General features: G+C 43.9%; 49 protein-coding genes (2 of these 49 cut by a window edge). 25 read left to right on the top strand and 24 right to left on the bottom strand.

The window, feature by feature from the left end:
- The 7 genes from CTT31_RS04170 to CTT31_RS04140 form a co-directional block, all read left to right on the top strand.
- Positions 1-1,303, top strand: partial view of a fimbria/pilus outer membrane usher protein gene (locus tag CTT31_RS04170; protein WP_260492028.1) — the 3' portion only. It extends 1,157 nt beyond the left edge of the window; 1,303 of the gene's 2,460 nt are visible here — the last part of the coding sequence; its start codon lies beyond the left edge, outside the window; it ends in the stop codon at positions 1,301-1,303.
- Complete coding sequence (locus CTT31_RS04165) at positions 1,300-2,163, top strand: hypothetical protein (protein ID WP_211859358.1); 864 nt, start codon at positions 1,300-1,302, stop codon at positions 2,161-2,163. The genes CTT31_RS04170 and CTT31_RS04165 overlap by 4 nt, the downstream gene beginning before the upstream one ends.
- Positions 2,164-2,312: 149 nt before the next feature.
- Positions 2,313-2,813, top strand: coding sequence for a hypothetical protein (locus CTT31_RS04160; RefSeq protein ID WP_260492027.1), 501 nt, complete (start codon positions 2,313-2,315; stop codon positions 2,811-2,813).
- Between the two features lie 221 nt (positions 2,814-3,034).
- Complete coding sequence (locus tag CTT31_RS04155; protein WP_260492026.1) at positions 3,035-3,538, top strand: hypothetical protein; 504 nt, start codon at positions 3,035-3,037, stop codon at positions 3,536-3,538.
- 398 nt (positions 3,539-3,936) lie between these two features.
- Positions 3,937-4,710 carry a hypothetical protein gene (locus tag CTT31_RS04150; RefSeq protein WP_260492025.1) on the top strand — a complete coding sequence of 258 codons (774 nt, stop codon included), beginning with the start codon at positions 3,937-3,939 and terminating at the stop codon, positions 4,708-4,710.
- A gap of 238 nt (positions 4,711-4,948) precedes the next feature.
- On the top strand, positions 4,949-5,263 hold the full coding sequence (locus CTT31_RS04145; protein WP_260492024.1) for a DUF6172 family protein: 315 nt from the start codon (positions 4,949-4,951) through the stop codon (positions 5,261-5,263).
- A 214-nt stretch (positions 5,264-5,477) separates the two neighbouring features.
- Positions 5,478-5,981, top strand: coding sequence for an RNA methyltransferase (locus tag CTT31_RS04140; protein WP_260492023.1), 504 nt, complete (start codon positions 5,478-5,480; stop codon positions 5,979-5,981).
- A 21-nt stretch (positions 5,982-6,002) separates the two neighbouring features.
- Here the strand turns inward: CTT31_RS04140 and CTT31_RS04135 are convergent, their stop codons facing one another.
- Positions 6,003-7,010, bottom strand: coding sequence for a fatty acid desaturase (locus CTT31_RS04135; protein ID WP_260492022.1), 1,008 nt, complete (start codon positions 7,008-7,010; stop codon positions 6,003-6,005).
- Between the two features lie 416 nt (positions 7,011-7,426).
- A complete protein-coding gene (locus tag CTT31_RS04130) occupies positions 7,427-7,864 on the bottom strand; it encodes an acyl-CoA thioesterase (RefSeq protein ID WP_206471316.1) in 438 nt (145 codons plus the stop codon).
- A gap of 533 nt (positions 7,865-8,397) precedes the next feature.
- On the opposite strand from CTT31_RS04130, the gene CTT31_RS04125 reads away from it, so the two are divergent.
- The gene (locus CTT31_RS04125) at positions 8,398-8,712 is read left to right on the top strand and encodes a hypothetical protein (RefSeq protein ID WP_211859351.1); all 315 of its coding nucleotides are present in this window, start codon (positions 8,398-8,400) and stop codon (positions 8,710-8,712) included.
- 354 nt (positions 8,713-9,066) lie between these two features.
- On the opposite strand, the gene CTT31_RS04120 is transcribed toward CTT31_RS04125, so the two are convergent.
- Positions 9,067-9,261: an NUDIX domain-containing protein gene (locus tag CTT31_RS04120; protein WP_260492398.1), complete on the bottom strand. Its 195-nt coding sequence runs from the start codon at positions 9,259-9,261 to the stop codon at positions 9,067-9,069.
- 1,435 nt (positions 9,262-10,696) lie between these two features.
- On the opposite strand from CTT31_RS04120, the gene CTT31_RS04115 reads away from it, so the two are divergent.
- The 9 genes from CTT31_RS04115 (at position 10,697) to CTT31_RS04075 (ending at position 23,528) form a co-directional block, all read left to right on the top strand.
- Positions 10,697-11,917, top strand: coding sequence for a fatty acid desaturase (locus CTT31_RS04115; protein ID WP_260492021.1), 1,221 nt, complete (start codon positions 10,697-10,699; stop codon positions 11,915-11,917).
- 276 nt (positions 11,918-12,193) lie between these two features.
- Positions 12,194-12,904: a glycine zipper domain-containing protein gene (locus CTT31_RS04110; protein WP_039492002.1), complete on the top strand. Its 711-nt coding sequence runs from the start codon at positions 12,194-12,196 to the stop codon at positions 12,902-12,904.
- A gap of 2 nt (positions 12,905-12,906) precedes the next feature.
- Positions 12,907-13,494 carry a coiled-coil domain-containing protein gene (locus CTT31_RS04105; protein WP_260492020.1) on the top strand — a complete coding sequence of 196 codons (588 nt, stop codon included), beginning with the start codon at positions 12,907-12,909 and terminating at the stop codon, positions 13,492-13,494.
- A gap of 63 nt (positions 13,495-13,557) precedes the next feature.
- The gene (locus tag CTT31_RS04100) at positions 13,558-14,610 is read left to right on the top strand and encodes a hypothetical protein (protein WP_039491998.1); all 1,053 of its coding nucleotides are present in this window, start codon (positions 13,558-13,560) and stop codon (positions 14,608-14,610) included.
- 15 nt (positions 14,611-14,625) lie between these two features.
- On the top strand, positions 14,626-15,945 hold the full coding sequence (locus tag CTT31_RS04095) for a S1 family peptidase (RefSeq protein ID WP_039491996.1): 1,320 nt from the start codon (positions 14,626-14,628) through the stop codon (positions 15,943-15,945).
- Between the two features lie 11 nt (positions 15,946-15,956).
- Positions 15,957-18,791, top strand: coding sequence for a hypothetical protein (locus CTT31_RS04090; protein ID WP_260492019.1), 2,835 nt, complete (start codon positions 15,957-15,959; stop codon positions 18,789-18,791).
- On the top strand, positions 18,788-20,998 hold the full coding sequence (locus CTT31_RS04085; RefSeq protein ID WP_260492018.1) for a hypothetical protein: 2,211 nt from the start codon (positions 18,788-18,790) through the stop codon (positions 20,996-20,998). The genes CTT31_RS04090 and CTT31_RS04085 overlap by 4 nt, the downstream gene beginning before the upstream one ends.
- A 32-nt stretch (positions 20,999-21,030) precedes the next feature.
- Positions 21,031-22,656, top strand: a complete 1,626-nt coding sequence (locus CTT31_RS04080) for a hypothetical protein (RefSeq protein WP_260492017.1) — start codon at positions 21,031-21,033, stop codon at positions 22,654-22,656.
- 2 nt (positions 22,657-22,658) lie between these two features.
- A complete protein-coding gene (locus CTT31_RS04075) occupies positions 22,659-23,528 on the top strand; it encodes an OmpA family protein (RefSeq protein ID WP_039491981.1) in 870 nt (289 codons plus the stop codon).
- 597 nt (positions 23,529-24,125) lie between these two features.
- On the opposite strand, the gene gcvP is transcribed toward CTT31_RS04075, so the two are convergent.
- The 4 genes from gcvP to CTT31_RS04055 form a co-directional block, all read right to left on the bottom strand.
- Positions 24,126-27,026, bottom strand: coding sequence for an aminomethyl-transferring glycine dehydrogenase (gcvP, locus tag CTT31_RS04070; protein ID WP_235368617.1), 2,901 nt, complete (start codon positions 27,024-27,026; stop codon positions 24,126-24,128).
- A gap of 181 nt (positions 27,027-27,207) precedes the next feature.
- Complete coding sequence (gcvH, locus tag CTT31_RS04065) at positions 27,208-27,597, bottom strand: glycine cleavage system protein GcvH (protein ID WP_039491974.1); 390 nt, start codon at positions 27,595-27,597, stop codon at positions 27,208-27,210.
- 76 nt (positions 27,598-27,673) lie between these two features.
- On the bottom strand, positions 27,674-28,756 hold the full coding sequence (gcvT, locus tag CTT31_RS04060) for a glycine cleavage system aminomethyltransferase GcvT (protein ID WP_010370538.1): 1,083 nt from the start codon (positions 28,754-28,756) through the stop codon (positions 27,674-27,676).
- Positions 28,757-28,841: 85 nt separating this feature from the next.
- Complete coding sequence (locus tag CTT31_RS04055) at positions 28,842-29,417, bottom strand: hypothetical protein (protein WP_010607328.1); 576 nt, start codon at positions 29,415-29,417, stop codon at positions 28,842-28,844.
- Positions 29,418-29,546: 129 nt separating this feature from the next.
- On the opposite strand from CTT31_RS04055, the gene CTT31_RS04050 reads away from it, so the two are divergent.
- A complete protein-coding gene (locus CTT31_RS04050; RefSeq protein WP_010370532.1) occupies positions 29,547-30,392 on the top strand; it encodes a LysR family transcriptional regulator in 846 nt (281 codons plus the stop codon).
- 393 nt (positions 30,393-30,785) lie between these two features.
- On the opposite strand, the gene CTT31_RS04045 is transcribed toward CTT31_RS04050, so the two are convergent.
- From CTT31_RS04045 to radA, 6 genes are all read right to left on the bottom strand, one after another.
- The gene (locus tag CTT31_RS04045; RefSeq protein WP_260492016.1) at positions 30,786-31,955 is read right to left on the bottom strand and encodes an FAD-dependent monooxygenase; all 1,170 of its coding nucleotides are present in this window, start codon (positions 31,953-31,955) and stop codon (positions 30,786-30,788) included.
- 10 nt (positions 31,956-31,965) lie between these two features.
- Positions 31,966-33,138, bottom strand: coding sequence for a 2-octaprenyl-6-methoxyphenyl hydroxylase (gene ubiH / locus CTT31_RS04040; protein WP_260492015.1), 1,173 nt, complete (start codon positions 33,136-33,138; stop codon positions 31,966-31,968).
- Between the two features lie 12 nt (positions 33,139-33,150).
- Positions 33,151-34,461, bottom strand: a complete 1,311-nt coding sequence (pepP, locus tag CTT31_RS04035) for a Xaa-Pro aminopeptidase (RefSeq protein WP_260492014.1) — start codon at positions 34,459-34,461, stop codon at positions 33,151-33,153.
- A gap of 2 nt (positions 34,462-34,463) precedes the next feature.
- Complete coding sequence (locus tag CTT31_RS04030) at positions 34,464-35,027, bottom strand: UPF0149 family protein (protein WP_026000986.1); 564 nt, start codon at positions 35,025-35,027, stop codon at positions 34,464-34,466.
- A 196-nt stretch (positions 35,028-35,223) separates the two neighbouring features.
- Positions 35,224-36,147 carry a DUF945 family protein gene (locus CTT31_RS04025; RefSeq protein WP_260492013.1) on the bottom strand — a complete coding sequence of 308 codons (924 nt, stop codon included), beginning with the start codon at positions 36,145-36,147 and terminating at the stop codon, positions 35,224-35,226.
- Between the two features lie 15 nt (positions 36,148-36,162).
- Positions 36,163-37,533 carry a DNA repair protein RadA gene (gene radA, locus CTT31_RS04020; protein ID WP_010370516.1) on the bottom strand — a complete coding sequence of 457 codons (1,371 nt, stop codon included), beginning with the start codon at positions 37,531-37,533 and terminating at the stop codon, positions 36,163-36,165.
- A gap of 128 nt (positions 37,534-37,661) precedes the next feature.
- Here radA and CTT31_RS04015 point away from each other — a divergent pair, with 128 nt between their 5' ends.
- A complete protein-coding gene (locus tag CTT31_RS04015) occupies positions 37,662-40,163 on the top strand; it encodes a PilZ domain-containing protein (protein WP_206471308.1) in 2,502 nt (833 codons plus the stop codon).
- A 71-nt stretch (positions 40,164-40,234) separates the two neighbouring features.
- On the opposite strand, the gene ampE is transcribed toward CTT31_RS04015, so the two are convergent.
- Positions 40,235-41,086: a beta-lactamase regulator AmpE gene (gene ampE / locus CTT31_RS04010; protein WP_010370512.1), complete on the bottom strand. Its 852-nt coding sequence runs from the start codon at positions 41,084-41,086 to the stop codon at positions 40,235-40,237.
- Positions 41,087-41,092: 6 nt separating this feature from the next.
- Entirely contained in the window at positions 41,093-41,635 is a 543-nt protein-coding gene (gene ampD / locus CTT31_RS04005) for a 1,6-anhydro-N-acetylmuramyl-L-alanine amidase AmpD (protein ID WP_211859336.1), read from the bottom strand.
- 931 nt (positions 41,636-42,566) lie between these two features.
- Between ampD and nadC the strand changes: the two genes are divergently transcribed.
- From nadC to pilB, 6 genes are all read left to right on the top strand, one after another.
- On the top strand, positions 42,567-43,409 hold the full coding sequence (gene nadC / locus CTT31_RS04000; RefSeq protein ID WP_260492397.1) for a carboxylating nicotinate-nucleotide diphosphorylase: 843 nt from the start codon (positions 42,567-42,569) through the stop codon (positions 43,407-43,409).
- Between the two features lie 932 nt (positions 43,410-44,341).
- Positions 44,342-44,779 carry a pilin gene (locus tag CTT31_RS03995; RefSeq protein WP_260492012.1) on the top strand — a complete coding sequence of 146 codons (438 nt, stop codon included), beginning with the start codon at positions 44,342-44,344 and terminating at the stop codon, positions 44,777-44,779.
- A gap of 54 nt (positions 44,780-44,833) precedes the next feature.
- Positions 44,834-46,069: a type II secretion system F family protein gene (locus CTT31_RS03990; RefSeq protein WP_260492011.1), complete on the top strand. Its 1,236-nt coding sequence runs from the start codon at positions 44,834-44,836 to the stop codon at positions 46,067-46,069.
- A gap of 123 nt (positions 46,070-46,192) precedes the next feature.
- Entirely contained in the window at positions 46,193-47,071 is an 879-nt protein-coding gene (locus tag CTT31_RS03985) for a prepilin peptidase (protein WP_260492010.1), read from the top strand.
- A 9-nt stretch (positions 47,072-47,080) separates the two neighbouring features.
- On the top strand, positions 47,081-47,710 hold the full coding sequence (gene coaE, locus CTT31_RS03980) for a dephospho-CoA kinase (protein ID WP_260492009.1): 630 nt from the start codon (positions 47,081-47,083) through the stop codon (positions 47,708-47,710).
- 95 nt (positions 47,711-47,805) lie between these two features.
- The gene (gene pilB / locus CTT31_RS03975) at positions 47,806-49,482 is read left to right on the top strand and encodes a type IV-A pilus assembly ATPase PilB (protein ID WP_130164712.1); all 1,677 of its coding nucleotides are present in this window, start codon (positions 47,806-47,808) and stop codon (positions 49,480-49,482) included.
- Between the two features lie 343 nt (positions 49,483-49,825).
- On the opposite strand, the gene rlmM is transcribed toward pilB, so the two are convergent.
- From rlmM to CTT31_RS03930, 9 genes are all read right to left on the bottom strand, one after another.
- Positions 49,826-50,911: a 23S rRNA (cytidine(2498)-2'-O)-methyltransferase RlmM gene (rlmM, locus tag CTT31_RS03970; RefSeq protein WP_010607344.1), complete on the bottom strand. Its 1,086-nt coding sequence runs from the start codon at positions 50,909-50,911 to the stop codon at positions 49,826-49,828.
- Between the two features lie 13 nt (positions 50,912-50,924).
- On the bottom strand, positions 50,925-51,293 hold the full coding sequence (locus CTT31_RS03965) for a DUF423 domain-containing protein (RefSeq protein ID WP_130126782.1): 369 nt from the start codon (positions 51,291-51,293) through the stop codon (positions 50,925-50,927).
- Positions 51,286-51,924 carry an alpha/beta family hydrolase gene (locus CTT31_RS03960; RefSeq protein WP_045989837.1) on the bottom strand — a complete coding sequence of 213 codons (639 nt, stop codon included), beginning with the start codon at positions 51,922-51,924 and terminating at the stop codon, positions 51,286-51,288. Before CTT31_RS03960 ends, CTT31_RS03965 begins: the two co-directional genes overlap by 8 nt.
- Entirely contained in the window at positions 51,921-52,826 is a 906-nt protein-coding gene (locus CTT31_RS03955) for a transcriptional regulator GcvA (protein ID WP_088531408.1), read from the bottom strand. Before CTT31_RS03955 ends, CTT31_RS03960 begins: the two co-directional genes overlap by 4 nt.
- Before the next feature lie 85 nt (positions 52,827-52,911).
- The gene (kdsA, locus tag CTT31_RS03950; protein ID WP_010370475.1) at positions 52,912-53,766 is read right to left on the bottom strand and encodes a 3-deoxy-8-phosphooctulonate synthase; all 855 of its coding nucleotides are present in this window, start codon (positions 53,764-53,766) and stop codon (positions 52,912-52,914) included.
- 10 nt (positions 53,767-53,776) lie between these two features.
- Positions 53,777-55,027, bottom strand: coding sequence for a DUF819 family protein (locus CTT31_RS03945; protein WP_010607347.1), 1,251 nt, complete (start codon positions 55,025-55,027; stop codon positions 53,777-53,779).
- 36 nt (positions 55,028-55,063) lie between these two features.
- Complete coding sequence (locus tag CTT31_RS03940; protein ID WP_017217935.1) at positions 55,064-55,930, bottom strand: tetratricopeptide repeat protein; 867 nt, start codon at positions 55,928-55,930, stop codon at positions 55,064-55,066.
- Between the two features lie 149 nt (positions 55,931-56,079).
- Positions 56,080-56,454 (bottom strand): SirB2 family protein, encoded by a 375-nt coding sequence (locus CTT31_RS03935; RefSeq protein WP_029215915.1) that lies wholly within the window; start codon positions 56,452-56,454, stop codon positions 56,080-56,082.
- A gap of 8 nt (positions 56,455-56,462) precedes the next feature.
- Positions 56,463-57,671, bottom strand: partial view of a response regulator gene (locus CTT31_RS03930; protein ID WP_235368606.1) — the 3' portion only. It continues 333 nt past the right edge of the window; 1,209 of the gene's 1,542 nt are visible here — the last part of the coding sequence; its start codon lies off the right edge, out of view — the gene reads right to left on this strand; it ends in the stop codon at positions 56,463-56,465.

Here is a 57,671-nt window from a genome sequence, read left to right as displayed (position 1 = left end):
CACCACATTCAGTAGCCCTTTGGGAAATGTATCGCTGCGTTACTCGCAAAGTAAAACGTCTGATATTTCCGGCAATGCTTTCTCGATAGAAACAGAGCATAGTATTTTTGGTCATGGTAATTATGGCTCGCCCAACTTACGTTTGGGTTATGAAATCATGGAAGACTTTAGCAACTCGCCTTGGCTTGAAGAAGTCACGCTCAGCAATAACAAAAGGGCTTTTGCTGACTACAGCTATATTATCAACGACCACATAGACTTTACGCTCAACGCAACGCGGCAAGTAAATAATGAAGATTTGGTCACCAAGAACCTCTCTGCTGAGCTTAATTTTCGCTATGAAGGGGCTAGGGTAAGAGTTGGATATAACCATAATGTCAGCGACGACCCTCGTGTCGTCTCCGAAAATCAATTCGTGCTTAACTTTACGTGGAATCATTACAACCGCCAAGACAACGTCCGCACGAGAGCTCAATATAACAACCGTAGTAAAGTCGCCAGCGTAAGCTATGCTAAAACAAACAATAACTACGTCAATGACTATGGCTATGAATTACGGGCGGAAAAAGGCAGTGGGTATAGGCAAGAACAGCTAAAAGCCAGCCATACTAACGCATTTTTTAGAGCTGATATGACTGCAAGTAATTACACTCGCTCGCAATTTACGAATGACAGCTCCGCCAGTGTAAACTTATCGTCAAGTATAGGTTTTGCTGATGGTCACTTTGGTATGGGCGCCACCACTACCACACCTTTTGCTGTAGTTACTAAGCATAAAACATTAAAAAATAACGACGTATTAGTTAACGTCGACCGCTCTGGCCGTGCACAAAACCAACCAACGCAACACATTGGCGCATTAATTGACTTGGGCACTGGCTACACCAACTATCAATTTAATATTAATGTACCCAACGCCCCTCTGGGTTATGATTGGGGTCCCGGCACTTATAAATTAGTAGGTGGCGCCAATACAGGGCACCATATTCAAGTAGGTTCGGACCTATCTTATACCGTGATAGGTACAATAGTCGACGAACAAGGCACACCTATTGCACTGGGAAGAGGACAAGTAATAAGGCAATCTAATGCCGGCGACAGTGATAACGCTCCGATCAACCGCACCTTTTTTACCAACCGAGTGGGTCGATTTGTTGTAGAAGGTATCAGTACAGGTAGCTACCTAATCGAAATTAATGACATCGTCGGACAATTTACCGTGAATGATGGCGAAAAACGATTTATCAAAATTGGCACCATCACGCTTGAGCAAGCACAATTACAGGGAGATCCAAACAAATGAAGTTCGCACTATTTTTGCTGCTTGCACTCAGCTATTTGATCTCGCCTATTGCATTGGCGAAGCGCAACAAATGTGATGGCAATTTTTTGGCGACCTCTAACTCAGCCGAGATAAAAGAAGAGTATGGCAATCGAGTAACTGTATATTTACCGCTAAAAATACAAGTCTCTGATTCGCTTTTAGATTGTGCCGATGAAATCTGGGTTGAAGATACGTATTATTATTCGTTTGTCTTCTCGGGCCCGACTGAAGATAAATACGGTAGACTGCTGGACTCTCAATACAAACGTATTAACGTTAAAAACGGTATCGCCAAAGCAGCCTTAACTAGCCGCTCTACACAAATGTGGATGCGCTTAAGGCACTACAGTTTGTTTCCTGCCGGTTATTACTATGGTGCGGTAAAAGTGTCTATTGTAAGGCGCAATAAGGTCATCGCAGAGCAATATCTGGAGATGACCTATTACGCCGAGCCACAAATCGCCATCTCGCTCGATAACTCAAGCAAAGGTAAAGTGTCGGGCGATGATGGTCACTACCTCATAGACTTAGGCGAACTAAAAACGAATATGCGCTTTTACTGGGGTATAAAAATATTGAGTAATAGCTCATACGATATCGTCCTAGACTCTGAATATAACGGCTTGCGTCATGAAACCAACAAACGAGCCCTTATTGATTACGCAATTAGTTTCGATAACGTCAAAATATCGTCATCAGAACGTTTAACGCGAAGCTATAATTTCTATCCCGGCGTCAGAGATTCGTGGTTTGGCTTTGAATTTCAGCTAGGTAATACCGAGCTTATGCCCGCAGGCTACTATCGCGACAATTTATCACTCACTGTCTACCCAAGATAACAACTTGAATTATAAGAACAAAAAAACAAAACAATAAAAAGAAAACAAACATTAAAAACATTGGCACACCAATTGCTTTTGATTTGAAATAACTAGGTATTCAACCTAACACAAATTATAAAGCAGTACTTTATTCAAGGGGATGCGCCATGAACACATTACTTAAATCACTATTTGTTGCCTCAGCAATCACGTCAATGACTGCGGCAGCTGCTGTAGTAGAAACAACAGGAAATGAAGCAAGTTTCACCTTTGAAGGTACTATTGAAGCCATGTGTAAAACTGATAGTGGCTCAAACAGCGTAACTAACTTAAATCTAGATTCTACTCAAGAAACTCAAGAAATTGGTACGCTAGACGTATGGTGTAACACAGGTGAAAATGCAACAACTGAATATAGCTCTGCTAACGGCGGCTTCTTAGTTGCTGATAACGGCAAAAACAGCAAAATTGCTTACACGCTAGATATCGGCAGCACTTCAGGTGTTGACTTACAAAGCGGTACTTATAAGCATCTAACTACGCTTGCAGGCACAGGCAGCGCAGGTGACACGCAAGCAACTACGTTAAAGATCACACCACAGTCAAATAGCTTAAACGATGCGGGTACATACTCTGATACCATCACTGTAACGGTTAGCCCTAACTAACAAAATAATGAGGCAGTGAGCGTTTGACAAAAGCACTCGTTGCCCTCCCCCAAATAAAGTAAATGGCCGGGCTAGTAATTATACATCCCGGCAATTAATTTATAGCGCTAAGATAATGTTCTACTCTCCCCAAATCTACAGATAAAATATCCCGTAGCCCGTGGTATTTCACTTGCAAATTGAGACATAACTGCTGTACTTTATTTGAGGGGGAAGAAGCCATGAACACCATACAAAAATTACTCTTTGCAGTTTTAGTAAGCGCATCTATGTTTGTGCATGCTGCAGTTATTGATACAACGGCTTCTGAAAGTAAATTCTCCTTTGAAGGCACTATAGACCCCACTTGCAAAACAATTAGTACTGAAAACAACACCACGGGACTAAACCTAGACGCATCCCAAACAACCCAGCAGATTGGCGTAATAGAGGTTTGGTGCAATACCGGCGAAAACGCAACCACTTCTTATAGCTCTGCCAATGGCGGATTTTTAGTTTCCGATAACGGTCAAGGCAGCAAACTGGCTTACACCCTAAATATTGGTGATAACGAAGGGATAGATCTGCAAAATGGTGTATATCAGCACACCAATGCAACAGCTGCAGGTACCGGTAGTAGTGGTGAAACCAAAGCAACGCCGTTGAATATCACCCCGCTTTCCAACGGCCTAAATGCCGCAGGTACTTACTCAGATGTCATCACAGTAACGGTAAGTTCAAACTAGCTACAAGATCAGAAAGCACCTTTGGCTTTTCTAAATAACCTGAGGTTTGGATAAGGAATGTTCCAACTCATTGTTTCTAAAGAACAACTTAGTTTTTTCCTTTTCTAGCCAGAGAGTTTTAGGGAAAACACCGCTTCCGCGTCCTGCTCTCGCTAAGGTACCTACATCCTGTAGGCAAGGCGAATTTACGCACCAATAGCTGGCTATTGGAAGTGAATTCAACGCAGTTAGCGCTAAAACAGGCTGCTAGAAAGGCATTAATTATCCGCAGCTCAGGTTAAATAGGCAAAGCTCTCCCCTTTCTCCATCGACTCACTTAACCCAGCCGATTCCATATTGCGTTATTTTCAAGTAAGCTGCTAAGGCTCCTTATAAATCTCAAAAAAGAGGAAAGTACGTTGGATAAGAGAATTGAACCTGAGCTTCCCAGTATTACGCCAGATTTAGATCAGGTTGAAGCCTATAAAAACTCCACCACCCAAGCGAGCCGTAAAACCTCAGCACCAAAAGAAAGTACCAAACAAACAAGCCAGCCCGCCAAAGGTATGGGGATGATGAATTGGTTGGGTGCAATCTCGATTATTGCGTTGGCCGCTGCGGCGTTTGCGCTCTACCAACAAAACTTAACAACCCAGGCACAATTACTCGAATCAACAAAGCGCATTGCTGAGCTTGAACATACCCTCACCGCCACAGATGAAGAGATGGACTTGTCCGCGGGTGCAATGCAAGCAAAATTGAACACACTAACCGAGCGCACAGACGAGCTTTGGTCGCAGATGGATAAACTATGGGCGTCAGCGTGGCGAAGAAACCAATCAGACATCAAAAAGCTCGAAGAGCAAGCAAGTAATAACGCTAAAAACCAGACCAGTACGACTACCAAAGTAGAAACGCTATCGCAGAGTCAAACGGAGCTTGCTTTAAAACTATCGCTATTAGAAGAACAACAGCAAGCCGCTAGTGTGCTAAAAAATCAAATAGCTGCCATTAATGGCGATGTTGATCAGTTAAAGTCTCAAGCACAAAGCAGAGACTCTAAACAGATAGAGATCGGCGCAAGCCTTACCCAAATAGAGATGACACAAACCGCACTGGCAGAAAAGCTAGAGCGTTTGGAGCGTAAATTGGCACCAGCCCCCACAACTCAAACGCAACCAAAAGCGAATTAATCCACCATTATCAATGGTTACGTTAGCAATACGGGTTGGCTGCGAACTCGCGCAACCAACTCAGCTTTTATTCTCTTGGACACTCATAAAGTCCCTCGCCAGTTCACAAAATATAACGTAAAATATCCTATTACATTCCTGTATTTATTCGCGCGTAAGCTTTACGCTTAAATCAATACACATTATCTACTCAGGCATACTGTTTTGCCGATTGAGTATTTCTTGCTTGAAGGCAACTATGAAAAAGACATTTGAACTAATTCACCCTAAAATCAAACTTGAAAGACGCGTTGACGCGGTTAAGTATGAGCTTAAAAAATACCTAAAGCGCGAGCGCAACAAAACTTTGCCAGCGGGCGCTGATTATTGGGATTTTGATTGTAAGTTTGGTAACACAGAAGCCGAAGCCGAGCCGGTGCACCTATCACAACTAAACAAGTTGATTGATAAAACGCAAACTGAAAACCTCACTTCCTTTTATGTTGAGATTTTAGCAAAGCCAGGCTATAGAAAATCAAACGATTTATCTGACGATGAGTTAGAAGACTACTAAGCCCAACTTCTGTAGGTCGAGCTTTAGCTCGACAACATCAGCTCTACCCAAGAACGCAGATTACCCAATCCCAGGCAAAAACGTAGGTCGAGCTTTAGCTCGACAACATCTACTCTCCCCCAACAATACCAACTGGCACAAAATCACGCGCATGATACAATCGCTCGTCGAATTTTTGGTGGCGCTACTGCCGGTATAGTGAGAATTAAAAAGTATGAGCGAGTCATTTGTAGCTATCGGATTGGTAAACCCTAAATCACCAACCAACGTGGGTGGCGTATTACGGGCCGCAGGTTGTTATGATGCGCAAGCCATCTACTTTAGCGGCAATCGTTATGCAAGGGCTGCAAAGTATCATACGGATACAAAAAACGTTGCCGACAACATTCCCATCCAACAAGTTGATGATTTCATCAGTTTAAAAGTAGCAGGTCGTGCACTTGTCTGCGTTGAGCTAGTAGAGGGCGCAACCCCACTGCCACTGTTTGCTCACCCCGACAATGCGTTATACATTTTTGGCCCTGAAGATGGCAGCCTGCCACAAGAAATCGTGGATGCCGCCGATGCCGTGGTGTATGTACCAACCACAGGCTGCATGAACTTAGCCGCGACAGTCAACGTGTTGTTATACGACCGTATGGCAAAACGCTCAACGGGATTTGATGCTAGTCAGATACTCACCAGCCGTGATATCAATAACCGCCTAACAGTTGGATAAGTTTTTGCTGTAAGCATCTTTTTATTTTTGACTAACCCGCTCTTTGTCCGGGTAGTGATTTGCATTTTTTAGGCTTTGTAAGTCATCAAAACGTACTCCGTGCTGAGCCATAAATGGGCGTACTTTTTTACTGATCAATTGTCGAATATAAAACGGTTGATTCGGTACAAAGTGATGGATCGTGTGCGTACGACCAAAATCAAAACAAAATAACTGAAACGGTAAAAACCAGCGACTGGTGATCACATGGGTCTGCTCTAACACATTACTCACGCCGCCATAATAATGCATTGAAGATGTGACAAGGTTTAAAGATGCTGAGCGGATCATATTAGGCACAATCAGCACCACCATTAAAAACTCAGCAACCGCTAGTAACTCTGCTCCCCACCTAGGTAATTCAAACGGTTGTATAAATTGCAGCATGTAATAAGTAATCACACCATATGAAGTCGCAAAATAAGCCGTGGCAAGCGGAAAGCCAGCATTAAAGACCTGCAAAAACGTAAAACCCTTGATTTCTCGACTAAACCGCTTGGCATTCAATAATAAACCTAGCAATCCATCTGTAACCACCACAGCTCGCAACCAAGAAGATTGAATACCATTACCCACCAAGCGCTCTTCTATGTCTTGTTCAGTACCAGATACTTTATGATGATGTAAATGAATTTGCCTGCGATACCAAGGATTCACCGTATTTGGCCGCATAAGCCACACCGTCAACATCATGAAATGATATACAAATGGGCGGTCACTAAAATACTGCTTGTGGATCAAATCGTGCTCAAGTTCATGAGAAATAGAGGTAAGAAAAGCCGCTAAGATAATACATAGCCATGCAGGAATAACGGCAAAATAATAAAGCGAGGCAACGCCAATTAGCGCACTTAACGACAACAGCAAAATCACCATAGCAATACCGTTTTGCTGATTTAAAATAGGATAACGCGTTCGAAGCGTTCTCTCTTCAGCTTGGATCGCAGTCACTATCGCTTTTATATTCTGCCTCGCAGTTAATATTGGCATTGGTCCCTTTACTCACTTTTTGATATCAAAATCATAGCGCAATCTTGTATTGTCGTAGCAGCGGCTTTATGCCGCGACAGTTTTTAAAACAGCGACACAACGCGACATCCAAGCTCCGCGCCTCTACTGATTATCATCCATCTTATATTCCCGTAGCAGCGGCTTTATGCCGCGACAACTTGAAAACAGCAACGCAACAAAACCCCCAAACTCCGAGTTTCTACTGATTATCATCCATCTTATATTCCCGTAGCAGCGGCTTTATGCCGCGACAGTTTTTCAAACATCAATACAAAGCAATACCTAAACTCCGAGTTTCTATTGATTATCATCCATCTTATATTCCCGTAGCAGCGGCTTTATGCCGCGACAGTTTTTCAAACATCGATACAAAGCAATACCTAAACTCCAAGCTTCTATTGGTTATCGTCCATCTCATATTGCTTCAAAATGGCCAACATGCTCTCTGGAATTGGCGATTTATTCCCTGTTTTCATATTAAACATCACCACATTCGCATACCCCGTTGTGCATACTGCTTGTTGCGATTCGCTAAACGCCTCATAGCGCATGGTAAAGCGATCTTCTTTGATATCAGTGATATATGAACCAATATGCAAGGTATCTGGAAACGTAACTGGTCGCTTGTACTGCGCGTACGTATCACGTAAAACCGGACTATGGGTAGGTTCTGATAATACAGAAAGTAAGCCCGTTTGAGTCAAAAAATCGATTCGCGCGGTTTCAAAATAGCGAAAATACGACACGTTATTCACATGCCCCAACGCATCCATTTCTCCCCACACCACATTCACTTTGGTGGTGATTGCAAACTTTTCTAAAAATTCCTGCATGATGTTGCCTTTAATTTTGTTTATTGAACTCGAGAGTAACAACTCATCGTACCAGCAACAAGGTTAACGAGATAGTTTAAGGCAACTTGTCAAAACAAAGAAAGCAAAGCCAGCATTTCGCAGTGCAACCTTACGCTATCCCACGTAGGTCGCCATTTATGGCGAAAAATAATGCTTCAACTCCTTTTGATCTCGACAAAGCGGCAGATATAAGCACACGGAAAAAGCTGGGTTTTATAGCTTTGCTCTTGCATTGTACCCTACGTAGGTCGCCATTTATGGCGACAAGTAATGCTTCAGCTCCCTTTGTTTTCAGCGTAGCTTTAGATAGAAACACAATTCAAGCGAAATCCCTATCACTCAATCTCACAAAAAATTGACGCCTTTTATAGGTTCAACAACCAAGATAAATACACAATAAATTTTCTCAATACTTTCAATACATAAGCAAACAGCGGAGCAATATTTACAAGCTTGGTTTAAAAAATGCATCTGAAATCAAAATCAGAATTAAACTTAAACATGTCACCAATATGAACAAAAGCACAAATACAGTTTATGTACTGAGCGGTTACGCTAAATGCACCATCACTCAGCAAGGGAAGTACAAACCCGGCAACAAACACTCCATCGGCCTGCTAACCACAGACGAAAACTACGAAGATAACATCAATAAACTTGAAGCCTTTATTAAAGATTTAGGTTGGGACTCCATTACGTTTTGCATGGTCGAAACCGTTAACGACATCAGCACCCTATCCAACGATGTTTTGGTATCCAGTTTTCTTAGAGCTCAGCAAAATGGCCAGTCGTTAGTAGTAAACGATCTCCCTATTACCGTCCATTAAGGCGGTAAATGCACGCGACAAAATCAAGGGGTCGGATAACCGAGGCCCTACTGTACTTCTAGCATCACTAAACTTGATTCAAACAGCATTGCTACTCTGCTTTAACTGCTCGTTAGCCAAGCTTTATACGAAAAAGCTCGTTAATAGGCTTATCTCCAAAATACTCCCATACGTGTTTGAACACTACATATTGCGTTGGAAAAGGTAAGAGCCTCAATACTTCTTCTAGAGTGCATCATTCAAGTCAGTATTTTCGTCATTGAAAACAATTTCTTGATTAGCTGGACACTTAACTACAAATACTGAAATGACCTGAATAACGTTCGAATAGGATGCATAAAACTGATCTAAGAATTAGCCATTGTATAGGTCAGTTACTTCTACCAAGGATTCTTCATAAAACTCTCGAACAATGCCTTGCCAAGGCAATTCACCTTTTTTCATTGAACCTGTGACATGACTCCAGAGGCAACTCCGGTGACGTTGGTTTAACGGTAATAAAAGGTGACTGAGGAGGTGTTGGCTTGCAAAGCTTACTGCAACGGCAATAGAAATAACTTGGTATTAAGATGGTGCTGCAAGCAGAAGTCACAGACAAACCTCTGAGCTCCTGTTGCTCGATAAGTTGCAGCCATTACTCAGCTGTTTTATTTTTAAGTATTGTAAACTCCAAATTAAGATCAGAACTTTATTTTACAAACTGGCAAAAACACGTAGCTACTAGGTGTGGTTTAGGCAACGCTTACGTTGCAAAGGTCAGAAGATTAACGATTGTTGACTATCAGATACGATTCAAAGCTTATGCTTTTTGCGCCATCGACCCAAAAATATGCGGTAATAGGCACCATCCATTCTGGCTCTTTTTGCTGTTGCAATAGTTCACGCAAGTCTTCTCTATTTTTTTTGTTAATCGCTCTAGTACTCCTACATCAAACCGACTGAAATTCACAAATAGACCTTTTTCTTCTCTGTCATAACGGTCTTCATCAATAGTTTTTCTAGGTTATTTACCGATATATAATGATTGGCATATAGGTCTTTCTTTCCTGGATTTTTTGCTACTCGTTGCTTTATAGATGACATTGCTTTTTTATAATAAAATGGAACATACCGATATGAACGAGTAATTCTCCAGCATAAATAAGGATAAGTAACAGCACTAAAATACCACAGATTAATTGCTTCATTCATGAATGATGGACAAAACCAAAATACAACTAAGAAGGTCACTGAGGCGATAATTGAGCTTCTCACCACGGAAAATCCTTTTTGTGATGTTTTCTGTAACTTATCTAAATCAAACTCTACCGAGTAAGCGCCTATTTTTTCTAAGAGGTGTATCTAAGTAAACCCAACAAAAACAACAAAGCCCATTTGAAGGAGCCAAGGTGGTGACAAATATAACAGGGCCCACGAATTATATGCACTAACTATCCTTTCTATAGAGAGTATGCAACAAAAAAAGCTAGCGAAAACATCACATAGCTAACGGTAAGATATATTTTTCTTTTCATAAACTTCCCTATATTGGGCCTACCAGCTTATCCAAATGCTGTCTTTGATTAGAAACCACCTTAGCTTGTTGAATATTGATTACAAGAGACTGAAATACGGAGGTGTAAAACTAACGCACAATCCCTTAAGCAGGACTATCAACAACCTTAGTCAGTGATTTTGAACTCACTATTCCCCATATCGATATGCAGTTCCCCACTCCACTCATCATCAACAACATTACATTCCATAAAAACAGCTTATATGTGCTTTTAAAAAACCTCCCCTATGGCGACTTTTCGCGTTTCAGTTCTATCCCTGAGTAGATCACGCTCATATCTAATTGAAGCCCATGAAAAGTAAAAAATTGATTTATAAAAATCAAAAAACAAAACAGTTTAAATTTTTTAAAAAACCAAGAGGGGGACTTCGCGGAAGTTTCTGAGACGAGGCATAGGGCATCGTCTTCATTAACTTATTGGAGATATGTATGAAAAAATTCCTACAAACTATCAACCTTTTTAAACGACCAAAAAACACTGACCGTCGCCAACCACAACAGTCCCCCCCCACGGACATTCGCGAATCCATGGTGAACATTGGCGCGAAGCTGCCATCAATCTTTTATCTGGGCATTCAACAAGCACTGACTGAAATTTCAGGTAAGGCACCGAAGTCACTGCCTGCACTTATTGAATTTTCCGCAGGTCATCGCCAGATGATGACACTCATGTTTGTCCTAATTGGTATCATGATGACGTCTCTCGCCATCAGCCTTAGCTGGCTTGGTATTCCTTTATACCTCATTGCCTTTTTGATGATTTCAGCCAGCATGCGCACAATGCAAGTCAGTTTCACACACTACGCAACGCATGGCACGCTGCACCGTAATTCGAAGTTCAACGATTTGCTGGGTGAAGCCTATTCAGTATTTGCGCTAACAACCCCAATGTGGATGTATAAACTCAGCCACATCGGTGGTCATCACGGTCGACTAAATTCTGTCGCTGACCCTGATGCAAGTTTCTTTGACAACTGGGGTTACAAGCCTGGCAAATTTATCGAATGGTACTGGATGCGAACATTCTGTTTATTGCTGAGCCCGCTTTATTACGCAAAAGTACTAATCAGCAGAATGCGGGCAAACTTCCTACCGTATTCTGTTGATTCTGTATTGACAACTACATTGCCATCCAAACGCGTTATCCGTCAGCGACAACTGGCAGCTATCGGCTTTCATCTGACACTGCCAGCGATTGCCTTAGCCTCTGGTTTTGGTACTTTGTACCTACTAGCCTATTTGCTACCTCTGATTGTTGGCTTTGCCATCTTGTCACTGTTCCAGAATTTATCTGAGCATCAACCAAAACTGGTACGTGGACAAAACCCCAATCTAAAAGCAGAAACAAAGTACACCGCAGGTCGCTTCTTCGGCAAAGCTTACACACCTGAAGCACCACTAACTTGGTGGACATACATGCTATTTGTCGCAATGCCAAGCAAATACCTTGTTGTTGGTAACACCGAACTGTGTAGCCATGACGTTCATCACGCGGCTGAGAGTAAGTTTTTCCTCGCCTCAGATAAGCAATGGGCAATGGCCCCCTATGTACGACGCAACGCAGTTAGCGAAGGCGCTGTGTTCAAAGAAAATTGGGGCTTTAAAGCCACCATTGAACATAGTTTTCACTCACTCACACAACCCAAGTAAGTAAAAATCCCGCCACTGGCATTTTGCCTGAGGCGGGATTTTTTGTTTTTCAACCAACTATATGATCGTTTTGTTTTTACACACCAATATGACTTGACATACCCCAAACGAAAGGTAGAGTAATTGTTAACGGAAAAGGAATAAGCCAACATAGCATTAACGTGCTTCTCCCCTCCATTGAGTTGAATAAAATAACTAACATACCCGTACAGGTTGAATTTGAGCAAAATTCGACTTCGTATGTTTGATGACAGGAAACAATGAAAGGAATTAAATATGATACCTACTTATAAACTACGTTGCTTACTTCTTTCCCCAGTGTTGGTTTTCAGCCTCTTTGGTTGTAAAGGCATACCTGATTTTCCGGCTATGGGCAGTAGCAATGTCTCCCCTGAAGCACAACAACTAGATAACCAGCTGGACGACTTTAGCCAGACAGTTACCGAAGGTGCTTTATTAGGGGCAATTACAGGTTCTCTGGTCGCCTTAGCAACAGGTGGCAATAAACAGGCGGCATTAAAAGGCGCATTAGTTGGTGCCGCTGGGGGAGCCGCCTATGGTTACTATATTGCTGGTAAAAAACAAGAATATGCAGACAAAGAGTCGGCACTCAACGCTTTAAAACAAGATCTTACTGACACAAACGATAACTTATCAGCGATGGTTAGCACCGCACGCAAATTGCTTATTGCGGATAAACAAAGACTGAAAGAGTTGGAGTCACACTTAGCCCAGAATAAGCAACAACAGCAGCAATACGATGATTTAATGGCTCAAATTCAAAATGATAGAAAAGTTGTTGCCAAGGCTATCCAGTTTACCGACAAAAAATACAAACAGGCAATGGATAACCTAGCAAACTTTGAGAAGCAATTTGATGTAGAAAACGAAGCGGAGCTGCAAGCTTTGTTAACTAAGTATAACGAACAAAATGCTGAGCTGGCTTCAATTGATAGCGAACTGTCTGCCCTAGCTGGACAATCTTGAGTATGCGCACCTTTTTAGTGGTCGCCACAATATTGATACTGGCGGCCTGTACTTCCATCAGTACCGATCCGAATAGAGGTGGGTTCATAGGTGGTCTAAAGGGCGTGGTGGGCGGTGAATATGACAAACGCTTGGTTCAACAGCAAAGTGAAGTTGATGAGTTAAATGCCCTCAACGCCATTCTTAAAGAACGCCTAGTAGAGACTAACACCGAGCGAACACATATCGGTCTAGAAATAGACAAGATAAGCGAGCAACTAAAAACGTCGCAAAATGTACTTGATGATAGCCGCACATTGTTAGCATCAGAGCAAGCGGCGAAGTTGATTGATGAACAAACCCTCTTTGCTCTCAAGCAGGAACAGCAAAGATTGGAGACCTTAATGTTGGATCTCACTTTAGTTACCGTTCAGCTACAAAAAGAAGAAAAACAATTTTCAGAAAAGACAAGCAAAAAGAACGAAACTGTTCCCCCAAAGAAAAACGCGCTTGAAAGTCGATTAAAACAAACAAAATCGTTAGAGCAACAAACAGCAGAAGACATTGAAAAACATTCGGCACTAATAGATCAACTTTTTGCAAAAAAATAAATAAATAGGAAAAGTGATTCATTGCAAATGACCTAAATCCAACAAGTGAAAAGGAGCTATAACATGGCTAAATTTAATATCAACAACCATTTATTTCCTGAACAAGCCAATCCATTTGGCGCTGTTGAAATTGGTGCGGCCCCTCAGTCTAGAGAAGTAGAATTAACCCGTGTTGTGGCAGATAAAAGTGTCGACGGCGGCTACCGATACGATGGTCAGACATGGGTTGAACTGAGTGACTTGAAAGTACGCAGTCTTGACTACGACAACCCAGAGTTATGCTTCCAACGAATGGAATTCAGAGTCAAAGCTGATAGCGACCAAATACCACCGGGGTCCATACTCTGTTGCAGTGAAACCCCCTATTCAACATTCTGGGCGGCAAATGCACATTTTCGTAAAGGCTCCAAAAATGGCTTACCAGAAATTACCGACCGCCAAACTATGTTCGAAGAAATGGAGCGCGTGTCCGTTGACTGGTGGGACAGTGGGTGTAAATACTTAACCGCCGGATTGCCAGAATCTAAATTTCAGTATTACCTATTTAGTCGACGCAAGGCGAAAAACATCAACCCTATGTGGGTATTTGGTGTGCTCATCAATGATTCTGGTAAGAGTCAACTACCTCTATCCAAAGTCGAAGCTGAACTGTTTTCTTCTGACAGAGTGCAAGGCATGATTGCAAACACCTTTGCTGGCAAAGAGCAGATAATAGGTAACAAACGCAAAATAGCTCGCAAATTGAGTCAGCATGAAGCCAATGCACTGGCTTTCATTTCAATTCGCCAAGCTTTGGCTGGCCCATCTAAAGACATCGAAGAGCGAGAATTCTTACCGGTAGTGGACGAGTTTGCGCGTATTTACTCTGATTTGTTACACGTGTTGTCGGAGCGCGTTGAAGCAAGACGCGAAGAGGAACACATAGACTTACAAAGCGAAGACTTTCTCAGCCAAGAGGCAAAGTTCATAGGCTCAAGTGCAGCATTGGTTGATCCTGCTGTTATCTGCCGTGTGAAAGACGCTATTGCGACAGAAAGCGATCTGGCACTTTGGGAGGCCTTCGAGCAAGACTCTATCGGGGCTGGTGAAAAATTGCGTGATGAAATCCATGAATAAAGGTGGTCAAATTCGATGGACATGGATTATACACCAATAAAGCAGCCTGATTGGTTATTTGCCATCGGTACTATTGAGGGGTCAGAGCAACGTGAGTTCCCACTGGGATCCGGCTTTGCTGTCAACCCATTGTGTATCGTTACATGCAAGCATGTTGTCGTGAATATCAATTCAAAAGAGCCACATCGAACAAGCAGGCTATTTGTTAAATCGCGCCATTCGCGACGAAGTGTTAAAAAGGTTTATTGTCACCCCTTGCTGGATCTAGCCATCATTGAACTGCGTGAACCCGTTAATAACGTCGCGCCAGTTATTTCTAATCGCAAAGCATCTAATATAAGCGATAATCCACGCCCCAACGTGTCTATTGGCTTTCCGGCAAAAGATGGCGGTTGGACCATGAAAATATACCACCAACCCGATGAAGATTTTTTGGCCAATTTTGAATCAGACATCAACGGTGATATAAGCTTCATAAAAGCAGGTAAAGGGGCTAGTGAAGGGTTTAGTGGCGGTGCATTGTGCAGCGAGCACAAGGGTACGGTTGCCGTATTTGGTATCAATACTTTGGGAGGTCTGGAATTTGGAGTGGGTGGCTTTATTACTAGCCACGAAATATTGAAATTTCTAGACGCACAAAGCGCTCAATCGCAACTAAACTTCGCTCCCAGCAACCTAATTGACTGGCAGCAATGGCTAGAGCTTGATACAGCACAGAGCAATGTCGAGATGAGCCTAACACAGCGCCAACTAGCCTGCTGTCAAGCCTCTGGGCTAGAAAAAACAAGCATAACAAAAGCTCTCAAATTCAACGGCCAAACATATCAGGAAACTTTCATCTTCGTTCCGCCATCACAAGCAAATGAACAATTGTCAGTGGAAGGTGGATATTGGATCCAGCAAAGCGTCATGCCTGCTGTGAATCTACAAAAGCACACCATACCGCTTTCAGGGGCAAACTTTCTGCAGGTTACGGCAATCATTAACCAACTCCAACAAGAAAACGACCTAGACATTCGCCTGCCAACTTACCAGCAATGGCTGAATGCCTTAACAGCAGAGGAAACCTACTCATTACCAAAGAAAGCCAGGTATCCAGTGGCTCAGGTAACAAGTCAAAACAGGCAATCACACACGGATAACCATCCTTTGAATTTACATCTGACCCCAAGGGGAATGTACGAGTATTGCGCAGCCGAAGCCCTACACAGAATCAGTGCGTACGCACCTACGTTTATGCATAACGGAAAACTATATCAATTAAGCATGCCCTATCGACATAACCATCACCAGGTTACTTTCCGATTGGTGTTAAGCGAGTTGCCCAACATTTAGGATAATAAAAAATGGAACCTCAGAATAACCACCGTGACGACAAAGATGGATTAGAAGCTGAAGACAACTCGTTTGAGGAAAATATCTCTAACACCGAAAAAGCACAACTGAGCACGCATGAAGAAGACTCTGCACACTTGACTGGTGACGAGCAGTCCAAAACCGCTTGCACAACAACGGACACAGAAAATGAATCTTCAGAACTTGAGGACAGTGATGAACAATTACCAGGAGAATTTAAACAACAATTAGAAGATAAGTTTTCTTATCTGGTTGATGCCGATGAAGTACCTGCACCTGAGATAGACGAAGCTTGGTTTTCTGACCAGTTTACTGCGATTTGTAAGTTGATGGATAACATTGACAGTTCCGTGCTGGTTATTTATGGAGAGTCTTTTGTAGCTGATGTCAGCGCCAGTATTGCAGCTAAAATTGAGCGGGAATTTTCAAGTGAATACTCAGGAACTTTTCATTTTAGAGACATTCCGCAAGACGATGTCTTGCTATACAACCCAGCGGATGAAATTTTTGAGCTATTTGATCGCGAGCTCACCCAAGGAGACAATATACGCTTAAATCTTCAGCTCAGTATCCACCCTAAATTATGTCGTTGGCTCATAGCTGAAAAAAACCTAGCTCAGCTAAACACGCTAATCAGTAACAAAGACGCTTATTTGCAGATATGTATCTTGATTGAAGAGCAATCATTAGACACAACCTTGGCCCTTCGATTGACTTCCATGGCTGAGTCCTTCCATATTGACTGGCCAAGCATTCTCATTAATAAGTGGCATGATGGCATCAACTTGGATGAAAACACTCGACAATATTTGTCCGATCTTTTTCCGACAAGCCATCCTAGATGGCTTAGAAAATCCCCCCGAGTTGCAAATAAGTTATGTGAGGAAGATGTATCTCGTCTCGCGGATAAATCAGATGAAGAAAAAAGTAATAGCTTAAAGGCGCTAATTCAAAGAGCTTTGTCCGATAGTCAAAAGCAGGAATCTGAAAAACTCAAAGCAATCGTCGAACATGGGTGGCAAAAACCCCTCAATAAAATGTTGTTGGCCATCTATTGTTGTTTGTCTAAACGTCGTCCTGTTCGTTATATGGAGTTACGGGGCTGGGGTTACTTTATTCTGAGTGAGAAACGTATACGCTATCCGGTTATCCAACAAAAAAAACTTGAAAAGAATGCTTCCGATAGCGCCAAAATGGCTGATTCATCCACAACCATTACATCTAACCATCAATATGTAGATGCAGATGCCAACGGACTGTGGATAGAATACTTCGATGAGTTAGTCGATAACTGTAGCCTGACCATAGAGCGACACGAAGAACATGGCTTGATAGTTGCCGTAGCGAATTCCAGTGAAGAGTGGTTGGTTGAAGAGTTTTATCGACGTTACCCTGGTACTATTCAACAAATCTACGATTATATCCTTGGTCGTAACAAACTATTCCCAGAGTCAGAGCAATCCTCAGACCGACATATGACCTCTATATCTGAGGCAAACGGTTTTTCACAATTGTTGATCTGTGTAAACAGCATCAACAGCGTTGATTACCCTATCGCAAGAACACTATCACAACTACTGGAAAACGGCGCTCAGATGATAGCGGCTCGCGAGCAGCACATTCGGGCCAACAACAATGGTAAAATTAGCAGAACACGATCAGAAAAGCTGCTGAACTACGTATCGTTTGGTATCGCCTTCTACATCAAAGCAATCAGAAAGAGCAGTATGTCCGTTGAGGAATACAAAGGATTTATCAGCGAGGCTCTAAACACCGTAAAAGACAGCAACATCCAAACCGAACTGCTCATAAACGCATTTGGTTTGTTGGCTGATCAGAAACAATTTTCAACCTTAGACTACATGTTTGAATTCCTCGAGCATCGAAAGAAGCAAAATATTTTATCCGCAGGTAAGTGGTGGTTTACCATGCGCCGCGTGTTTGCCTATCACATGCGAGCATCGTTGGGTGAAAGGTGCAAGGTGCTTGAAGTCATTGGCGACAAGATTAAAGTACAAAATGAAGAGAGTATTATTGTACATATGACCTACTCGCGATTATGGTTTGATGCAATTCGCGCTGACTTTTCTCATTACAGCGGTAATATCGAAGAAAGCTTTTGTGAGATTATCGCCAAACAAACGCCAGACTCCATAGAGCGCTTACTAAGCTATTACAATATGGTTGATCCTGAGTTGGTGTATCATAGTGTTTCTGAAGCTCAGCCAGTCAAATACATTGCCAACATGATGTTGTTCGGTTTACAGTCAGCCCTCGACGACCCGATGGATGCAACGTTTAAGGCCCTTCACGATGAATTGTATGAAATTATTTCGGCAAAATACCTCAGTCAGGTGACTGAAAATCATCATCAACTGCTTCATCAAAACCCGCTGCTGTCCATAAAACAACGCTGGCAACTAGATCAAACCAAAGCATTCGACGAACTGCATTCTTCACGCTTAAAAATATACTTCCAATACTTCTGTGTTGCCTCAGCTGAATGGGCGTCAGCAGCGGCAGGATTGAGCCTTGAAGGCAGCACACAAGAATCTCTAGACACCATCACTATTTACCTAAGTTGTGTGAATAAATGTCTCGAGTCTGAACAGGTTCACCAACTATGTGCTCATTGGCTCGATGCAGCCAATACATTAGAGCTGTTGGAAAGAGAAACTAAGCGACCCGACGGCGCTAGTCAACACTTCGAAATCAGTTATTTAAATTTGAAAAAGTTAATACGAAACAAAGTAAGAAGATATCGCAAAATGGCCGAATATCTCGACGGCCTGCAACAAGAAACAGTAAAGGATATTGCCAAATGAGTGTTTCAAAACCAATTGATGATATTTGCCGCAAGCTTGCCAATGGCGACGAGCCTGATAACCATCATAAATTAATACGCGTAGACAAGACCGGTGAAATACTCACAGGTTTCAGTAGCAGGTTCAAAACCGTACACCGCTTTGCTGTGCGCAATGACTATCGGGTCAAAGCGGGAATTTCCACAGTGCGTGTTGGTGATTTTGTTGCAGACGAACACCTAGATATCCCCATTCGCTGGGCTGCACACCTAGTTCAAGACGGCGCAGCTTTGATCCGCGAGTCTGTGAAAACCAATCTATCGATTCAACATACGATAGAACACGCCATGCAACAGGTATTGCAAGCAGAAGCGGAAAAACGTGGCGACGTGGCACTGGGTTCTTGGGCGCACGGTAATAATAGAGCGTTAACAGCTATTGTAACCGCAACCCTCAAAACTCTCTCTTTGGAAGCAATATGCATCCTAGAAACAGACAAGTTTATTTCTGCTAGCATGGAGATAAAAACGCCATCATTTCCCGTACGCACCCAAGACTCAGACAGAGAAATCTCAGTCAATATAGATATGCGTATCGACCCTCTGCCAAGTAAAGGCCAGTCAGGCCCAAAAAGTAAAGTAGACTGGGATTTGCAAATACGTGCTTGGACCAAAGACTATGTAGAGCGTAACGAGACTCTAAACGATGTTTATCTAGATTCCCGTTTTGACCGCCGATTAGAAGATCATATCAACGAAAAACTTTGCCTTCACGGCTGGACAATACAACGCTTTACCCTGAAAACTCCGCGTATGGTTCAAGAAGAAAGCCTATCGGATATATTCCATGTCAACTGGACGAGCGTGAAGGGCCAGACATTCAAGTTTGATGTCAAGCTAGCCATCGTTATTCAGGATCTCGGCTTATATGATAAAATGGGCAAGCCTGGCTTAAAAAGCTTTGCTCAGGAGGTGTTAGACAAAAGCTTTGAAGCGGTCTTATTTAAACGTGATACCGATAGCCTGAGCCCCGATAACTTCAAAGAAGTACGTGAAGATGTGCACAGCATGGTTAATCAAACGGCTGCCCGCTACGGCATAGGTCTTACCACCCTAGTACCAGACCCCACTATCCCAGAGTGGGAATTGCTTAAGCCCAAGATTTATGACTTCGAGCCCAGAGATTATGAAACCAGCGATCCAGGTAGCAAGGCCAATTTTAAAATTAATCTTGAAGGGTATATTTCCTCAATAGGCGCAGCTTTTAGTGCTACATCTGTAGTTGGCTCCACAGTTGAAAAGCAAATCGAAAAAATTGCCACCGATAAAGCCGCAATCATAATGCGGGAAGTCGAGATAAGTGATTACTTTGCACATTTTCATGAAGCGCCAGAGGATAAGCAACCCGTCAAAGAAAGACTTGAACACGCAATTAAAGAGGAACTTAAAAATCGTTTCGCTTTTGAGGCTAAGCACATTTTTATCCATCAGAATGACCCCAATATGCGTAAGGATCTACGGATATTAGAAAATGATGTGGTTAAGCAAACACATCTAAAAGTAATGCCAGATATGCCACAAGAATTTGTGGGGGACGATTATTTGGTCCCCGTCGCTATTCAATGGCGCTTTGATAAACCAAGCAGAAGTAATGCGGTAAAGTTGAACTACAGACAACTTAAACTGGACGAGTTAGCTGAATCTGTCCCCGCTAAAATGAAAAATATTCTGGACGGCCTGCCTCATGACGAATTATCAGCACGTACATTTGAAGGAAAAAAAGTGCTTAAAAAACTGCTATATGAGGAGCTGAGCGCCGACTTGGGAAGTCAGGGAGTCGGTATTCATATCGAATCAGTTATTCCAAGCCTAAGTGAATCGGAAAAACTAGAATACTGGAGAAACAAAGGTCATATCGTTGAGGATATGAAGATAGAGAAATCTCTTCAAGCTAATAGAAATGCCAAATTACTCCAATTTGATACAGAAACCATGGCTATCGAAGCCAGTTACGAAACCTATCAAACACTTATAAAACGTAGAAATCAACAAATAGAACAACATGGTCAGGTTGAGTATGAAATCGAGCAAAAAATAAAAGAATTCGAGCAAAGATTTGCCCAGCGACAACTTGGAAACCACGGACCCGAAGCTGCTGCAAGGCCATCTGATGATCCGCAGCCACGTCATAATCCAGAGGCTAATATTTCTGGCTTCTCAGAAGACTAACTCCGGCCAGACGCATAAGGAAAGAAAAAGATATGAAATCACCATTTAGCACTGGCTTTTCAGTAGGATTTCAAACTTGGGGATGGTGGGTATTCCCTTTGCTATGTGTACTACCCGTTGTTGCGTTGTGGGGAAATATTCCCGACAATATTCGCAACGGCAATGCCAACCAATTAATTATCAGCACACTGGTATATGTGCTACCGATTTGCTGGGCATATTTCACTAGTTTAAAAGCCCGACAACGTTATGGCCTTGAGCACCGTTTGCTTAAAAACGTGGCAGATAAAGCGAATCAGCAAAGGCGCAGCATTATCACCAAAGATGGCAAACAGGTGCTGGATGTTACTAAAAGTCAGCGTGACCCAGATTATTATCTCGGCGGTGAAGGGGGTGGCTCTGGTAATGAAACCGTCGCCTCTCTAATGGTTCAACAATTGGTCAAAAATGCCGAAGAAATGCGCCGTGATTCTGACTTAACCTCGCAGGTATTTATCCGCTCGTTAGTTCCGTTTAAAACCGCAGTACAAATCCCGCAACAGGTTGCGCTACGTATCGGTATTCTATTCACCTTCATCGGCCTATTGATAGGTCTTGAACCGGTTGCCAACATGTTTCAGGGCATGGGCGATCAACGCCACGCCATCGGTGAACTCATTTCAGGGTTAACCGTTGCTTTTGGAACCAGTATTGCGGGTTTAGGGGCTGCGCTGATGATCCAAATTCTGGTAACTATGGTGGACAATGCCTATGGCAAAACCTCGCGCCAACTGGAATCAGCCTGGATGGATCTGGGACATGTACTGAGCTTTACGAGACTGGAAGGCGACTTACCCGCTAATGTTGAACGTTTATCAGATGAAATCGACCAGCACCGTGAAACCGTTCATGTGCACACCAGCAACCTGATCAGAGAAGTCGAAAACTTACTTAAAGAGGGGCAGGAGCAGCGACAAATTGTGGCTGATACTTATCAAACCTTAGAAAAGAACCAGCAGGCAATCGATACTCTAGGTCAGGCACACCAAGCTCACCTGAAAGAACTCCGCACTCTGAAGGATGATATTAAATCCTATGAATCGAGATGGAATTCAACGTTGAGCCACGCACTGGCACAGGCTGATGAATTAGGCAGGGAGCGCAATGAAGCACTGATGAATCAAGTCAGTGTCAGCATCAACAACCTGAGTAAGGGTTTAGAACAAGGCCTTGCGACAATTAATGAAAGCCTCAGTAATCCAACACCTGCGAGTGATGCGAAACTTGAGTCTGTTTTAGGAACTCTGAATTCACTGGTCGAGCATTTTAAACAAAACACACCGAACAACTCATTAGAAAACAATCTTCAGCAATTAATAACTGAACTGAAAGAACAAACAAACAAAGGCGTGAATACAGCAACGGACTCTCATCAACACAGCGATGATTTAGCCCGTGTATTAAATAGCCTGAATGACAAACTTGACGCTTGGCCTAGCCAGTCACCCGAAGTAAAACCACAGGGTCGTCACGTGTTGGGGTATCTTTCTGCTAGTTTGCTAGGTGGTGTGTTTGCATGCATAGCGCTTTTGCTGGGTATGAGCCTTATCGGCGAACCTGCGCAACAAGCCATATCACAGGTGAGCAGCTTTTTAACGGTTTCTGAAAGCGAGGATTAGCAGTGCTGTTTGAAAATACTGAGCTAGAAAGCGATAACGAAATGGGACCGGGAACGGACCTTGTTCTATCTTTGCTATCGGTCATTATCACGATACTGGCTGTTGTTGGCATGAGTTATTCGGTTACAGATATTGAGCCAGAACAAGCTGTAAACTGTCAAGGTGGTAACTGCGAGCCATCAGTAACTATTGAGTCGCTGCAACTCGATCTAAAAGACGCACAGCTGGAGATCACTAAATTGACAATGCAGATTGAGAACCTCAGAGCGTCCCCTAAAAAACAACCGAGCATCGTTTACGGTGATGTACTGGAATTATACGAATCGGAGCTGGCCGTATTTGAACGGAATCAAGCTCGTATTCGTCAGGAAGATTTACCAACTCTAAGAGAGCAACTTAAGCCGCTTTACGAAAAAGTGCGTATGAGCAATGCTAACGTGATCCGCATCCACGGCTACGCTTCGCCCGAACCACGCCGCGCAGGTTTAGATCACAACTTGGATAGCAATATGGATTTATCGGTAGAGCGAGGCCTAACGATTCTGCATGCCATGTCAAGGCTAGGGATTCCCTACAAATGTATGGTTGTGGAAGGATACGGTCGCAACCGTTCACGCTTCCTAAGTAGCTTTTTGAGTCAACGGAATATCACCATTCACGAGTGGGATAGCATGTATTTGCAAGGCTTTGACCAATCGATTTTGCCTTCACAAAGAGGACGTTTACTCAGTGAACTCGAGGCTCTCTACCAATTAGACCGTCGCGTAGACCTAGTTGCCGCGATAGAAGCGGCTTCACCGTGCTCGTCGGAGGAATTAATATCGCACTTCAAGCAGGTAATTAAGCGACCCATTTTGAGCGAGCAGGGCTAAAAAACCTTGTAGCATATTTGTGATGAGTAGTTAAACAGTTGGTGGCAAATAAACGAAGTTTTTTAGCATCTTTCCGTTTGAAGGTAAACAAGTTGTCACCTTCCTATAAAATGAAACATGCATAATAATTGGAGTTTTCTGCAATCATTTGTGAAAAACATATAGTTTTAAATTTTTCAATGACATAAACATATAGTTCTAGTTCAGATGATATATGTCTTAATTCTGGAATCATTGAAATATCCTTAAAAATCCATCCCTTCACAAAGTAACAACTTCGCTATTTCAACGCAGACAACAAACTTCTATGGCATCACATTGAATAATATTGTCTTTTATGGCTATACAGACATCGACAAAAAATTTATATGAACTTCAATAACATAACACTTTTAGCCAAAAAGCTATAGACAAAGTTTAATATTCATCGTGACTATCCCCCTAAAATTCAACTATCAACATTGTAATTTTCAAAGGTATAGTTAAAAAAAGGTGAGCACTAGGCTCACCTTTCAATTTTCTATGAGTCACAAACTATATTCGACTCACAAACTACCGAAATAAACTCACTGACTTTATTAGAGTACGACAAAACCCTTACGCGTCGCGGTAAGTATCAACCGCTGGGCAAGAACAGATTAGGTTACGGTCGCCGTATACGTCGTCGATACGGGTTACAGTTGGCCAGAATTTGTCTTTTGCTACGCTTGGTACTGGGAATGCCGCTGCGAGGCGATCATATGCACGGTTCCAGTCGTTGCTTAATACGTCTGCTTGCGTGTGTGGTGCAAATACTAATGGGTTGTCTTCGATAGACCATTCGCCTGATGCAATCTTGTCGATTTCACCTTTGATAGAAACCATGGCTTCGATAAAGCGGTCGATTTCTACCTTAGACTCAGATTCCGTTGGCTCAACCATTAGTGTGCCCGCTACTGGGAACGACATCGTTGGTGAGTGGAAGCCGTAGTCTTGTAGACGCTTAGCAACGTCCATTTCGGTAATGCCTGTGGCTTCTTTCAGTGGGCGAAGGTCAACAATACATTCGTGGGCAACGCGGTCGTTACGGCCACGGTATAGAATTGGGTAGTGCTCGCTCAACTTAGCCGTTAGGTAGTTAGCGTTCACGATTGCCATTTCTGTCGCTTGTTTTAGGCCTTCGCTGCCCATCATCGCGATGTATGCCCACGAGATAGGTAGAATAGCAGCAGAGCCGTAAGGTGCAGCAGAAACCGCGCCGTTACCTACGTTTGTGCCTTCTACGTTGATCACGCTGTGGTTAGGCATAAATGGCGCCAGGTGCGATTTAACACCGATAGGACCAACACCTGGGCCACCGCCACCGTGTGGAATACAGAATGTTTTGTGTAGGTTTAAGTGTGATACGTCGGAGCCGATTGAACCTGGGCTAGTTACCCCAACCTGCGCGTTCATGTTTGCGCCGTCCATGTATACTTGGCCACCGTGCTGGTGCACGATGTCGCATACTTCACGGATAGATTCTTCGTATACACCGTGTGTAGACGGGTAAGTGACCATGATGCACGATAGGTTTTCAGCTACGTCTGCGGCTTTCGCGCGTAGGTCTTCCATATCGATGTTACCGTTTTTATCACAGTCAACCACAACCACTTTCATGCTTGCCATTTGTGCAGACGCTGGGTTTGTGCCGTGCGCTGAACTTGGGATCAAACAAATGTTACGGTGACCTTCACCGCGAGACTCATGGTACTTACGGATCGCGATAAGACCTGCGTATTCACCTTGTGCACCTGAGTTTGGCTGTAGTGATACTGCGTCGTAACCTGTGATGTTCACAAGCCAGTCATGCAGCTCAGTCATCATGATCTTGTAACCTTGTGCTTGATCGATTGGGCAGAACGGGTGTAGCTCTGCAAACTCAGGCCAAGTCACTGGGATCATTTCAGCGGTTGCGTTTAGCTTCATGGTACACGAGCCCAATGAGATCATTGAGTGGTTTAGTGCTAAATCTTTGTTTTCAAGACGCTTGATATAACGCAGCATCTCGGTTTCGCTGTGATAGCTGTTGAAGTTTGCGTGCGTTAAAATTTCGTCGTCGCGCACTAGGCTTGCAGGAATACCTGTGATGTTCTCGCCTGATACTTGTGCGTCTAGCGCATCTACATTTAGGCCGTGGTCGTCACCTAAAATGATGTCAAATAGCTCAGCTACGTCTGCACGCGTTGTGGTTTCGTTTACTGCAATTGAGTATTCGCCGTTGTGGTTAAGGGCAAAGTTTACGCCTTTTGCTACTGCACGCGCCACAACCGCTTGCTTGTCAGCGTCGTCTGCTTTAACCGTAATGGTGTCAAACCACGTATCGTGCTTAAGTGCCACGCCTTTTGCTTTAAGGCCCGTTGCAAGAATGCTTGCAAGGCGATTAATGCGCTCAGCAATGATCTTAAGGCCTTGAGGACCATGGTAAACCGCGTAAAACGCAGCCATGTTCGCAAGTAGCACCTGTGCAGTACAGATGTTTGAGTTGGCTTTTTCACGGCGGATGTGCTGTTCACGAGTTTGCATCGCCATACGTAGTGCGTCGTTACCTAAACGGTCTTTAGACACACCAATAATACGGCCTGGTAGTGAACGCTTGTAAGCATCACGCGTAGCAAAGAATGCTGCATGTGGACCGCCGTAACCCATAGGTACACCAAAACGCTGTGCAGAACCAAGCACTACGTCTGCGCCTAGTTTACCAGGTGCTTTAAGTAGCATTAAGCTCATGATATCTGCGGCAACACAGGCAATCGCTTTTTTGTCTTGTACTTGTGCGATTAGGTCAGTAACGTCAACCACTTCACCTGATGTTGTTGGATATTGGAATAGCGCACCAAAAATCTCGTGGTTAGCAGCGTCGCTAGCAGGACCTACTACTACTTCAAAACCAAACTGCTCAGCACGCGTAGATACTACGTCGATAGTTTGTACGTGTACGTCGTCTGCAATAAAGAAGATGTTTGCTTTTTTCGCTTTAGATACACGTTTTGCAAGCGCCATTGCTTCTGCCGCTGCAGTGGATTCGTCAAGTAGTGATGCACTGGCTAAGTCTAGGCCGGTAATGTCCATAGTCAGCGTTTGGAAGTTAAGTAGTGATTCCAAGCGACCCTGCGCAATCTCTGGCTGATAAGGGGTGTAAGCCGTGTACCAACCCGGATTCTCAAGTACGTTACGTAGGATAACGTGAGGTACGTGAGTTGGGTGGTAGCCTTGACCGATATAAGATTTGAAAACCTTGTTTTTGCTTGCTACTGACTTCAGGTAGCTTAGGGTTTCCACTTCTGTGCGGCTTTCACCGATCTGTAAGCCCTCTTCTAAACGAATTGAAGCAGGTACAGTTTGACCGATCAGCTCTTCAACACTAGATACTCCAAGAGCGCTTAGCATCTCGCTCACCTGTGCTGGGCTTGGCCCAATATGGCGGCGGATAAAATCTTGCTTTTGCTCTAACTGTTCAAGAGATTTGGCGTTTGACATTAGTCCAGGTTCCTATGATCCAAATGAAAAAGGTGAATACTGTTTTTATCTAAATGAGATACCTTGGTAACGGCAGTATTCTAAAACATTGGCATGAGCTCGTCATACCTTGAGCAAGCACCCTTGCCCAAAAAGCAACAATAAAAGCCCCTAAAAAGGGGCTTTTATTACTATCAACAAATTAGTCTTCGTCGATTGAATTTGCGTAGCCTTCAGCGTCTAGTAGATTGTCTAGCTCAGACTCATCAGACGCTTTAATTTTGAACAACCAACCGTCACCGTAAGCATCGTTGTTTACAGTTTCAGGCGCATCTTCTAGGTCTTCGTTGATTTCAACGATAGTACCGCCGATTGGTGCATAGATGTCTGACGCTGCTTTTACAGACTCAGCTACCGCGCAGTCTTCACCCGCGTCAACTTCATCATCTACGTCTGGTAATTCAACGAATACCATGTCGCCTAGAAGTTCTTGTGCGTGCTCAGTGATACCAACAGTGTATATGCCGTCACCTTCAGCGCGAACCCACTCGTGTGAAGTAGCGTACTTTAACTCGCTAGGAATGTTGCTCATTTTTTTGTTCCTTTGGTCGGTTGCGATGTCACCCCGTGAGCGACATCAATGTTATTCTATTTATTATCTATAAAAACTAGATAATTGACTTGCCGTTACGAACGAAGCTTGGCTTAACTACTTTAACATCAACTAGCTTCTTACGCATTTCAACTTGTGCAGTCTCGCCAATTGAACGAGGTACACGCGCAAGCGCTACACTGAAGCCTAAAGTTGGTGAGAATGTACCAGAAGTAATAACACCTTCGCCACCTTCTACGATAACTTTAGAACCACCACGTAATACGCCTTTGCTTTCTAGGACTAAACCTACCAGCTTATCCGTGCTTTGCTCAGCACGTTGTTTAGTGATAGCTGCACGACCGATAAAGTCACGCTCCTCTGGCTCCCATGCAATTGTCCATGCCATGTTCGCTGCAAGTGGAGACACCGTCTCGTCCATGTCTGAGCCGTAAAGGTTCATGCCCGCTTCTAAACGTAGCGTATCACGTGCACCTAGGCCAGCTGGACGCACACCTGCGTCTAATAATTTTTGCCATAAGTCCGCCGCACCATCGTTGTGTACTACGATCTCATAACCCTCTTCACCAGTGTAGCCAGTTGTTGCGATAAATAGGTCGCCAGCTTGCACACCAAAGAATGGCTTCATGCCTTCAACAGCCGCTTGTTGTTGTTCGTCTAGGATAGTTGCTGTTTTTGCTTTTGCGTTTGGACCTTGTACCGCAATCATCGCGTACTCAGGACGCTCAGTAACTGTCACTTCAAAATCTGCTGCTACCGCACCGATATGTGCAAGGTCTTTTTCGCGTGTTGCAGAGTTAACGACTAGGCGATATTGCGTTTCAGTGAAGAAGTAAATGATAAGGTCATCAATTACACCGCCCTGCTCATTTAGCATGCCTGTGTATAGCGCCTTACCAGCCACAGTAAGCTTAGCTACATCGTTTGCAACTAGCTTTTGTAAAAATGCCTTTGCGTCTACACCTTCGATATCAACAATCGTCATGTGTGAAACGTCAAACATGCCCGCGTCTTGACGCACCGCATGGTGCTCTTCAATTTGTGAGCCATAATTGATTGGCATTTCCCAACCGTGGAAGTCTACCATTTTCGCGCCAGCTTCTAGGTGCTTCGCGTGTAGTACTGTTTTAGAAGTCATACTTATCCTTCACTTTTTTACTCAGCTGCCATCGGTTGGCGCTGAGGGGGTTATTGTTATCGCGCTTACGATAACTGCACGGAATTTATGAAACGAGTTTAAAACCAGCGTCAGTGAGCGTCGTTTGCCACTTATCTAACACAGCAGCTTGCGCAATCAACTGATACTGTTGCTGTTCGTCCACCAGCAAGGTCGTAATAAATACTTCACCGCTTTGCTTGCCATAGCAGGCATTTTTATCTGAGATCCTAAGGCCTGGCGTTAACATAAAGTCACTGACTAAACGCTCAAACGCAAGCTCACCGCTTATGGTGGCAGCAACTAAGTCGTGACGACGTACCAGTTCAATGTCGAACTCGTCAGCATGGCTATCAATCAGTGTTGCCAGCTCAGCAGCTGCGCTTTCACTTACAACAAAACGGTAAGCCGTTTCACTAAAATAGTACACGGCGAAATTTTCGCCACTGTCTAGTTTGCCTTGAAAACCTAAGCCCGGTGCCATTAACTTATTCAAGTTAAGTGCAAGAATTTGGCTTAAGAAAGGCGTGGTCTCAAAGCCGCTGAAATCAAGTACAACAACAGCATCAGTTGGCATGTAATGGTTTTGCGCCGGAACACTGCCCTGACGGTGCTTTGCAAAGATAATTGGCGTGACGCTCATGGCACTACCTTAGTGAAATTTCGATGAGCAAAAGTATAAGGATGCGCAAACTCAACAACAAATTGTATTTACTTATCAATTGATAAATAATATTAATGTACTTGGGTTTTATAAATTGCATTTCCTTATATGAAAAACTTATCAATTGATGGATTAAGAACGCTGGTCACTGTGGTTGATGTCGGTGGATTTGCCAAGGCTGGTGAACTGCTTGGCTTATCTCAGCCTGCTGTTAGCTTGCAAATCAAACGCTTAGAAGACATGCTAGGTTGCAAGCTGTTTAAAAAACAGGGCCAAAGGCAGGTGTTGAATCAATATGGTGAGCTACTTTTGCCTCTAGCCAAACAAATGCTGCAGCAGAACGATGCAATTATTCAGCAATTTACTTCTGAAAGTGTGACAGGCCGAGTACGTTTAGGCATTCCCAGCGAATTTGCAGCACGGATCTTACCTTCTATTATTGGTGATTTCGTTTCTTTATATCCTGATGTTGCATTAGAAGTTAAATCAAGATTGAGTAAACACTTACTTTCTGTAGTAAGGCAAGACCAGTTTGATTTGGTGCTAGCGCTTAATGAAGAACTCTCATCCTCTAAATATCCAGTCTTTATGCAGGATCAATTAGTTTGGGTTGGCGATTTATCGCTTGCGCAGCATTCGGTTGTCACTTTAGTCACCGCGCCGGAGGGCTGTATTTACCGCCGCCGCGCTATCGAGGCGTTGCAACAAGCTGGATTACAATACCGGATTGTATATAGCAACGCCGACTTAACCGGCCTTACCGCCGCTTTAAAAGAGGGACTCGGGATCACCGTGCTGGCCAAAAGCACCGTGCCAGCAGAACTGCCTTATCAGACCCAAACCCAAATATTACCCGAACTAGGCCAAATCGGAATCAGCCTAGTCAAAAACACCCAAGAATCCGCCCACGCCGTTGATAAACTCGCTGAGTTTATTGCATTGAGGTTAGGTTAAGAGATCGCGGGGTAAACCAGCTCCAACCTGCAACATAAAACCTCTGTGGGAGACGCTTTACGCGGCGAGATTGATTTAGGAAAAGATCGCGATGTAAAATCGCTCCTACCAGCAACATAAAACCTCTGTGGGAGCCGCTTTACGCGGCGAGATTGTTGAAATGTTCGCGGGGTAAACCAGCTCCTACCAGCAGCATAAAACCTCTGTGGGAGCCGCTTTACGCAGCGATGCTGATTTGAGAAAAGATCGCGGGGTGAACCCGCTCCCACCAGCAATATAAAATCTTTGTGGGAGCCACTTTATGCGGCGAGGTTGTTGAAAAGATCGCGATGTAAAATCGCTCCTACCAACAACATAAAACCTCTGTGGGAGCCGCTTTACACGGCGATCTTTTTATTTACCGCCTATCGCTTCTTTGGCGAACAAATGCTTGATTGGGCCGAGGTTGTCGACCAAGCTCAGGCCCACACCGCGTACTAGCTTTTTAAGCGGATGATTGCCTTCAAACAGTTCTTTAAGCCCTTGCATCATGGCAATATGCTTTTGGGCATCTGCTTTTCTGCTGCGCTCATATTGACGCAGTATCCGTGTGCTGGCAAATTGCTCTTGCGGTGCTGACAACAAGGTGATCAGATACGCAGCGTCTTTTAGTCCTAAATTCATGCCAAGGCCTGCAAGCGGGTGAATGGTATGTGCCGCGTCGCCCATTAAAACGATCCGCCCTTGCACCCATTGTTTTGCATAGCGCATAGTCAAAGGAAAAACATGTCTTTCGCTCACCAGTTCACACACGCCGCACTGCATATCAATTGCAGCACTCAACGCTTTATTAAAAGCCTCGACCGGCATGGCTTGTAGCTGCTTTGCTTTATCCGGTGCGGTAGACCATACAATTGAATGAGTATATGGGTCATCAAGCGGCAAAAAGGCCAACGGTCCATCAGGGAGGAACACTTGTCTTGCTGTTGCATCATGTGGCGCTGCGGTTTTTATCGTTGCAACCAGCGCATGGTGATCATAATCCCAATACGTGATTGGCATATTAAACTGCTGGCGAATAGCCGAACGTGCGCCATCAGCCGCCACCACTAGTTTCGCCATCACAGGTTCACCAGTCGCTAAGGTTAGCAACACATCGGTGTCTGTTTGGTGCAAGCTTTGGTATTTTGTGTTCCACATCAGTTTGGCAGACTGCTGTGCTTCAAGTGCTGTTAACAAGGCATAGCGAATGGCGTCGTTTTCAATGATGTGACCAAGCTCAGGTAAGTCTAACGAGACATTATCAAAGGCGATTTTACCAAAGCTGTCTTTATCGCGTACATCCATACGAGTATATGCCGCGGCGCGCTGCGCTTTAATATCTGGCCACACGCCCAAGCGCTCAAATAGAGCCTGACTTGCAGCGCTTATTGCGCTTACGCGTGCGCTGTATTCTTGTGCCAATGGTGTTGGTTTTTCACCACTGTCTAGCACTAGTACCGAGATATTTTGCTGCGCAAGCCCTAGCGCCAAGGTTAACCCAACACATCCACCACCAACAATACACACTTGAACTTGTTGCATGCCAACTCCTTTATCCTTTATATCCCATCAATTGCTTGGCCAGCGGCGCTCTTGCTGTTTTGGACAGCGCCATGGTAAGTAGACCTAAACTACGGCCTAAGGCTAAGGTTCTTGATGAGTTTGAAAATAGTCGAACGAGCGCATCGGTTAATGTCATCACCGTATTAATATCTTGCGCTCGCGCCAGTTGATAAGCACGCGTAAATTGAAAACTGCCCCACTCATCGGGCGTATTTGCCTGACATTGTGAGGTTAGGACTTGAATATCTCGTAGACCTAAATTAAAGCCCTGTCCTGCAATGGGATGAATGGCATGCGCCGCATTGCCAATCACCACCACCCGATGATGAGTGAGTTGCTCTACTCGCCCAAACACTAGAGGGTAGCTTGCTCTCATACCCACTTGCACAAAGCGCCCAGCGCGATAACCAAAGGCTTGCTGTAATGCTTGCAAGAACTCAGCTGGAGCCATAGCTTCATACTCATTGAGTTTGTCATTAGGCATACACCACACCAGTGAATAGCGATTATCACTCATTGGCAGAAGTGCCATCGGGCCATGTTCAGTAAAACGCTCGAACGCCTGACCGCCATGAGCCGTGTCGATTTGCACATTGGCAATCAATGCGCCTTGCTCGTAGCCTATGCTATCAAAGCCAATATTGAGCTTAGCCCGCGTGGGAGATTGCGCACCATCCGCAACAACCAATAATCGGCTTTGTAATTGCTCACCATTATCGAGCGTCAGTTCAACCTGCTCTGGTTGTTGATGTATATGCGCCACTTGGTTCGGACAAAACAGTGCAATATCAAGATTGCTCAACTGCTCGTGTAAAAAGCTGCCATAGGGATTGACTTCAACTACATAGCCTAACGCTTTTTGGTTGTAGTCTTCAGGGTTTATCCACGCTTTACCAAAGTGACCTCTGTCTGAAACATTCACTTGTGTGATTGGCTCAACGTACTGCCACTCGGGATTAAATAGATTTAGCTCGCCCAAAAATGCGACCGACTGCGCAGCAAGCGCAATACTACGGTCGTCAAAACTTGGATGCTGTTTACCTTTTGGCGCAAAGGCTTCAATAACCGCAATCTTTGCCTGCGGAGAGACTTTTTTTATGGCGATGGCGGCGCTGGCTCCTGCCATACCACCACCAACCACGACGACATCAAACTGTTGCACGCAAAGTGTCCACTAGTTATTCATTAATGCTTCTATTTCTGCGATGGTTTTTGGCACCAGTGCGGTTAAGTTTTCATAACCTGACTCGGTGACCAACAGATCATCTTCGATACGAATGCCAATTCCTTTATACTCATCAGGAACTTGCGCATCTTCGTCAAAATACAGACCCGGCTCAATGGTAAGTACCATGCCAGGTTCAAATGGACGATCCGCTTCATCTAACTTGTATTCACCGACATCATGAACATCAAGACCTAGCCAATGACCTAAACCATGCATGTAAAATGCTTTGCATGCCTGCGCTTCTACGAGTTCATTAACGTCGCCCGCAAGAATGCCTAAATCTACTAGCCCTTGAGTCAATACGGTCATCGCCACTTGATTGGCTTTGACTAATGTACCACCCGGTTTTACTTCACCAAAGGCCGCATTTTGCGCCGCCAATACCAACTCATAAATCTTACGCTGCGCATCAGTAAACTGGCCGTTTACAGGGAAAGTGCGAGTTATATCAGCCGCATAGCCTTCAAGTTCACAACCCGAATCAATCAGTACTAAGTCGCCGTCCTGTAGCGCATCACAGTTGTCGGTGTAGTGTAAAATCGTCGCATTGATGCCGCTGCCAACAATGGTGCCATAGGCTGGGTGACGCGCACCGTTCATTGCATAATGATGATGAATTTCGGCTTCAAGCTGGTATTCCGTTGCGCCCGGCTTGGCAAACTGCATCGCGCGTTTGTGCGCCTCAGCACTAATTCTGCCCGCTTCGCGCATGATGGCGATTTCAGCATCCGATTTAAATAAGCGCATTTCATGGACGAGTGGGCGAATATCTTTGATTATCTCAGGGGCACGATAGCCCTTTTTCGGTGCGCCACGCAATGTACTTAGCAACTGCCAAACCTTATCATCAAAGGCGTTATATGTGCCTTGCCCGTAGAATAATACCTTGCGACCATTCACGAGATTTAATAGCTCGTCGTCTAAGTCACTCAGCGCAAAGGTTTGGTCAAGTTCAAGTTGCGATTTAGCTTGCTCATAGCCCATCCGGCGACCATGCCAAATCTCAGCAACCTTATCTTTATTACGACAAAACAGCGTAGACTGCGCATTGCCGTCTCTGTCTTTCGTAAGCACCAAAACCGCATCCGGCTCTTTAAATCCCGTCAGGTAAAAAAAGTCGCTATCTTGGCGAAACGGAAATTCAGTGTCGCGGCTACGGGTTAACTCTACGGCCGCAGGAATAATCGCTACGGCGTTGTTATCTAGTGCCGCAATAAGACGCGCACGGCGTGCTACAAACTCGCTGTTTTTTATCATAATTAATGTATCGTCTTTGATGTACTAACGGACTGGGGTTCTTTGCCCATTTCAGCAAAGCATAACAGTGTAGAAACGCGCACATATTCTACCACTTCGAGCAGAGCTTCTTTATCGTCGTTGCTGTCTTCAAAACCAGTATCAAGCTTAGTTATTTCGCTAAAATCGTTAATCACTTCTTTAACATCAGCAGATAACTTACCGTAATCTTTTTGCTTTAAACCAAAGCCTAGTAAAAAGCCTGATACCCAAGCAATCAGTGCGTTAGCTTGGTCATGTAATGATTCGTCCTCTGGCGGCAAGTAAAGTTCAAACTGGAACTCGCCGTCGTTGAAGTGCTCGGCAACTTGCTTATATAAATCGATGCAAAATTCTCTAATTGGCGCTGAAAATTTTTGACCGTCGTTAAATACGTCACTCAATAACCCTAAATACTCTGAATCTTCAATATTCAGACCACAGGCCAATAACCCCGAAATGGTGCCGTGAACTTCGGCAGGGGCAATAAACAGTTCGTGTTTTTCTAATAGCAATTGAGCTTGCTGGTAGTCTTTGAATTCGCTCATAAATACATTCCCAAGCAATTGATACTCCAATGCTACCACCGCAGCCTTTGCAACTCCAACGAATTGTATGATCAACCTCAAGGCTGCTTTAGATTTCATCAATTTGGTGAAATAGATATGGCAAATGAATAGGTGTGTAAGAGGTGGAGGGATTGCAGAGCAAGTCCACAATCCCATTAAACTAGCTGGATTGGCTTTACTTACCGCTTGCGTTGATCTTGATAAGTTCAGACAGCGTTTCTGGATTTTGTGCCATAGCCAAAGATAGCTGTTGCCCAAGCGCCATCATATTTTGGCTTTGTGGTACGGTCACAGAAATTGACAAAGACTCCATTCCAGATACAAAATCCGTGATTGCATCTTTTAACTCTTGCGGCATCGGTGAATACATTAACTGCTGTGCTGTCACCGCTTCAAAGTCATCTTTGGTCATTCCTTGCTGTGCAAGTTCAGCTTCTATGAATTGAGGCAAGGTGCCTGCATTGTCAATATTCACAGCCAGCGATTTTAATTCGAGCGATTGCATTGCTGTCATCATTTGCGACTGTACTTGAAGCTCTTGCTCAAGGTTTGGTGTATCGCCTTGAATTTTTGACGCCGCTAATGAAGCATCCATAAAGGCCTTACTATTTCCAAACGCAGCATTAAAAGAGGTTTTTACAATACCTTCTGCCGACGTTGCGAATTTCACCTCGCTGGCGCCAGATGCATCGTCATAGGCAAGACTTGTTTTTAAATGATAAGTTGCATTCACCAGCTCCGGCGACATCCCTTGGGTAAACTCTGCTGCTTCTTTTGCTAATTTTAAACCAACTAGGTCAAGTTCAGTATAGGGGCTGATTTTGTCTTGCTCGTAGCCGACAATATTGAGCTTATCGATGGTAAATAATGTTATTTTCTCATCAGGCTGTGAGATCGTTAAATCGGTAATTTCTACACCGCGAGAAAATAAATCAACTGAGCTATTTGCAAAACTCACCGTAAGGCCACTTTGCTGTTCAAAACTTGAGATTTGCTTGGTGATCTCTTGTTTCACTTGCTCATTGACATAATAGTTTGCGCCAACATACCCTGCGCCTGCTAACACCACAACGGCAACTGCTAATGTGGACTTATTCATATTTCACTCCATTATTTAAAAAAGTGCCTCAAGCGCTTCGCTAAGGCTAGAGACGGCAACAATTTCCATCCCTTCAATATTTTCTTTTGGTTTATTTGCTTTTGGTACAATTGCTCTTGTAAATCCATGCTTAGATGCTTCACGCAACCGCTCTTGCCCACTTGGCACAGGGCGGATCTCACCTCCTAACCCCACCTCACCAAATACCACCAGCTGCCTGTCTAACGTTTGGTTTTTAAAGCTTGAAACCAGTGCGGCTATTAAGGCTAAATCAGCGCTGGTTTCGGTCACTTTGACACCGCCTACAACGTTTACAAACACATCTTGATCCGACACCTGCAAACCGCCGTGACGATGCAATACCGCAAGTAACATGGCTAAACGATTTTGTTCCAAACCAACGGTGACGCGACGCGGGTTGGCGAGCTGTGAATAGTCGACTAGTGCTTGGACTTCCACGAGTAATGGTCGCGTACCTTCCCAAATAACCATGACTAATGAGCCTGGTGTTTGCGCTTCACCACGATTTAAGAAAATAGCCGAAGGATTGTTTACTTCCTTTAAGCCTTGGCTTGTCATAGCAAACACACCCAACTCGTTTACAGCACCAAAACGGTTTTTATTGCCACGTAATGTTCTAAAGCGGCTGTCGGCACTGCCTTCCAGTAAAATGGAGCAGTCAATACAATGCTCCAGCACCTTAGGACCGGCCAGTGTACCATCTTTAGTTACATGCCCCACCATAATAATGGCAACCTGATTGGTTTTGGCAAAACGCGTCAAATAAGCAGCGCTTTCACGTACTTGAGAAACCGACCCGGGTGCCGATTGGATATCACTCATATGCATTACTTGAATTGAGTCGATAACCATAATACTTGGCTTTTCACGAAGCGCGAGCTGACAAATCGTCTCAACATTGGTTTCTGCGAGTGTTTTAAGCTTATTTGTAGGCAGCCCCAATCGTGTCGCACGCATGGCAACTTGTTGCAGCGACTCTTCACCAGTGACATACAAAGTGTTCATGGTTTCGGCAAGGCGACACATAGTTTGCAGCAACACCGTACTTTTACCAGCGCCGGGGCTACCACCAATTAATATTGCACTTCCCGGTACAACACCACCACCAAGTACACGGTCAAACTCTTTAAAGCCTGTTGAAAATCTAGGTAATTGCTCTAGGTTAACTTCATCTAAGGTTTGTACTTTAGCTTCAACAAGACCGGCATAACCTGACGTTGAACCGCCTTGAGGGACTGATTTTGCTGATGGAACGCGAAATTCCGTTACGGTATTCCATGCCTTACACTCCGAGCATTGGCCTTGCCAACGCGCGAATTCGGCACCACAATCACTACATACAAATGCTGTTTTCTTTTTTGCCATAAATTACAGGTATATATCTTGCTTAAACACAATAATAGGTTAAGAATAAACTAATAAAGCGCCAATGTTGACATAATATTGGCGGTGACCCAACTGGTCACATAAAATGAGCGCGTGTAAAACTGTTTATGCCTGAAGATAGATTACAAAAATATCAAAGCTTAATTGAAGATTTAAAGCTGGATCTTGGCGATCCGGCTTTTGATCGCATATTTAAGCAACGTACTGCGGACCTATCCAAGCCGGACCAATTTCTATTAAAAATGGAAATGTCACGGCTATCTCAGCCCGTGGCACGATTTATTGACCTCAGAGGACAAGTCGCAGGTCAAGTTAAGCCTTATGAATATGAAGGCAAACAGCACTTTATGGATGACTTAGCAATCGAAGTATTCGAGCGGGAAGTCGCTAAACATGGGGGTTATACCCTTGCAGTTTACGAATCCGTAATGAGTACCGACAATAATTATAAGGTCATGCAAAAGCAGGCCAAAGCACGCGAAGAAGAAGTAGAAAAGGACGCGGTCAATCATAATTACACTAAACTAGTCCGTTTCGCGTCGTACGAAAGCCGCTCCGAAGAGCGCATGAATTACTCCATTAAGATCACTGTGGAACTGGCAAAAAACCGCCCTAAGGTTTCCGCTACTACCTCCGATATTTCCCTCAGCGGCGCTAAAATAAAATTACCGACCAATCAACAGGTAGATCCCGGACAAATTATTTCGATCCGCTTAGTGGGTCTCGAGCAAGACTTTGAACTTGGCTTGAAAGAAGGTATTCAGTATGAAGTCGTCGCTGTAGAACCCGGCACAATTGAATACAACCAAGTTCGCTTAAAACGCACCTTTATCGAGAAAAACCAAGGGTTTGATGACTTTTTAAATAGTTTTATACACGGTAACAAACGCCGCTATAAGATAAATCTCGACAACACTTTGGATGCCGTCGTTTGTAAAGGCTACGAACAGTATTATTTTCCGCGCGTCTGCTCTTTGTTTGTTTTCATCAGTGAGAAACAAAAACAGCTTTATCCAAGCATGGTGCTTACCAACGAAAATAACGCCCATATTAATTACTACTTTGAAGACGAAAGAAAACAATCAGGCCTTTATTCCGTCTTCAACCAAAAACGAATGCAGCGACTACTTGCGCTTTCTGGCGCGGTAAAAGAAGCGGTATGCCATGTGTTTACTCACTCAAGTCAAGGCAAAATGTACTTTTACTCAGCCTTTGACTTTGAGCTGGAAGAAATGCAGCAACTAAACGATCTGTTCTTTGCCTTTGGCAGCCAAAAAGACAGCTGGCGCACGTTTAAAGTACAACTCATGCCAAGCCATCATGAGGATGCGTTTATCCCGCTTTCGCTTCCCGCAAGTGCAGGCAAAAATGTCGAAAAGCTAAATAAACGCCCCACCCCGAGGGTACAAGGCTTTATCCAAGACGTGAAATATCTCATGTTACTGACAGATATTGGAAACCCGTCTATCACTGAGCGATTCCAACGCCTGAGTTACGAACAAAGTTTAGTTAATCAGTTAAAGAAGTTCGGTCACGGCAAGTCAGCCACTCCTCCTCCACTTGAGGTGGTTGCGTTAGAATACGTTAACTTGCGTGCACACAGGCGCTACCTGTATAAAACCAATGTCGTCGTTCATATTGATGGCCAAGGCACGTTCAACTGTGTTACCCGTGATTTTTCTGTCATGGGTTTACAAATAGAATGCGGCCAAGAAATGCCGCTGAATAAAGGTGACTCGATACACTTAGACTTAGTCGATTTGCAGAGACTGACGAAACAGCACAATTTAACGAATTTGCGCTATGAAGTAATGATGGTCAATAAAACTAAAACTATCATTAACTTGAAAGTGCAGAAAATAGGTCAACTCGACCATTCTGCCATGGGGTTCTTTAAAGCCCTTATTGAGAGCAATAAAGACAAGCTGGTTGCTTGTGATGAAGCGCCAAAGGTACCGGGGCTATCACTTGCGCTGCGTAACATGGTGACTAAATCCGTTTGTCAGTTTCCACTTTATTTACACAAAGAAACTTCACATAATGCGGTGGGAGCAATTGGACAAGGGCTTTACCCGACATCCCTTCACCACTTACTGCATTCGTTTAGCGATAATGACGATAACACGTTGGACGCCAAAGCCGTTTTCCCCGACCGTTTCGTCGAAGAAAAGCTCACCGAAATTCTAAAAACAAAATCGCGACAGGATAAACCGCTCAAATACTTGGTGTTTATTAAGTTTGATCCAAACCAAAGCAGTCAACACGAAGCGGTAGGTGCGCAAGTTATTGCCCATGAAGAGGCCATTGATAGCCTGTATTTGTATGCTAAAAAAGCACTACGCAATGACCTACTCTTTGTCTATCAGCTCTATGTATCAAAAACTGGCCGGCCAGATATGGATTATCTTGCTAATGAGCTGCGCTATGTAAGCCACTATGCAATCCACAAAGCAAAAGACCTAGAAGAAGCGCTTTGGTCAGTGACTGGGGTGTGTGATTTGATAGATGTTACGGAATATGTGGTTAGAAACATGGGCTTTGATGCGCCGCTTGTTACCAAAATGGAAGAGCAGAAAAAGCGCTGGTTAGAGGCCAATTTTAAACACTGATTTCAACTGCTCCATATGCGTTTACAGTATATGGAGCATTTGTTATAAAGATGTTTAGTTTGCAGCTAGGGCTACTCCACCCAACCAAATAGGGTTAATACTGCGATAATCACGAGATAAAACAAAATATTACGTTTCACGAGGCGCATCATACAGCTTGCTTCAAAGGTACAACCTAAAAACTGTTGTTCAATTTGCTCAGCCGCAAGTGCAGTGCTTGTGACGATTTGACGATTTGTGGTTTTAAAATCAAGCACATACTTCAACCAACTTGATGTACCTTTACTGAAGTTACCAATGATCAAAAAACCAAAACTTGCGATCCGTGCAGGAAGCCAATTTAGCCAATAAAATAACCGACAAAACTGCTCAAACACATGCTGTAGCGGCGGATTTTCTTGCTCATGATGCCAATGCACAATTTGTCTTACCATCGCATATAGCACAGCGCCCGGCGCGCCCAACGCCACAAACCAAAAAATAACTCCGCAGTAATGCTGAAAGTTGATCCACGAAAGCGTCTGACCAAACGTCTCGCCGCCCGGCTCATCTTCTAATTTGTCTTGCCCCATTTGCAACGCATAAAGCGTAGCCGCTTCGTTATCACCTCTGGTCAGTGCATTCAAATAGCCTTTATAAAGCTTGCGATATTTTGCACAGCCAAAACAGACTAAGAGTACACAGATATTGATTGCAAACTGCCAAAACACAAAGTCACTTAGGCTGTAAATAAAAGCAACAACCAATGCAGGAATAACTAACCAAAGCATCACACCGAAATGCGAACCCAACATGGCATTTGGCTGAGTCCAAGATTTGGTTTTCGCGTAGTAACTTTGCAGGTAATGGTCGACTTGCCAGTAGTTCGCCCGCGCGCCAAGTCGTTCAATAATAAGCGCGATGATGATAGAAATTAAGATCATGCTTGCCTAGCTCTCTTGGTTATTTAACAAGGTAAAATAATGCTGCCAATCAAATGCTGCCCCTGGATCTGTCTTTCTTCCAGGAGCAATATCATTGTGCCCTACAATACGATCATTCGTCAGCTTTGGATAGTGCTGCTGCAGCCAACGCGTTGTTTTTACTAAACTCGCATATTGCGCTTCGGTATATGGCGTGGTGTCTGTCCCCTCCATTTCAATACCAATTGCAAAGTCATTACAGCGCGTTCGACCTTGCCACTCAGACACTCCCGCATGCCAAGCCCGTTCAATGAAGGGAACGTATTGGGTGATGCTACCGTCACGACGTATAACGCAGTGCGCCGACACTCTTACTCCCTCTAAGTCAGAAAAAGTTGGATGTGCGCCGCAGTCCAGCGTGCCCATAAATAAGTCTTCCACGTACGGCGTGCCAAAACATCCTGCGGGCAACGAGATATTATGGATCACCAGTAAATCTATCTCGCACGCTTGCGGTCTTTCATCGTAATGCGGGGATTGCTTGTGTTTAGCAAAAGGTAGCCAATTCAAAGTATTAGTTCCAAGCCTTGGTTTGCATTCGATTATAAAGACAAAATAAGACAAAAGGTAGGGATGGATTTATGTGTAATGTAACGATAGTACCGGGACATAAAAGACATAATAGTTTGATATCAAATTGCAGCTGGCAAACAATAACCGTAACAGCGGGTTTACCCCGCGACCTTCGTTTTAGCCATCAACTCATTCTCTACAAACAAGCCTTTGCATTTCAAACACACCGTCGCGACATAAAGTCGCTGCTACGAAAATACATATTGGCTTCGACGTAAAGTCACAGCAAACAACGCATACACGTAGCAGCGGGTTTACCCCGCGACCACCGTTTTAGCCATCAACTCTTTCTTTACAAACAAGGATTTGCATTTCAAATACTCTGTCGCGACATAAAGTCGCTGCTACGAAAACACATAACCGTTCGACATCACAGCAAGCAACACATAACCGTAGCAGCGGGTTTATCCCGCGACCTCCGTTTTGGCCGTCAACTCATTCTCTACAAACAAAGTGTTGTATTTCAAACACGCTGTAGCGACATAAAGTCGCTGCTACAAAAATACATATTGGTTTCGACGTAAAGTCACAGCAAGCAATACATAACCGTTCGGCATCAAATCACAGCAGCAACACATACACGTAGCAGCGGGTTTACCCCGCGACCTCCGTTTTAACCATCAATTCTTTCGCTACAAACAAAGCTTTGTATTTCAAAGACCCCGTCGCGACATAAAGTCGCTGCTACGAAAATACATATTGGTTTTCAACATAAAGTCACAGCAAGCAACGCATACACGTAGCAGCGGGTTTACTCCGCGAAACAAAAGCCACCTCGCCAAATTCCGTGAATTCTTCTCCATCAATTGTACTCCTAGGCAAACGCGCGTAAAATTCGGCCATTGCAGAAAAAATGAAAAGACAACCTATGATTGACCAAAACCTTATCAGCCAATTGGTAAAACAGGCGCTAGACGAAGACCTTAATTATCAAACACCAAACGAAGGTGATATTACCGCAGCCCTTATCCCAGAAACGCAGCAAGCAAATGCCTATGTGATCACAAGGGAAGATTGTGTGTTCGTTGGCAAGGCGTTAATCGAGGAGGTTTTTCAACAAGTTGACCCAAGTGTTAGCGTCAACGTACTTGTGAACGACGGCGATTTTGTTGCCGCCAACACTCGCTTGTTTACCGCAAGCGGCTCAGCAAGAGCGATTCTAACCGCAGAGCGCACGGCGCTTAACTTTGTACAAACGCTATCGGGCACGGCAACCACCACAGCTAAGTATGTTGAAGTGCTGAGCGGTACGCAAACTAAACTGCTAGATACACGTAAAACCATCCCAGGATTAAGAGCCCTACAAAAATACGCCGTTAAATGTGGCGGTGGTAAAAATCACAGAATTGGCCTATTCGACGCGTATCTTATTAAAGAAAACCACATTGCCGCCTGTGGCAATATCGCCAAAGCCGTTGCGACCGCGCGTAATAACCACCCAGACAAGCCGGTAGAAGTTGAAGTAGAAAACCTAGGCGAACTACAACAAGCCTTAGATGCGGGCAGCGATATTATTATGCTTGACAACTTCAGTGTGAGCGACATTCAACAAGCGGTTGAAATCACGCAAGGCAAAGCCAAGCTGGAAGTCTCTGGTAATATGACCATTGAAATTTTGACGACTTACGCACAAGCTGGTGTTGATTTTATTTCAAGCGGCGCACTGACCAAGCATGTACAAAGCATCGACCTGTCGATGCGCTTTGAATAATGTAAAGCTTTGACAACTTCCTCTCTTTTATACATGCAAAAAGGGCCTTGATTGAGCCCTTTTGTTTTTCTGTCTTACTTAATGTGGCATTCAAGCTACCAATGCGACACTGCCAGTAATGGTTCAACTTTCTGTAGCTAGGGCCTGTTGATCTTTCAAGTTTGTTTTTGCAGCAGTTTGACTAGTATTTATACAAGGCAGAGCCTGCGTAGCATAGTTATTCTATGTAAGTCAGGTGATAACACAGTAGAAATGCTAATCAAGCGCTGCCCTTTGGGTTCACCTGAGTGCGCTTTGTTCATTGTTGCTCAACTTTTGCCTAGATTACTAGGCGGCAAGTCGAGCGTCGCGACCAAAACACACTCAGAAGAACAAAAATCAAACAGCAAAGGTCAACAGGCCCTAGCCTTATTTAATAACAAAATCGCTACCATAAACGGAGTGTTCTGTGCTTTCTCGTAATCCTCCGTAATAGATAAAGTTTTCTATTTCGTTGACAAACCTACTTAAAACCCGTTAAATACGACAAAAGAACTAGAGTGTAACAAGATCTTAATGTTCAGTAACGATTAATTCCGGTCGTTTTTTGAACCGATATTCGGAAAGCTTGCGCTATCGCAAGAGAATCAATAATTTATTATTAAAATTTGATTGTAGGCATCAGTGTTTACTATTAAAGTAAATGTTAATTGTGATCGCTGAAACTAAATCGGTGCTACACTCTTAGTTGATTAGGGACCGGTCACAAATTTAACGGGTCTAGCTTGTAGGGACTTGGAACGATGTGTTTGTTTCATCCTTTGGTCACCGTTAAGTATATTTGAGCACACCAGTTTGTTGATTCGATGGATTGGTAATTATTGCAAAGGTTTTAATAAACGCTTAACTTAAACCTATTATGGTTAAGTCACTTAAAATTTAGGAGACACATCATGACTCAAAAACAACAGGGTGGTTTTACCCTAATCGAACTAATGATTGTAGTAGCAATCGTAGGTATTCTTGCAGCAGTAGCACTGCCTGCTTATCAAGATTACACTGTTAAAGCTCGCTTTACTGAAGTGGTTACCGCAGCTTCCTCTGTAAGAACTACTATGACTGAATGCTTGCAAACTAATAACAATGTTAGAACAGCTTGTGACACATACGAAGAATTGGGTATAGCAACCCCAGCCGCTACAGACAATTTAGCAAGCGTTGAGATTACAGAGACCTCTGGAGTAATAACAGCAACCGGGACCGCTGTTGCTGGTGGCTATACCTATATTCTAACTCCACCAACAATTGCAGCAGGCGCAGCCGCACCTTCAACTTACGTTTTTGCTAAGTCTGGTACGTGCACATCAGCTCCAATTACGAATCTTTGTTAATAAATTACCGGGGAGATTTAACCTCCCCGTTAATTTCAACTAATACTCTCATCCATGAATAAGAAATCTATAGAATCTAGCAATACTTTAGACACCTTTATTTGGGTCGGAGTAAATAATAGAGGTAAACGCCTCGAAGGCGAGATAACAGGTTCTAGTGTCGCTTTAGTCAAAGCGCAGCTAAGAAAACAGGGTATTACTCCTTCTAAAGTCAAGCGTAAACCTAAACCACTGTTTGGTTTGTCTGGTGCGCAAAAAATCACTCCTCAAGATATTGCAACGGTCACAAGACAAATTGCCACTATGCTGACTGCTGGTGTGTCTCTAGTACAGACCCTTGAGATGCTGGCCAGAGGCAGCAAAAATAAATCATTGTCTAAACTCATAGGTCATGTGGGCGATGAAGTGAAGGCAGGTCAGCCTTTAGCGAAAGCATTACGTGCTTACCCCAGATATTTTGATGAACTTTATTGCGACCTTGTTCATTCAGGTGAACAGTCTGGTGCACTTGATACCATATTTGACCGTATAGCGCTCTATAAAGAAAAAACAGAAGCGCTTAAATCTAAAATTAAGAAAGCATTGTTTTACCCCATAGCTGTCATTGTTGTCGCATTAATTGTTACCTCTATATTATTAATTTTTGTCGTACCTCAATTCCAAGACATATTCAACGGTTTTGGGGCTGAGTTACCTGCATTTACGCTTATGGTTATTGGTTTTTCTGAATTTCTGCAAGAATATTGGTGGGTATTTTTGATTGGACTTGTCCTATTTGGCTACACCTATAAAGAAATGCTGATTCGCAGTCCTGCTGTAAAACACTTTAACGACAGAATGATACTTAAACTTCCAGTTGTCGGTGAAATTCTGAAAAAAGCGGCGGTGGCGCGTTATGCTCGTACGCTTTCGACCACCTTTGCAGCAGGTGTTCCCCTTGGGGATGCACTCGATTCTGCTGCAGGTGCATCAGGCAATATTATCTACAAAAATGCAATTAAAGAGATTAAAGCAGAGGTCAACTCGGGTAACCAAATGCACTGGGCAATGCATAACACCAAAGTCTTCCCAGATATGGTAGTTCAAATGGTGTCTATTGGTGAAGAATCGGGCTCTTTAGACGGTATGCTGGCAAAAGTCGCTAACATTTATGAGCAAGAAGTCGATGATGCGGTGGATGGCCTATCTAGCTTATTAGAACCATTAATTATGGTGGTGCTCGGCGTACTGATCGGTGGCCTTATTATTGCCATGTACTTGCCTATATTCCAATTAGGCTCAGTGGTGTAGTGGAAAACACCTCGTAAGCTTTCAAGTTCTCGATTATTCCCTATGGTACACTGTTATATCCAAAAACCTATACCGAGCATGCCTCGAAAGTTTAAACAAAAAATATAAGCAAGCGCCCAACTTATGCAAGATATTATCAACTTGATGCAAACCCAGTTATGGTATTGGTTACTCACCGTCGGACTTGTAAGTCTTTGCATCGGTAGCTTTCTCAATGTGGTTATTCTTCGCTTACCTAAAATGATGAAGCAGAACTGGCAGTCAGAATGTCGCGTGTTGCTCGCTGACGAGCTCCCAAAACAAACCGCTGAAGCACCCGTATTTAATTTAATTAAACCAAATTCTCATTGCCCGAGCTGCAAAACACCGATTAAAGCGTGGCAAAACATTCCACTGATCAGCTGGCTATTATTAAAAGGCAAATGCAACCACTGCGACGCGTCAATCTCTGTACGCTATCCTTTGGTAGAGCTAACAACCGCCCTACTCTCCACATGGGTTGCGTGGCATTTTGGTGCCACTTTAGAAGCTACTCTGTACATTTTGATTACTTGGGTGTTAGTCGCACTTACGGTTATCGATATCGACGAAATGTTGCTGCCCGATCAACTGACACTACCAACCTTATGGTTAGTACTGGTTGCCAGTTGTTTTGGTGTAGGCATCGAGCCCAATGATGCCATCATTGGTGCGGCCATAGGTTATTTGAGTTTATGGAGTGTGTATTGGCTCTTTAAATTACTCACAGGTAAAGAAGGTATGGGCTATGGCGACTTTAAACTGCTAGCCATCTTTGGTGCATTGATGGGCTGGCAAGCAATCTTAACCATAGTGCTACTTTCAAGCCTGGTCGGCGCAATCATTGGTAGCATCCAATTAAGTGTTCAAGGCAGAGATAAAGCCACCCCAATCCCATTTGGCCCTTACTTAGCCATTGCAGGCTGGATCACCTTAATGTACGGCGAGCAGCTGCAGCTGTGGTACGTAAACTTAATAATGTAAAGTAACACAATGCTAAAAACGAATAATTGGATTTTAGGGGTGACGGGCGGTATTGGTGCGGGTAAAACGGCGATCACTAACCACTTGCAGCAAAAAGGGATAGAGATTGTTGACGCCGACATCGTTGCACGAGAAGTAGTCGCGCTAGGCAGCACAGGGCTACAAGCAATTGCTGATGAGTTTGGCAGTGCCATTTTACAGCCGGACGGCAACTTAGATAGAGCTAAGTTAAGAGCCATTATTTTTGCTGATGCCGATAAAAAACAGTGGCTTAATGAGCTACTTCACCCGCTTATCCGTAATGAAATACTCACGCAGTTAAACGCAGCGCAAAGCGATTACGTGGTTTTAGCGGCGCCTCTGCTGTTCGAAAATGGTTTAGAGCGCTACTGCGACGCCACTTTACTTGTTGATGTCGCGGTTGATACGCAAATCGCGAGAACAATCAGCCGTGATTCGGTAGATGCAGCGCAAGTAAAACGTATTATCGAGTCGCAGTTACCACGCTCAGATAAACAAGTAAAAGCGGACTACATACTAGACAACGACCGACCGCTACTTGAAAGCCTGCAAGAGATAGATAGATTACACAATGAGTTTATCAATCTAGCAAAAGTGAAAGTAAGACTAAATAATTAGTAAAATTTACTCTACACTCAACGTGATAACTTGGCATTTTTCCAACTTAATGATAAATATTGAATATGCATTCAATGTGAAGGCAAAGAGGTACTATGGAACATCATTCCCCGCTACTGCGTAAATTTATTACCTTAGGGCGAGTCACTGCTGAGCAAATAAAGTCTCGCCAGCCAGAAGCAAACACCACCGCCGAGTTAATTTGCCTAAGTTCAGGAATGAGCTCCAAAGAGCTAGCTGAAGAATGCCTAGACTTATTCAAGGTGCCATTTTTTAATCTTGATCACTTTAACGTTAGTGAAATTCCACCAGCGCTAGTCAAAGAAAAACTGATCCGTAAGCACCATATTTTACCGCTGGTACAAAAAGGTAGAAAACTCTACGTTGCGGCTTCTGATCCTACTGACTTTGGCGCATTTGAAAACTTTGAGTTTAGTACTGGATTACAGTGTGAAGTACTGGTAGCCGACTACAAAAAACTCGAAGCAAAGATTGATCAGCTGTTTGATGCAACGGGCGGCCTCTCGATCTCTGAAGAAGAATTTAAAGAATTTGCCGACTTAGAAGTTGATGACGAGCCTAAACAGCAAAACACCAACGAAGACAAAGACGATGCGCCAATCATCGTTTATATCAATAAAATCTTAATGGACGCGATAAAAAAAGGCGCGTCGGATCTACACTTTGAGCCCTACGAGAAGAAATATCGTGTGCGCTTTCGTATCGATGGCCTGCTGCATGAGATGGCAAGCCCACCAAACACATTAGCTACTCGTCTCGCCGCCCGTATCAAAGTGATGGCGCATTTAGATATAGCAGAAAAACGCAAACCGCAAGATGGCCGCATTAAATTAAAGATCTCCGAGCGCAAAAGTATCGATTTTCGTGTAAGTACACTGCCTACCATGTGGGGCGAGAAAATCGTAATGCGTATTCTAGATTCGTCCAGCGCCATGCTCGGCATCGATGTGCTAGGTTATGAACCAGAGCAGAAACAACTTTACCTCGACGCACTAGAGCAGCCTCAGGGCATGATTTTGGTAACCGGACCAACAGGTTCCGGTAAAACCGTGTCACTTTACACTGGCTTGAATATTCTTAATCAGCCAGAGCGCAATATCAGCACGGCAGAAGACCCTGTCGAAATAAACCTTGAGGGTATTAATCAAGTACAAATCAATACCAAAGCGGATATGACTTTCGCCAATGCCTTGAGAGCATTCTTGCGTCAGGATCCGGATGTGGTGATGGTTGGTGAGATCCGTGACCTTGAAACCGCTGAGATCTCAATAAAAGCCGCCCAAACTGGTCACTTAGTATTGAGCACCCTGCACACCAACTCTGCGCCTGAAACGCTCACCCGTCTATTAAACATGGGCGTGCCGGCGTACAACGTAGCAAGCTCGGTGAGTTTGATTATTGCCCAGCGTCTCGCAAGACGTCTTTGTCCTAAGTGTAAAACACCTGAAACGTTGCCGGAAGAAGCCTTGTTAGGGCAAGGCTTTACTGCCGAGCAAATTAAAGAGATTACCCTTTTTGCACCTAAAGGCTGTGAAAGCTGCACCGATGGTTACAAAGGCCGTGTGGGTATATATGAAGTAGTAAAAATCACGCCAGAGCTTTCGCACCTGATCATGGAAGGGGGCAATTCTCTTGAGATTGCTGAAAAAGCAGAGCAGTTAGGTTTTGATAACTTACGTAAATCTGGCCTGAAAAAAGCCGCCGCAGGCGTAACATCGCTTACAGAAATCAACCGCGTAACGAGTTATTAAGACTGATTGATTAAAACAAAAATATCGCGATGCGAAATCGCTCCCACAAATAAGGTAATATCGGTGTGAGAGACGCTTTACGCGGCGAGCTTGATGAAAAAGATCGCGATGTGAAATCGCGCCTACAACTGAGCTAACACCCGTGTGGGAGCCGCTGTATGCGGCGAGATTGATAAAAAATATCGCGATGTGAAATCGCTCCTACAAATAAGCTAACATCGGTGTGGGAGCCGCTTTACGCGGCGAGATTGATGAAAAAGCTCGCGATGTGAAATCGCTCCTACAACTAAGCTAACACCCGTGTGGGAGACGCTTTACGCGGCGATCTTGTTATCGTTTAAAATCAGCTATACAAATTTTGCGGTACTTTAAGCACATTAATATGTACCGTGACTTCCTCACGGTCATGATATAGGTGTTTTGCTTGGATCTCATAATCCACATTGTACTTTTGTAGCTCTTCATGGATAAGCGTAAGACATTCATACACGCTGTCGAAGCGTTTTTTCATCGGTAGCTTTAAGTTAAAGATCAGCTCTCGAGCAAATGCATTCACCACCCAGTCCACCATCAGATCAGCAACACGCGTTGGCTTTTCGACCATATCACACACCAGCCAATCAATATTGCGTTTTTCTGGGCGATATTTGAATCCATCTTCACGATAGTGCTTCACTTGTCCCGTTTCCATCAGGTCATCATTCATCGGGCCATTATCGATTGAGGCGACGAACATGCCACGGCGTACGAGTTGGTATGTCCACCCCCCAGGACAAGCACCTAAATCAACGGCTCGCATCCCCGCACGCACACGTGTTTCTTGCTGATCTTTAGGCACAAAGACATGGAATGCCTCGTCTAATTTTAGCGTCGAGCGGCTTGGTGCGTCCGACGGCATTCTCAGACGCGGGATCCCCATAAAAAATGGCGAATTGTTATCACTAAACGAATAACCAACATAAGCGGTGTTATTGGCAAGAAACAATACGTGTAATACAGGCTTGGTAGGTTTTAGCTCACGAGTCAGCTTGTTTTGTTTCTCGAGCGCCTTAGACAATGGGGTTGAAAACTTTTTACAGAATTTAGAAAGTTCTTTTCCTTCATTAGTATCTGGCGTTTCAACGCGCAGCTCACCACACAAAGGAAAACCTTCCACAGCCGCTTTTATCACGCTCACTCTGTCTTCAATCGGCATGTGGGTATGTAAAGTGCCAACAAACCACTGCCTTGCAAACACCAGTTTCTTAAAGTCGATTTTCTTCGCTAAGGTCTCAGCATCATTTGGCGAAAAGCACTCAAATGTTACAAAAGCAGTATTCGGCTTAGCTTTTACGTAGCCAGCAATTCCATGCTTTGCAGCATAATGATTAATTTCGGCTGCGGCGTCACTTTCAAAACCACCGCGACAATAGATAACGATACTCGACATTAGATTCTCTAGATTAAAAGGAAGATTTAGCAGCTTGAACTATCAATAAAATCCAAGCAATTAAAAAACAGGTACCACCGATTGGGGTGATTGGCCCTAGCCATTTCATACCCGTTAAGGCTAGTAAGTACAAACTACCACTAAATAGCAGTACACCAGCAATAAAGAAACCGCCAGCAACTTGTACCTTGAGGCCCCATTTGATTAAAAACGCGGTGGCAATAATGGCAAGGCCGTGAGTCATTTGGTACTGTGACGCCGTATTAAAAATACCAATGGCGTAGTCGTTCAAACGTCCTTTGAGACCGTGAGCGGCAAACGCGCCCAATGCCACAGACAATAAACAAAACACGCTGCCAATGATCAAGTAGAGCTTAGCCATGACAGCGCTCCTTAATAAAATTCGCCGCAATCACGGCAGCATTCGCGCGGCTCTCTGACTCGCTTACACCACTCACTTTACGAGGCTTGAGTGAATGGTCGCCATCTTTGAGCCATTTCACCATGACTTGCTCTGGAAAGCACATGGCATCAACCTCTGTACGATTGCCAAAGGTATCACGTTCGCCTTGTAAAATGAGCAGCGGACATTTCAGCTCAGGAAAATGGTCCACTCTGAGCTTTTCCGGCTTACCTGGCGGGTGGAATGGGTAACCAAACGCAAGTACCCCTTCCACTTTTACGGTGGTTTCACAGGCCAGCATAGATGCCATACGCCCGCCCATTGACTTACCACCAATAAAGAGCGGTAAACTTGGCTCTACTGCGGCCAATACTTGCTGAAAATACGCGAGTAGCTTAGGGGCACGCTCTGGTGGGCGCTTTTTCCCTTCTTGTTTGGCTTGCTGCATATATTCAAAGTCAAAGAGTCCAACTTGAACGCCCTTAGAAGCAAGCAATTTAGCCATTTCTTGCATAAAATCGCTATCGCTTCCTGCGCCTGCACCATGGGCAAAAATAAACTGTGCAACTGGGTTTTCAGCATAGTGCCATTCAATATTTACTGCGCTCATAAACTATTTAACTCTTGTTCGTGTTCTACCATACCGAGCATCCATTCTTTGAATGAAACTATTTTACCCAGCTCTGACTGCGACTCTCTAAATACCAAATAATAGGCATTTTTACTTTCGAGGTGGTGACTAAACGGAATAACCAGTCGCCCTGCATCTATATCCGGTCTTGCCAGTACGCTATTGCCCAGCGCCACACCTTGGCCGTGAATTGCTGCCTGTAACACCATAGAAGAGTGACTGAAGATAGGCCCGGTATTTACCGCCACATTTCTGACCCCAGCGGTTTTCATCCATGCCTTCCAAGCGCGACGCGTGGTGTCATGGAGTAAAGTATGTTGCGCTAGGTCGCTTGGCTGATTTAACGGTTTTGGGCCGGTTAATAAAAATGGACTACATAACGGCACTAAATACTCAGTATGTAGCTTATGGGTTTGCACCCCATTCCAATTACCACGACCGTAGTAAATCGCGACATCAACGTCATCCGTTAACGAGTTGTCGTCGTGATCTTGGGCTTTGATCCGTACGTCGATTTCAGGGTGCAACTCATTAAAGTTGCTCAGCCTTGGTACCAACCATTGAATTGCAAAGCTCGGCGTCAAACTCACCGTTAGTGACCCTTTTGCGCCTCGTGCTAGGAGCTTTTCAGTCGCATCGATTAATTGTGAAAAAATATCTTTAATATCGAGGTAATAGCCCTGCCCTTCCTCAGTTAACAGTAAGGAGCGATTTTTTCGCAAAAACAGTTTTAAACCTAGATGTTCTTCTAAGATTTTAATTTGATGACTAACCGCAGCTTGAGTGACGTACAACTCCTCCGCTGCTTTAGTAAAGCTCAGGTGTCGTGCCGCCGCCTCAAAGGCTTTTAATGCATTTAATGGTGGAACTCGTCGTGACATTCATTCATGCCTATAAAAAACCCGCTAACCGCGGGCAAGTAAAATCCCCAAACAACATCTAATTATGAGGTCGCTTGGGTATAGATTATAAATCAGCTGCGCTGGTGTCCAGTGGCGCAAAACTCTTAACTAGCTCATCTACCGCTTTCATCTGTTGTAGGTAGCCTTCAAGTTTAGCCAATGGCAATGCACAAGGACCATCACACTTAGCTTCATTTGGATTCGGATGCGCTTCAATAAAAAGTCCAGCTAACCCAAGTGCCATACCGCTACGAGCAAGCTCAGCAGCCTGAGCACGGCGGCCATCGGCAGAGTCGCTACGACCACCTGGACGCTGTAGCGCATGTGTCGCATCAAAAATAACAGGAGCCATACGCTTCATGTCATCCATGCCCAGCATATCCACGATCAGGTTGTTATAACCAAAGCTGCTGCCGCGTTCACAGAGGATAACTTTGTCATTGCCCGCTTCATTGATTTTCTTAATGATATGACGCATTTCATGTGGCGCTAAAAACTGTGGTTTTTTCACGTTGATCACCGCGCCAGTTTCTGCCATAGCGACAACCAAGTCAGTTTGACGGGCAAGAAACGCAGGTAACTGGATCACATCAGCAACTTCCGCAACGGGTTTTGCTTGGAATGGCTCATGCACATCGGTGATAACTGGTACATTAAAGGTCTTTTTGATTTCTTCAAAAATCTTTAAGCCTTCTTCCATGCCAGGGCCACGGTAAGAGTTAATTGACGAGCGATTAGCCTTATCAAATGACGCTTTAAATACGTATGGGATCCCAAGTTTACTTGTGACCTCAACGTAATGCTCTGCGATTTGCATTGCTAAATCACGAGACTCAAGCACATTCATTCCACCGAACAGTACAAACGGCTTATCGTTTGCAACTTCTCGTCCCGCAACGTTAATAATATCTGTATTCATTTTTTATCCTTTAGCTGCCTATTACACGAAGCAATTGTCCGCATAACCAAGCCATATAAGTACCAAGAGCATAACCAAGCACCGCCAGTAACACACCGACCGGAGCAAGCGCTGGGTGGAAAGCCGAGGCCACCACCGGCGCAGATGCCGCACCACCAATGTTTGCTTTACTGCCAACGGCAACATAAAACACAGGTGCTTTAATTAATTTAGCAACGATAAATAACAAACCGACATGCACGGCCATCCAAATAACACCAATAACAACGTATTTAGGCGCCTCAACAATTTTGGTGATATCCATGTGTAGACCAATGGTTGCTACTAAAATATATAAAAAGCTCGAGCCAATTTTTGACGCGCCAACCGCTTCATATTGACGTGCTTTGGTAAACGAAAGTGCTAGACCTATGGTCGTAACGAGAACAATAATCCAAAAAAGTTTGCTGTGAAGAGAGAACTTCTTCAGCTCTGGGTAGTTACTACTAAAAAATGGCACCAGTAAGTCCGCAGCAAAATGCGCAAGCCCCGTTGCACCAAAAGCAAAACCAACTAGGATCATCAAATCTTTGAGCTCGGGTTTTCTTGCGTGCTCGGCTTCAAACGCTTGTACTTTGTCAATTAGGCGGTTGATTGAAGAAGTATCCGCCCCGGTTCGCGCATCAATTTCTTTATTACGCGCCGCCATATAGAGCAAGCACGCCATCCACAAGTTTGCGACAACAATATCAACCGTTACCATGATGGTGAAGATTTCTCCGCCTGCGCCGTAAATCTCTTTCATCGCCACCATATTGGCACCGCCACCAATCCAGCTTCCTGCAAGCGCGGCCATACCACGCCATACAGCTTCTGGGCCAGTTACGCCAAGTAGCTCAGGCATAAAGGTAGCAGTAAGTAAAAGCGCAATTGGGCCACCAATCACCACACCCACCGTTCCCGTTAGGAACATGATAATCGCCTTTTTACCCAAGGCCGCTATCGATTTTAGGTCAATACTCAGTGTCAATAACACCAAACAAGCGGGTAACAGATAATACTTTGCTACCGTGTAAACATCGTTATTGTTGCCATCAACGATACCAAAGGTATTTAACAGAGATGGTAAGAAATAACACATCAACAGCGCTGGCACGTACTTGTAAAACTTTGCCCAAACTCCGCTTTTTTGACTCGATGTGTAAAAAACAAATCCCAGAATAACGGCCAATAGGCCCATAATTACCGCGTTATTGGTAACGAGCGCAGCGCTTTGCTCCATAAATCCTCGCTGTTATTATTTTTTATATAACTATTTTTAATGCAAAATATTATTATGATCGGCCAACTCTTTGATCTGATGCTGGATCACTTCAATGGTTGGGTCGTCCGGACATTCATCAACAAAAAATTGTAAGTCATCTTTTGCCATCTTCGGACAGTTTAATTGGTTGAGTAGATAGCCTCTATCACGACGTTCATAAGGATCATCGCCTAAGATATCCATCAACTGCTCGACGCAACTTAGCGCGTGACCAAACTTTTCTGCCGCAATAAACGCCCATTTTTGCTGAGACAAATAAAGCTTTAACGACTCTTCGTTAAAAATAAGCTCCATCGGCTCTTGGTCTTTTTCTTGCTCTTTGTCTTGATTGTTTTCGTTTTCTGGAATTATGTACCAGCTCTGGTGGCCTGAACTTGGTTCAATGACATAACCTTCTTCTTCGCTAAAAGCGACGTGCACGACAATCTCCCCTTGGCTTAGGGCAAGACTGGCCTCTAATTTCGCTCGTTCAAGCAGATGCACTAAGACAAGACCCAGTGCGGTATTGGTGCCACTGCGCATGGAAAGTGCGTAACAAACGCTATTGAGCTTATATTCAGGCACCTTTTGACTGCTGCCACTGAATAGCCACAAGGTATAAAAAGCGTCTAAGATTTCATCCAAACATTTATGATTGTTTGTATGCTTATGGCGAATTTCATCCACGGCAAATTCGAGCTCTGCTAACTGACACAAAGTTTCATTGGTATCAGCTTGTGCATCCCAACTTTGCTCAGCCTTGATACAACGGATCAATGGCGGATAGGAAAATGCATCTGAATTGTCATCGAGAGATAAGTCATTCTCATCTAACCAGATATCATTCTTCATAGAATTCGGTTTCTCTTGAATTGCTTTCATTTAGAACGACTAGTTTACCACTTTTTGTCATATTCCCAAGGGGGGAAATTTAGTAATACCAATCTATCGTTCGCTGAAATAGTAAAAATGTTTACTTATTATGGAGATATAGAAGCGCTCGGTGATAAGCCAAGCGCCAATTGAAATGCTTAAGCAAAGAAGCCTTGCTTGCTTACGGCGAGATGCGCGATGGCCATTAGTACCAATGTTGCAGCGCCTAGCGCCAAATATTTGGTCTTTTTAACACTTGCTTTTGCAATTACAAAGCCCAATGCGATATAACCAAACACCAATACGATTTTTTGTAGTAGCCAAGGTTGTTGTGCAGGATTGAGCCCAGCCGTTACCGCCAAAATAACTGCTGTAACTAACAACAAAGTGTCTACGCTGTGGCTGGTAATAAACACGCCTTTGTTTGTTGCTAATTTACCAGAGCCCAAACGCGAAAACGCGCGAGTGTAAAATAGTACAATGCTCAATACCACAAATAGTAAGTGCGTATGTTTTAACGCCATGTAATCCATATTATTCTCTAATCAGGGAAACGTTGTAGGATCAATTCTAACTCATTAATACAACGGTTGAATACATCCACGAGTTTGGGGTCAAAGTGTTTTCCCTTTTGCGCAGTAATCTCTTTTTGTGCATCTTCTTGGCTCCATGCCTCTTTGTAGCAACGTTTATGGCGTAACGCATCATACACATCAGCTAGTGCTACGATGCGACCATAAAGGTGTATTTCATCGCCTTTTTTACCTTTCGGATAACCGCTGCCATCCCATTTTTCATGGTGGTCTCGAGCGATTAGTGCGCCCGCACTGACAATCTCACGGCGAGAATCTTTTAACAAGTCAAAGCCCTTGTCTGTATGGGTTTGCATGACTTTCCACTCTTCGTCATCCAGCTTGCTAGGCTTATTTAAAATCGCGTCAGGAATTCCAACTTTACCCACATCGTGCAATGGTGACGCCATTTTCACCAGCTCAGCTTCTTTATCAGAAAGACCCATTTCTTTGGCAAGCGTATGACAAAGATATGCAACGCGCTTAACATGATTGCCAGTATTGGTGGAATGAAGCTCAAGCGCTTCACTTAAACGGATCACCAATTCTTGCTGGGTATCTTCAATCTCGGCTTGTAGCTGTACATTTTCGTACGCCAATTGCATATTTTGAGCAAAAATATCAATTAAATGACGCTGAGTTTCGGTTAAGAATTCAGGAATACCAGACACAAATAGCATTGAGGCGTGGTTATAGTCACTGGAGCAATAGGCAAATAGATAATTGTCTTTATATACAATGTCTTTATCTTGTAGTGCTTTTAAGCAGGCATCCATTTGATCGCTGCTAAGCACTTCAGAAATCGGCTTACCTTCACTACTTTCAAATTCTCCACGCCCTGCAAATACAACCAGTTGATCGTTCGTTTGGCCAGCTTCTTTACCCGCCGCAAGTGACGTTGCGTACATAGCTTGGTCGACCGTGCCTATCAGCGAAGTAAGTTGCTGTAGCACGCCCTCAATAAAACTCTCAATTGAGTGAGTAGCAAAAATATCACGGGAGGCTTTAATGATTTTCTCAAGCCCTTGTCTTGATTGATCGATGGCGAGAATGTCGCGATATGAACGTAAACTCGACATGACCACAGTAAAGAGCTTTTGCGCGGTGAGTTCTGTTTTTGACTTATAGTCGTTGATATCGTAGTTCACGATAACTTGGCGTTCAGGCGCTTGACCTGG

Origin of the sequence: Pseudoalteromonas maricaloris (assembly GCF_024746855.1) — a bacterium.
In the GTDB taxonomy this organism is placed as follows: Bacteria; Pseudomonadota; Gammaproteobacteria; order Enterobacterales; family Alteromonadaceae; genus Pseudoalteromonas; species Pseudoalteromonas maricaloris.
Note: the sequence above shows the minus strand (reverse complement) of the source record. Positions and strands in the feature narration are given on the sequence as shown.

What these genes read in the sequence shown, in the direction of transcription:
- CTT31_RS04125 (WP_211859351.1), top strand. Translation starts at nt 8,398, where the DNA reads ATGAACAAAAGCACAAATACAGTTTATGTACTGAGCGGTTACGCTAAA.
- ampE (WP_010370512.1), bottom strand. Translation starts at nt 41,086, where the DNA reads ATGATCTTAATTTCTATCATCATCGCGCTTATTATTGAACGACTTGGC.
- pepP (WP_260492014.1), bottom strand. Translation starts at nt 34,461, where the DNA reads ATGATAAAAAACAGCGAGTTTGTAGCACGCCGTGCGCGTCTTATTGCG.
- CTT31_RS04050 (WP_010370532.1), top strand. Translation starts at nt 29,547, where the DNA reads ATGAAAAACTTATCAATTGATGGATTAAGAACGCTGGTCACTGTGGTT.
- CTT31_RS04100 (WP_039491998.1), top strand. Translation starts at nt 13,558, where the DNA reads ATGGCTAAATTTAATATCAACAACCATTTATTTCCTGAACAAGCCAAT.
- CTT31_RS04130 (WP_206471316.1), bottom strand. Translation starts at nt 7,864, where the DNA reads ATGCAGGAATTTTTAGAAAAGTTTGCAATCACCACCAAAGTGAATGTG.
- CTT31_RS03955 (WP_088531408.1), bottom strand. Translation starts at nt 52,826, where the DNA reads ATGTCACGACGAGTTCCACCATTAAATGCATTAAAAGCCTTTGAGGCG.
- CTT31_RS04080 (WP_260492017.1), top strand. Translation starts at nt 21,031, where the DNA reads ATGAAATCACCATTTAGCACTGGCTTTTCAGTAGGATTTCAAACTTGG.
- CTT31_RS04105 (WP_260492020.1), top strand. Translation starts at nt 12,907, where the DNA reads ATGCGCACCTTTTTAGTGGTCGCCACAATATTGATACTGGCGGCCTGT.
- CTT31_RS04160 (WP_260492027.1), top strand. Translation starts at nt 2,313, where the DNA reads ATGAACACATTACTTAAATCACTATTTGTTGCCTCAGCAATCACGTCA.
- gcvP (WP_235368617.1), bottom strand. Translation starts at nt 27,026, where the DNA reads ATGTCAAACGCCAAATCTCTTGAACAGTTAGAGCAAAAGCAAGATTTT.
- CTT31_RS04155 (WP_260492026.1), top strand. Translation starts at nt 3,035, where the DNA reads ATGAACACCATACAAAAATTACTCTTTGCAGTTTTAGTAAGCGCATCT.
- CTT31_RS04015 (WP_206471308.1), top strand. Translation starts at nt 37,662, where the DNA reads ATGCCTGAAGATAGATTACAAAAATATCAAAGCTTAATTGAAGATTTA.
- CTT31_RS04095 (WP_039491996.1), top strand. Translation starts at nt 14,626, where the DNA reads ATGGACATGGATTATACACCAATAAAGCAGCCTGATTGGTTATTTGCC.
- CTT31_RS04085 (WP_260492018.1), top strand. Translation starts at nt 18,788, where the DNA reads ATGAGTGTTTCAAAACCAATTGATGATATTTGCCGCAAGCTTGCCAAT.
- CTT31_RS04145 (WP_260492024.1), top strand. Translation starts at nt 4,949, where the DNA reads ATGAAAAAGACATTTGAACTAATTCACCCTAAAATCAAACTTGAAAGA.
- pilB (WP_130164712.1), top strand. Translation starts at nt 47,806, where the DNA reads ATGGAACATCATTCCCCGCTACTGCGTAAATTTATTACCTTAGGGCGA.
- nadC (WP_260492397.1), top strand. Translation starts at nt 42,567, where the DNA reads ATGATTGACCAAAACCTTATCAGCCAATTGGTAAAACAGGCGCTAGAC.
- CTT31_RS03935 (WP_029215915.1), bottom strand. Translation starts at nt 56,454, where the DNA reads ATGGATTACATGGCGTTAAAACATACGCACTTACTATTTGTGGTATTG.
- CTT31_RS04055 (WP_010607328.1), bottom strand. Translation starts at nt 29,417, where the DNA reads ATGAGCGTCACGCCAATTATCTTTGCAAAGCACCGTCAGGGCAGTGTT.
- CTT31_RS04140 (WP_260492023.1), top strand. Translation starts at nt 5,478, where the DNA reads ATGAGCGAGTCATTTGTAGCTATCGGATTGGTAAACCCTAAATCACCA.
- gcvH (WP_039491974.1), bottom strand. Translation starts at nt 27,597, where the DNA reads ATGAGCAACATTCCTAGCGAGTTAAAGTACGCTACTTCACACGAGTGG.
- CTT31_RS04165 (WP_211859358.1), top strand. Translation starts at nt 1,300, where the DNA reads ATGAAGTTCGCACTATTTTTGCTGCTTGCACTCAGCTATTTGATCTCG.
- CTT31_RS03940 (WP_017217935.1), bottom strand. Translation starts at nt 55,930, where the DNA reads ATGAAAGCAATTCAAGAGAAACCGAATTCTATGAAGAATGATATCTGG.
- kdsA (WP_010370475.1), bottom strand. Translation starts at nt 53,766, where the DNA reads ATGAATACAGATATTATTAACGTTGCGGGACGAGAAGTTGCAAACGAT.
- CTT31_RS04110 (WP_039492002.1), top strand. Translation starts at nt 12,194, where the DNA reads ATGATACCTACTTATAAACTACGTTGCTTACTTCTTTCCCCAGTGTTG.
- CTT31_RS03985 (WP_260492010.1), top strand. Translation starts at nt 46,193, where the DNA reads ATGCAAGATATTATCAACTTGATGCAAACCCAGTTATGGTATTGGTTA.
- coaE (WP_260492009.1), top strand. Translation starts at nt 47,081, where the DNA reads ATGCTAAAAACGAATAATTGGATTTTAGGGGTGACGGGCGGTATTGGT.
- CTT31_RS04045 (WP_260492016.1), bottom strand. Translation starts at nt 31,955, where the DNA reads ATGCAACAAGTTCAAGTGTGTATTGTTGGTGGTGGATGTGTTGGGTTA.
- CTT31_RS03995 (WP_260492012.1), top strand. Translation starts at nt 44,342, where the DNA reads ATGACTCAAAAACAACAGGGTGGTTTTACCCTAATCGAACTAATGATT.
- rlmM (WP_010607344.1), bottom strand. Translation starts at nt 50,911, where the DNA reads ATGTCGAGTATCGTTATCTATTGTCGCGGTGGTTTTGAAAGTGACGCC.
- CTT31_RS03965 (WP_130126782.1), bottom strand. Translation starts at nt 51,293, where the DNA reads ATGGCTAAGCTCTACTTGATCATTGGCAGCGTGTTTTGTTTATTGTCT.
- CTT31_RS04030 (WP_026000986.1), bottom strand. Translation starts at nt 35,027, where the DNA reads ATGAGCGAATTCAAAGACTACCAGCAAGCTCAATTGCTATTAGAAAAA.
- CTT31_RS03960 (WP_045989837.1), bottom strand. Translation starts at nt 51,924, where the DNA reads ATGAGCGCAGTAAATATTGAATGGCACTATGCTGAAAACCCAGTTGCA.
- radA (WP_010370516.1), bottom strand. Translation starts at nt 37,533, where the DNA reads ATGGCAAAAAAGAAAACAGCATTTGTATGTAGTGATTGTGGTGCCGAA.
- CTT31_RS04025 (WP_260492013.1), bottom strand. Translation starts at nt 36,147, where the DNA reads ATGAATAAGTCCACATTAGCAGTTGCCGTTGTGGTGTTAGCAGGCGCA.
- CTT31_RS04135 (WP_260492022.1), bottom strand. Translation starts at nt 7,010, where the DNA reads ATGCCAATATTAACTGCGAGGCAGAATATAAAAGCGATAGTGACTGCG.
- gcvT (WP_010370538.1), bottom strand. Translation starts at nt 28,756, where the DNA reads ATGACTTCTAAAACAGTACTACACGCGAAGCACCTAGAAGCTGGCGCG.
- CTT31_RS03990 (WP_260492011.1), top strand. Translation starts at nt 44,834, where the DNA reads ATGAATAAGAAATCTATAGAATCTAGCAATACTTTAGACACCTTTATT.
- CTT31_RS04090 (WP_260492019.1), top strand. Translation starts at nt 15,957, where the DNA reads ATGGAACCTCAGAATAACCACCGTGACGACAAAGATGGATTAGAAGCT.
- CTT31_RS03945 (WP_010607347.1), bottom strand. Translation starts at nt 55,027, where the DNA reads ATGGAGCAAAGCGCTGCGCTCGTTACCAATAACGCGGTAATTATGGGC.
- CTT31_RS04115 (WP_260492021.1), top strand. Translation starts at nt 10,697, where the DNA reads ATGAAAAAATTCCTACAAACTATCAACCTTTTTAAACGACCAAAAAAC.